This is a genomic window from Chitinophaga sp. (assembly GCF_035538455.1).
GTDB lineage: Bacteria > Bacteroidota > Bacteroidia > Chitinophagales > Chitinophagaceae > Chitinophaga.
This window is the reverse complement of the sequence record NZ_DATLKJ010000213.1, coordinates 1-53,711: the sequence shown is the minus strand read 5'-3', so window position 1 is coordinate 53,711 and position 53,711 is coordinate 1. Positions and strand designations below refer to the sequence as shown.

Annotated in this window: 44 protein-coding genes; 20 read left to right on the top strand and 24 right to left on the bottom strand. The window is 45.8% G+C overall.

The genetic code is table 11. From position 1 onward, the window contains the following. Nucleotides 1–702: hypothetical protein (locus VM802_RS25600; protein ID WP_325536054.1), on the bottom strand; the 702-nt coding region annotated here is incomplete at its 3' end. A gap of 308 nt (nt 703–1,010) precedes the next feature. Between VM802_RS25600 and VM802_RS25595 the strand changes: the two genes are divergently transcribed. From VM802_RS25595 to VM802_RS25555, 9 genes are all read left to right on the top strand, one after another. Continuing rightward, nucleotides 1,011–2,315 carry a glycoside hydrolase family protein gene (locus tag VM802_RS25595; RefSeq protein WP_325536052.1) on the top strand — a complete coding sequence of 435 codons (1,305 nt, stop codon included), beginning with the start codon at nt 1,011–1,013 and terminating at the stop codon, nt 2,313–2,315. Nucleotides 2,316–2,432: 117 nt separating this feature from the next. Continuing rightward, nucleotides 2,433–3,815 carry a sugar porter family MFS transporter gene (locus tag VM802_RS25590; protein WP_325536050.1) on the top strand — a complete coding sequence of 461 codons (1,383 nt, stop codon included), beginning with the start codon at nt 2,433–2,435 and terminating at the stop codon, nt 3,813–3,815. Between the two features lie 7 nt (nt 3,816–3,822). Beyond that, a complete protein-coding gene (locus VM802_RS25585; RefSeq protein WP_325536048.1) occupies nt 3,823–5,001 on the top strand; it encodes a M24 family metallopeptidase in 1,179 nt (392 codons plus the stop codon). Between the two features lie 11 nt (nt 5,002–5,012). Continuing rightward, nucleotides 5,013–5,801, top strand: a complete 789-nt coding sequence (locus VM802_RS25580; protein ID WP_325536046.1) for an SDR family NAD(P)-dependent oxidoreductase — start codon at nt 5,013–5,015, stop codon at nt 5,799–5,801. An 11-nt stretch (nt 5,802–5,812) separates the two neighbouring features. Continuing rightward, nucleotides 5,813–6,241 carry a hypothetical protein gene (locus tag VM802_RS25575; protein WP_325536044.1) on the top strand — a complete coding sequence of 143 codons (429 nt, stop codon included), beginning with the start codon at nt 5,813–5,815 and terminating at the stop codon, nt 6,239–6,241. A gap of 12 nt (nt 6,242–6,253) precedes the next feature. Next, a complete protein-coding gene (locus VM802_RS25570; RefSeq protein ID WP_325536042.1) occupies nt 6,254–6,919 on the top strand; it encodes an RraA family protein in 666 nt (221 codons plus the stop codon). Nucleotides 6,920–6,939: 20 nt separating this feature from the next. Next, complete coding sequence (locus VM802_RS25565) at nt 6,940–7,995, top strand: mannonate dehydratase (RefSeq protein ID WP_325536040.1); 1,056 nt, start codon at nt 6,940–6,942, stop codon at nt 7,993–7,995. A gap of 41 nt (nt 7,996–8,036) precedes the next feature. Continuing rightward, entirely contained in the window at nt 8,037–10,715 is a 2,679-nt protein-coding gene (locus VM802_RS25560; protein WP_325536038.1) for a glycoside hydrolase family 38 N-terminal domain-containing protein, read from the top strand. 388 nt (nt 10,716–11,103) lie between these two features. Continuing rightward, nucleotides 11,104–11,490, top strand: a complete 387-nt coding sequence (locus VM802_RS25555; protein ID WP_325536036.1) for a hypothetical protein — start codon at nt 11,104–11,106, stop codon at nt 11,488–11,490. Between the two features lie 85 nt (nt 11,491–11,575). Here the strand turns inward: VM802_RS25555 and VM802_RS25550 are convergent, their stop codons facing one another. Further along, nucleotides 11,576–11,938, bottom strand: coding sequence for a helix-turn-helix domain-containing protein (locus tag VM802_RS25550; protein ID WP_325536034.1), 363 nt, complete (start codon nt 11,936–11,938; stop codon nt 11,576–11,578). Between VM802_RS25550 and VM802_RS25545 the strand changes: the two genes are divergently transcribed. From VM802_RS25545 to VM802_RS25530, 4 genes are all read left to right on the top strand, one after another. Next, nucleotides 11,931–12,350 carry an amidohydrolase family protein gene (locus VM802_RS25545; RefSeq protein WP_325536032.1) on the top strand — a complete coding sequence of 140 codons (420 nt, stop codon included), beginning with the start codon at nt 11,931–11,933 and terminating at the stop codon, nt 12,348–12,350. The two genes, VM802_RS25550 and VM802_RS25545, sit on opposite strands and share 8 nt — an antisense overlap. Nucleotides 12,351–12,407: 57 nt before the next feature. Next, complete coding sequence (locus tag VM802_RS25540) at nt 12,408–12,671, top strand: hypothetical protein (RefSeq protein WP_325536030.1); 264 nt, start codon at nt 12,408–12,410, stop codon at nt 12,669–12,671. Nucleotides 12,672–12,683: 12 nt separating this feature from the next. Then, complete coding sequence (locus VM802_RS25535; RefSeq protein ID WP_325536028.1) at nt 12,684–12,992, top strand: hypothetical protein; 309 nt, start codon at nt 12,684–12,686, stop codon at nt 12,990–12,992. Between the two features lie 224 nt (nt 12,993–13,216). Beyond that, nucleotides 13,217–14,989: a response regulator gene (locus tag VM802_RS25530; protein ID WP_325536026.1), complete on the top strand. Its 1,773-nt coding sequence runs from the start codon at nt 13,217–13,219 to the stop codon at nt 14,987–14,989. A gap of 97 nt (nt 14,990–15,086) precedes the next feature. Here the strand turns inward: VM802_RS25530 and VM802_RS25525 are convergent, their stop codons facing one another. Beyond that, complete coding sequence (locus VM802_RS25525) at nt 15,087–17,474, bottom strand: glycosyl hydrolase family 95 catalytic domain-containing protein (protein WP_325536024.1); 2,388 nt, start codon at nt 17,472–17,474, stop codon at nt 15,087–15,089. A gap of 220 nt (nt 17,475–17,694) precedes the next feature. Between VM802_RS25525 and VM802_RS25520 the strand changes: the two genes are divergently transcribed. Then, nucleotides 17,695–18,138: a DinB family protein gene (locus VM802_RS25520; protein ID WP_325536022.1), complete on the top strand. Its 444-nt coding sequence runs from the start codon at nt 17,695–17,697 to the stop codon at nt 18,136–18,138. 20 nt (nt 18,139–18,158) lie between these two features. On the opposite strand, the gene VM802_RS25515 is transcribed toward VM802_RS25520, so the two are convergent. The 9 genes from VM802_RS25515 to VM802_RS25475 all read right to left on the bottom strand — a co-directional run bounded on the left by VM802_RS25515 (nt 18,159) and on the right by VM802_RS25475 (nt 33,835). Beyond that, on the bottom strand, nt 18,159–19,334 hold the full coding sequence (locus VM802_RS25515) for an ABC transporter permease (protein WP_325536020.1): 1,176 nt from the start codon (nt 19,332–19,334) through the stop codon (nt 18,159–18,161). A gap of 6 nt (nt 19,335–19,340) precedes the next feature. Continuing rightward, nucleotides 19,341–20,297: an HlyD family secretion protein gene (locus VM802_RS25510; RefSeq protein WP_325536018.1), complete on the bottom strand. Its 957-nt coding sequence runs from the start codon at nt 20,295–20,297 to the stop codon at nt 19,341–19,343. A gap of 33 nt (nt 20,298–20,330) precedes the next feature. Then, nucleotides 20,331–21,737 carry a TolC family protein gene (locus tag VM802_RS25505; RefSeq protein ID WP_325536016.1) on the bottom strand — a complete coding sequence of 469 codons (1,407 nt, stop codon included), beginning with the start codon at nt 21,735–21,737 and terminating at the stop codon, nt 20,331–20,333. Between the two features lie 262 nt (nt 21,738–21,999). Continuing rightward, on the bottom strand, nt 22,000–23,481 hold the full coding sequence (locus VM802_RS25500; protein ID WP_325536014.1) for a S41 family peptidase: 1,482 nt from the start codon (nt 23,479–23,481) through the stop codon (nt 22,000–22,002). A 283-nt stretch (nt 23,482–23,764) separates the two neighbouring features. Continuing rightward, complete coding sequence (locus VM802_RS25495) at nt 23,765–26,659, bottom strand: glycoside hydrolase family 2 TIM barrel-domain containing protein (protein ID WP_325536012.1); 2,895 nt, start codon at nt 26,657–26,659, stop codon at nt 23,765–23,767. Between the two features lie 73 nt (nt 26,660–26,732). Continuing rightward, nucleotides 26,733–28,310, bottom strand: a complete 1,578-nt coding sequence (locus VM802_RS25490) for a RagB/SusD family nutrient uptake outer membrane protein (protein ID WP_325536010.1) — start codon at nt 28,308–28,310, stop codon at nt 26,733–26,735. Nucleotides 28,311–28,329: 19 nt separating this feature from the next. After that, nucleotides 28,330–31,662: a TonB-dependent receptor gene (locus tag VM802_RS25485; protein ID WP_325536008.1), complete on the bottom strand. Its 3,333-nt coding sequence runs from the start codon at nt 31,660–31,662 to the stop codon at nt 28,330–28,332. 272 nt (nt 31,663–31,934) lie between these two features. Beyond that, a complete protein-coding gene (locus tag VM802_RS25480; protein ID WP_325536006.1) occupies nt 31,935–33,167 on the bottom strand; it encodes a FecR family protein in 1,233 nt (410 codons plus the stop codon). A 77-nt stretch (nt 33,168–33,244) separates the two neighbouring features. Then, nucleotides 33,245–33,835: an RNA polymerase sigma factor gene (locus VM802_RS25475; protein WP_325536004.1), complete on the bottom strand. Its 591-nt coding sequence runs from the start codon at nt 33,833–33,835 to the stop codon at nt 33,245–33,247. A 292-nt stretch (nt 33,836–34,127) separates the two neighbouring features. On the opposite strand from VM802_RS25475, the gene VM802_RS25470 reads away from it, so the two are divergent. Then, complete coding sequence (locus tag VM802_RS25470; protein WP_325536002.1) at nt 34,128–36,593, top strand: beta-galactosidase; 2,466 nt, start codon at nt 34,128–34,130, stop codon at nt 36,591–36,593. A gap of 65 nt (nt 36,594–36,658) precedes the next feature. Here VM802_RS25470 and VM802_RS25465 read toward each other — a convergent pair whose 3' ends face one another. Next, nucleotides 36,659–37,225 (bottom strand): hypothetical protein, encoded by a 567-nt coding sequence (locus VM802_RS25465; protein WP_325536000.1) that lies wholly within the window; start codon nt 37,223–37,225, stop codon nt 36,659–36,661. Between the two features lie 316 nt (nt 37,226–37,541). On the opposite strand from VM802_RS25465, the gene VM802_RS25460 reads away from it, so the two are divergent. The 3 genes from VM802_RS25460 (at nt 37,542) to VM802_RS25450 (ending at nt 41,903) form a co-directional block, all read left to right on the top strand. After that, on the top strand, nt 37,542–37,691 hold the full coding sequence (locus VM802_RS25460; RefSeq protein ID WP_325535998.1) for a hypothetical protein: 150 nt from the start codon (nt 37,542–37,544) through the stop codon (nt 37,689–37,691). A 75-nt stretch (nt 37,692–37,766) separates the two neighbouring features. After that, nucleotides 37,767–40,868, top strand: coding sequence for a ligand-binding sensor domain-containing protein (locus tag VM802_RS25455; protein WP_325535996.1), 3,102 nt, complete (start codon nt 37,767–37,769; stop codon nt 40,866–40,868). A gap of 288 nt (nt 40,869–41,156) precedes the next feature. After that, the gene (locus VM802_RS25450; RefSeq protein ID WP_325535994.1) at nt 41,157–41,903 is read left to right on the top strand and encodes a LytR/AlgR family response regulator transcription factor; all 747 of its coding nucleotides are present in this window, start codon (nt 41,157–41,159) and stop codon (nt 41,901–41,903) included. 139 nt (nt 41,904–42,042) lie between these two features. On the opposite strand, the gene VM802_RS25445 is transcribed toward VM802_RS25450, so the two are convergent. Then, nucleotides 42,043–42,429, bottom strand: a complete 387-nt coding sequence (locus tag VM802_RS25445; protein ID WP_325535992.1) for an avidin/streptavidin family protein — start codon at nt 42,427–42,429, stop codon at nt 42,043–42,045. A 412-nt stretch (nt 42,430–42,841) separates the two neighbouring features. On the opposite strand from VM802_RS25445, the gene VM802_RS25440 reads away from it, so the two are divergent. Both VM802_RS25440 and VM802_RS25435 read left to right on the top strand, forming a co-directional pair. After that, nucleotides 42,842–44,494, top strand: a complete 1,653-nt coding sequence (locus VM802_RS25440; protein WP_325535990.1) for a hypothetical protein — start codon at nt 42,842–42,844, stop codon at nt 44,492–44,494. Between the two features lie 3 nt (nt 44,495–44,497). Next, nucleotides 44,498–48,031 carry a BOD1/SHG1 domain-containing protein gene (locus VM802_RS25435; RefSeq protein WP_325535988.1) on the top strand — a complete coding sequence of 1,178 codons (3,534 nt, stop codon included), beginning with the start codon at nt 44,498–44,500 and terminating at the stop codon, nt 48,029–48,031. 66 nt (nt 48,032–48,097) lie between these two features. On the opposite strand, the gene VM802_RS25430 is transcribed toward VM802_RS25435, so the two are convergent. From VM802_RS25430 to VM802_RS25385, 10 genes are all read right to left on the bottom strand, one after another. Further along, the gene (locus VM802_RS25430) at nt 48,098–48,241 is read right to left on the bottom strand and encodes a GDCCVxC domain-containing (seleno)protein (RefSeq protein WP_524537102.1); all 144 of its coding nucleotides are present in this window, start codon (nt 48,239–48,241) and stop codon (nt 48,098–48,100) included. Between the two features lie 103 nt (nt 48,242–48,344). Next, nucleotides 48,345–48,794: an HvfX family Cu-binding RiPP maturation protein gene (locus VM802_RS25425; RefSeq protein WP_325535986.1), complete on the bottom strand. Its 450-nt coding sequence runs from the start codon at nt 48,792–48,794 to the stop codon at nt 48,345–48,347. A gap of 15 nt (nt 48,795–48,809) precedes the next feature. Continuing rightward, entirely contained in the window at nt 48,810–49,571 is a 762-nt protein-coding gene (locus VM802_RS25420; RefSeq protein ID WP_325535984.1) for an HvfC/BufC N-terminal domain-containing protein, read from the bottom strand. Continuing rightward, on the bottom strand, nt 49,555–50,388 hold the full coding sequence (locus VM802_RS25415; RefSeq protein ID WP_325535982.1) for an HvfB family MNIO-type RiPP peptide maturase: 834 nt from the start codon (nt 50,386–50,388) through the stop codon (nt 49,555–49,557). The genes VM802_RS25420 and VM802_RS25415 overlap by 17 nt, the downstream gene beginning before the upstream one ends. 64 nt (nt 50,389–50,452) lie before the next feature. After that, the gene (locus tag VM802_RS25410) at nt 50,453–50,776 is read right to left on the bottom strand and encodes a hypothetical protein (protein ID WP_325535980.1); all 324 of its coding nucleotides are present in this window, start codon (nt 50,774–50,776) and stop codon (nt 50,453–50,455) included. Nucleotides 50,777–51,078: 302 nt separating this feature from the next. Next, nucleotides 51,079–51,234: a class I lanthipeptide gene (locus VM802_RS25405; protein WP_325535978.1), complete on the bottom strand. Its 156-nt coding sequence runs from the start codon at nt 51,232–51,234 to the stop codon at nt 51,079–51,081. A 233-nt stretch (nt 51,235–51,467) separates the two neighbouring features. Then, nucleotides 51,468–51,704, bottom strand: a complete 237-nt coding sequence (locus VM802_RS25400; RefSeq protein ID WP_325535976.1) for a hypothetical protein — start codon at nt 51,702–51,704, stop codon at nt 51,468–51,470. Nucleotides 51,705–51,753: 49 nt separating this feature from the next. After that, nucleotides 51,754–51,957, bottom strand: a complete 204-nt coding sequence (locus VM802_RS25395) for a hypothetical protein (protein WP_325535974.1) — start codon at nt 51,955–51,957, stop codon at nt 51,754–51,756. Nucleotides 51,958–52,058: 101 nt separating this feature from the next. Next, entirely contained in the window at nt 52,059–52,235 is a 177-nt protein-coding gene (locus VM802_RS25390) for a hypothetical protein (RefSeq protein WP_325535973.1), read from the bottom strand. Between the two features lie 493 nt (nt 52,236–52,728). Further along, a partial coding sequence (locus VM802_RS25385; protein ID WP_325535971.1) for a cation:proton antiporter domain-containing protein occupies nt 52,729–53,711 on the bottom strand: 983 nt, incomplete at its 5' end.

Below are 53,711 nucleotides of genomic sequence, written 5' to 3'. Positions count from 1 at the left end.
ATTTAGAAACGCAGTAAAAGATTTTCCTGTTCGTTTCTTAAAAAAGCCACAGAAAGCCGGTGGCGTCATGTTGGCTACTTTTGAAATAGTTGCCAGGTCAATGGGTTCCCTGAAATTCTCCAATGCATACCGGTAAACATTATTCATCCTTTCAGTGTCCTTTTCATTTAATGAAAACCTGAATGAAAAAGAAGATAGTTGCTCATACTTTTTGGTGTCTATCAGAATATTCATTATTTCCAGGAACAGGATTATTTTCCTGATGCCTGCTGCGTTCAGTATCTCGTTTAATAAAATGGCTATCTTTTGCCTTGTTTTTAACGGAAAGCTGATACCCGATTTGGATTTTTCAACAAGGCTTTCCGCTTTCTGTATAAAAGGTTCTTCAAGGCCTAAAAATTTCATATAGTTTGCGGGGAAATAAACAACAATTGCCTTCCCGGACTGGCTCTCCTTTGAATCGCATGCAGAAGGGTCCCCGTACCAGATATGAGGAAGATCAGGACCCAGTAAAACCAGGTCCCCGGCGGAGTAATTTCTGATGCAGTCACCAACAATACTCTTCCCGGTACCTTCGACTATATAATTCAATTCGCACACTTCATGAAAATGAAATAGAGAGTTGAAATTACTCTTGTTGACTTTTTTTACAAAAATACCCTGCATATTCAGGGCCCCTACTTCAATTAAATTAGCCTTCATCGCAATTCATTTTGCATACCTAAAGGTACGATATTCGGCATCTATAAATGAATTTTCTCCATTTTGTTGTATGATAATGCATAATCTGATTAAAAAAATGGTAATTATCATTAATAGAGGGTTACTAAATTATCTGTTTGCAGGCGCTTCTGCACTTCGCCGAAGTACGCCTTCCCGGTCTTTTTATCTACATTAATCATATTTGTATATTTTAGAAGAAATCGATTAAAATAGTTTAAGTAACGATTTATAGGCTTGTAGGAATGTTGTTTAATTGAAATTAGTTTTGACCCCACACTGAATCGGCCATGAAAAGACGGAATTTTGTAAAAACTGCAGGAGGGTATGTCTTGTTATTTCCCTTGATTAAACCCTTCGCTAATATTAGCTTCGATAAAGAATGGCAATATGATGCTGAACTTAAAGCAAAGTGTATCGCTGCCTTTAACAGGTTTGAACAAGTTTGGGATTTTAATGATTTCTGGAGAAGAGGTAACACTTTCGATGCGTGTTTGAATTTCGCAGACGCGCTGCATAAAAAATGGCCTGATGATAAGGAAGTAAAATCCATACAACAGCGGGTAAATACGATGCTGGAAAAAGATTATGCCTATTTCAAAAGCATTGACCCCGGCGGACTATGGACGGATGATTTTGGATGGTGGGGGTTGATGGGGCTTAATGCAAGGCGGCATTTATTACGCGCAGGTAATAAGCAGTTAGCAGACAAATATCTGCAACTCTCCACCGGTTTCTGCTGGAAGCAGGCTAAAGATCACGCTTATGATTTTTCGTCGTCGGCCAATCCGGTGCCGCATGGTTTCAGTAATGGAGATGCCAAAGGCAATAGTAAGGGTGCAAAAAATACAGTAACCAATGTTTTGTTTTTCTTGCTATCTACCCGCATCTATCGCTTAATGCTTACTGAGAACATCAACGATAATGAAAAATACCTTGACATGGCTTACAACCAATGGATATGGTTTGACAGTTGGTTTCAGCTAAATAAATATGAATATCTGAAGAAAACCGCTTCCGGTGGCGCATTGGTGCAGGAACGGCCAACTGCTTTTTTTGATGGATCCGACTATACGGAAATCACCCATCCAACCTGGTATAAAGGGTGGGTATGGACGGGTGACCAGGGCATGTTACTGGCCGCGCTTTCCGACATGCTGGCAATTAAAAACAATCTTGCCACATGGATAGTAACGCATAGAAAGGATGTGAATTTCGATATCAACACCTTTACGACAAAGGTGCAGCATTATATATCATTGATAAGTAACGGCATAAAAACTACGCTGGTTAGCGACAAAGACCATATTATTCGTGAAGCGCCTCTTATCGCAAATATGGGCCCCGAATTTGGCAGCGATTATCTCGCTGGCCGCGGGATCATGATGCGGTATCTGGGAACACTTGACAAAAGTATTACAGGAGTTGATTTCAAAAATAATATTAATGCAACAGCAAACGCTATATGGAAAACCCGTGATACATCCAATAACCAGTTTCAGCCTGAATATACAAGTATTGAAAATGATAAGTTATATATTCAGCAATTCCGGAGTCAATGGGGGCTTGCAGATGATATCGTAAATGGGATATAGCAAAAGCGAACCTACAGCAAAGGATCGGTGTTTGTCAATCCATAGGACTTGATGCATTAGGCGCAACGATCAGGCTTGTGTAGACCAATCAATATTTATAACGATTAAAGTGGCTATATGAAATTGCATGGGAATGCTTATGTCATATTAATTTGCCTTACAGCCGGTTTTGGCGGCTTTCTGTTCGGCTTCGATACGGCAGTAATATCAGGAGCTATAAATTTTCTAAGGATACAGTTTCATTTGTCTCCCGTTATGGAAGGCTGGCTTATGAGCTCGGCTTTGCTGGGCTGTGTAATCGGGGCTGCTATTGCCGGTTATTTATCAGATAAATACGGCCGCAGAAAAATACTTATAGCATCAGCGCTTTTATTTATTGTATCAGCCATCGGGTGCGCTGTCGCACAGACGTCATCCTTTCTCGTTGCTGCACGAATTATCGGAGGCATAGGCGTTGGTTTTGCCGCAATGGTTGCTCCCATGTTTATCTCTGAGTTGTCGCCCGCAGGGCTTAGGGGAAGGTTGGTTTCATTTTATCAATTGGCTATAACATTGGGTATCTTGTGTTCCTATCTCTCCAACGCTTTCCTTTTGCAGTATGCGGATAACCATATAGCCGGAAACTCCGCGGGTCTTATGCATTATTATCTGGTCGCTGAAGTATGGCGTGGTATGCTTGGCTCCAACATGATTCCGGCATTATTCTTTTTCGTCTTCCTGCTTTTCGTACCGGAAAGCCCAAGATGGTTGGTGAAAGAAGGCCATATGGAGGAAGCGGAAAGGGTACTTGAACGTGTTAATGGCAAAGAAATGGCAATAGCTGAGTTAAGTGCAATTGAAGTAAGCATTTCTGAAGAATCCGGAAGCTTCAGGCAATTGCTTGCCCCGGGCATTCGCCTGGCTTTGATCATTGGAATTTCCCTGCCTTTTTTAAGTCAGCTCTCCGGAATCACGACTGTAATGTATTACGCCCCCGCAATCTTTGAACAAGCGGGAGGACAAGCCGGATCGGCTATGGGGAGTGCCGTTGTCATAGGTTTCTTCAATATGATATTTACGTTTGTTGCCATCTGGAAAATTGATAAATGGGGAAGAAAGCCGGTGTTGATCTGGGGGTTTGCCGGCCTTGGTCTTGCACTGTTCCTCATAGGCGTCGCGTTCATAAAGGGGAATACCACCGGCAACTTTTTACTGGGCTCATTTATTTACTATATAGCCGTATTTGCTTCAACACTGGGACCCGGGGTATGGGTGGTGATCTCTGAAATTTATCCGACAAAAATAAGAGGCAGGGCTATGTCGGTAGCGACACTTTCTTTATTCCTGGGATCCACATTTGTAACACAGACCTATCCGGTATTGCGTGAAACTATTGGAATAGGATATGTTTTTTTATTATACGCATTCGTAATGTTGCCGGCGGCTTATTTTGTCAGGAAGCTCGTGCCCGAAACAAAGGGCAAATCATTGGAAGCAATTGAACATTTCTGGAAAAAGTAGATATACTATGAATTTACAGCGGGAACAAATGCTGAAAAATATTATCCGGCTGCATAATCTGGGTGCACTGGTTTTCTGGCGGCCGGATGAGCTGGTGATTACTTGTGGCTATTTCCCTTTGTGGGGACTTTCATTCCTGGTCTGTACGGAAAATGATGAACCCGTATTATTCGTGCCTGAGCTGGAACCGGAAGATATTTTGCCTGAGAACGTTAAGGTGAAAAAATTCCCCTGGGGACTAATGGACTGCGCAAATCCCTGGGAGATTTTAATCAACTTGATCAAAGAAACGTTGACTGAAAAAAATGTTCAGCATCTTCCCGTTTCATTTATAAAAAGTATCGGAGGAACGGCGCCTTGTATGATGTCGGGAGAACAGCCTCCTTTACCTGCTGATCTGGTCGACAGACTTTCTTCTTTGACGGAAGGCGGGTTTAAAGACGCAACGCAGGATCTTTTAAATCTTTACGTATATAAAACCGAAGCAGACGTTCAATGTCTCTATCGTACACATAGGATTGCCGCCATTGCAGTAGATACATTTTATGAAAATTTAAAGCCCGGTATTTCAGAAGCTGAGCTGGCCGGTCTGATTGAATACGCAGTACATAGAATGATAGGTAGTGATGGAATATATTTTTCAAAGGCATGGCCAATGATATTATCAGGGAGAAATGCAGCAGCAGGAGGAAAGTATAACAGGTCAACCGGAAAAAAATTACAACCAGGTGAGATGGTCATGTTGGAAATGGCAATTTGCGTAAACGGGTATTGGGCAGATATTACACGTACCGGTCAGACAGGCGAATTATCTGAGCAACAAAAAAAGATTTTTAATTTGGTGCTTGAGGCGCAACAAAAAGCCATTACTATGATGAAACCTGGTGTATTGATGGCCGATATTGATGCTGTTGCACGAAAACATATCAAAGACGCCGGATTGGGAGCATATTTTAATCATGCATTGGGCCATCACGTGGGCTTCAGGTACCATGATATGGGCCCATCGCTTTCTCCTGATTCGGCAGGGGTGCTGAAAGAAGGGATGCTGTTAACAGTTGAGCCCGGGATTTATGGTGAAGAAATAGGTTGTGGAGTCAGGATTGAAGATAATATACTGATAACGAAAGACGGATTTGAAATGCTATCCGACTATCCGCGACTGTTGACCAATAAAGAAATCTAAATCGATATGCTATGGAAAATTCCATCGATCTGAAAAATAGGAATGTATTGGTTACCGGTGGAAGCCAGGGGATTGGCGCTGCAATATGTCGGGCGATGGCTTCCTGTGGGGCCAATGTAGTTGTTAATTACCTGGGTAATAAACATAGTGCAGAAGTACTAGCCGGTGATCTTCAACGGGAATATGGCGTTAAGGTGTTCGTATTTCAGGCTGATATCGCTGACCAGAAGGCTGTTATACAGATGTTTGAATTCATCGATAACAACCTCGGTAAAATAGACATATTGGTCAACAACGCAGGTTGCGAAACCATCGGACATGCCATCAACCTGAACCTGGACGAGTGGGATTTGATCTTTAACGTAAACCTGAAAGGCGCTTTTATTTGTGCGCAGGAAGCAGGAAAAAGAATGGTGAAACAAAACAGTGGGGTCATCATCAATATTTCATCTATCCATGATAAAGTACCAAGAAAAGGATTGGTGCATTATTGCGCCTCCAAAGCAGGAATGAATATGATGACCAAATGCCTGGCATTAGAACTTGCCGAAAACAATATCCGCGTAATTACTGTTTCTCCGGGCGCTATTCAAACCGAAATGAATAAATCAGAAATTGAAAAATTTGGCAGAGATAAATTCAATACATGGATACCTCTGGGAAGGATAGGTGTTGTTGATGATGTGGCCTGGACCTGCGCGTTCCTTGCCAGCGATAAGGCCGCCTATTGTACCGCAACAGAGATATATATTGATGGCGCCTACAAAGAGAATACAATTCCTTACGATCCCCGCCCTTAACAGTAGAACAAATGAACACAACATTAATAGAGATTTATACGCATTCAGGCGAAGGCTATAACCCGTTCTTTATAAAAGATAACTGGCAGGTGGCGCAACTGAACTACATGCCTGAGCAGGATGTTTTCGGCATTGAAAAAATGGATAAGCACAGGCAAACGGACGAAGTGTTTATCCTGCTGAAAGGCGCCGCCGTGCTCATTGCCGCAGAGGAACACACAACAGGTTTCGCATTTCAGTGCATTCATATGATACCTGGTGTCACATACAATATCCCCGTAAATGTGTGGCATAATATTGCAATGAAAAAAGATGCGGAACTGATTATCGTAGAAAAAAGTAACACGCATCTTGGAGACTTCGTGTATAAATCATTATCCCAACAGGAAAAATCAGAATTGAACAAGCAAATACGGGATACTTTAAATCAAAGCATGTAAAAACATATTTTTATGAAATCCTGGGCGAACGATATCGAGCTTTTCGAGCTTTTTAAGAAGGAATTATACACCCCGGTTGTAGGAGACATATTGGATGGATTCGGGTGCTATCATCAGTTCCTCCCTTATTCCATCCAGCCTATACACACATCTGATGTGATAGTAGGAAGAGCGATGCCGGTATTAATGATAGATGTATATGGACCGCAGAAAAAGCCCTTTGGCTTATTAACAGAGGCGCTTGATCAATTGGAGAGCGGCGATGTATACATAGCCAGCGGTGGCGAAATGCGCTGTGCCTATTGGGGTGAACTGCTTACGGCAACGGCAAGAATAAGAGGGGCCACTGGTGCTGTAATCAATGGATTTCACAGGGATACCCATAAAGTTGTCGAACAAAACTGGCCGGTATTCAGCCGGGGACGGTATGGCCAGGATTCATCAGTGCGTACGCAGGTGGCCGACTTTCGTTGCGACATTCAAGTGGGTGACGTCTGGGTAAAACCTGGAGATTTGATATTCGGTGATTTGGATGGGGTATTGGTTATCCCCCAAAAATATGAGGAGGAAGTGATAGCCAAAGCGCTTGAAAAAGCCAGAGGAGAAAAAGTCGTTCGTAAGGAAATTGAAAATGGTATGAGTAGTACTGATGTATTCAGGAAATATGGCATCCTCTAAAAAAGTAAAATTTAATATAAATGAAATTAGGTTTGGGGCTTTACCGCCACATGCTCAACAAACAGCATTATGATTTTGCGAGGCAGTGTGGTTGCACACATCTTGTAGTACACCTGGTAGATTATTTCAACCAGGGGAACCAGGAAAATAAAAATGATCAACCCATTGGCGATAACTCCGGTTGGGGATTTGCAGGAGACCCCGGAAAGATATGGACAGTTGATGAATTGGTGCAATTGAAGAAGGAAATTAATGAAGCAGGTTTGGAACTGGAGGCCATTGAAAACTTCGATCCTGCACACTGGTACGATATACTACTGGACGGCCCCCAAAAAAAGAAGCAAATCGAGAACCTGAAACAAATCATCCGCAATGTTGGCGAAGCTGGGATTCCGGTATTTGGATACAACTTCAGTCTGGCAGGGGTAAGCAGTCGTATTACCGGAAATTTTGCCCGCGGAGGCGCCCGTTCCGTTGGTATGGATGGCGTAGACCAAAGGCCTGTCCCCAATGGTATGGTTTGGAATATGGTCTATGATAAAAATGCACCGGTAGGATTTATGCCTGAAATTACGCACGAACAATTATGGGAAAGGCTTGCATGGTTTTTAAATGAATTAATCCCTGTTGCAGAACAAGCCGGCGTAAAACTCGCAGCCCACCCCGATGATCCGCCGATGCCGTTCATAAGGAAAACGCCCCGGTTGGTTTACCAACCTCAGTTATATCAGAAATTACTGGATATTAAACCCAGCAGGAATAATATGCTGGAGTTCTGCCTTGGCTCTATTGCTGAAATGACGGAAGGAGATGTTTATCAGGCTACTGAGCAATACGCACCAAACGTTGCTTATGTGCATTTCAGAAATGTGAAAGGCAAAGTTCCTCATTATAAAGAGGTCTTCGTCGATGAGGGGGATATTGATCTGATACGGATTTTGAAAATATTTAAAGAAAAGAAATTTGATGGCGTATTTATCCCTGATCATACTCCTCAAATGAGTTGCGATGCTCCCTGGTATGCAGGTATGGCTTATACACTGGGCTATATGAAGGCGGCATTAAACTTGATTTAGAAATATCGTCCAATTATTATTCAATTCAATTCAATTCGAAAGTGAAAGAAGTAAAAGCCCTATTAATCGGTTTGGTATTATTCGTCTCTGCAGCATTTGGGCAGGCCCCAAAAAATACTAAACGGGCAAATTCAAAAGTGACCGATATCTGGGTGGTATTTAAAACTCATTTTGATCTTGGATTTACGGATTTGCCGGAAAATGTATTTAGACGCTACAGGGAAGAGATGATGGATAATGCACTGAAGACAATTGAGAGCAGTGAATCATTACCCAAAGAAATGCATTTTGCATGGACGGTTTCCGGATGGCCCCTGCAGGCGCAGATATTAGGGCCTTTACAAACACCTGAACGAAAGGCAAGAATTGAAAAAGCCATTAAATCAGGTGCTATAGCTGTACATGGTCTTCCATTTACCATGCAAACTGAATCGCTGGATTATGAAGACCTGGTGCGGGGATTGGGCTTTTCTTCTGATGTTGCAAGAAAATATGGACTGCCACTACCCATTAGTGCGAAAATGACTGATGTACCTAGTCATTCCTGGATTATGCCCACATTGCTGAAACATGCAGGCATCCGGTTTTTACAATTGGGATGTAATCCTGCCAGCCAGTATCCCAGATTCCCCGGGCTGTTTTGGTGGGAGGGGCCAGATGGTTCGAAAGTCTTATGTAATTACACCGCGTTGTATGGTTCTGATATTCGGCCTACTCCCAACTGGCCAGGTAAAAATTATCTCGCTATGCAAATGACTGGAGATAATCATGGCCCGCCTTCATCACAGGAGATCCGCAAGTTGCTGGCCTATGCGGAAAAGGAATTACCGGGTGTAAAAGTACATTTTGGAACGCTGGATGATTTTGCCAGGGCTGTATTGGCAGAGAACCCTCCGCTGCCTACTGTCAAAGGTGATTGTCCTGATACGTGGATTCATGGGGTACAGACGAATCCACAGGAAACAAAACTTGCAAGAAATATTCGTCCGATGGAATCGGCACTTGATGGGTTGCATACCCAAATGAAGGCATGGGGATTACCTGTTGGGTCCATCGCTACAGTGTTAGCAAAGGCCTACGAACAAAGCCTTTTATATGCTGAACATACCTGGGGAATGAATGCTGAATATGGCCCCCGGTATAGTTACGGAGAGGCGTGGAAAAAATGGATGCAGGAAGCAGCGGCTGAACCCCTTCCTGAAAACGGCAATTATGCGGCCCTGAAAAATAGCGACGCACAAAACACCACCACCGGAAGCAAAAGAAAATGGCTGTACTCTTATGACGTCAAACGCCAGTATATCCGCAATACAAACGATCTTGTAACCAGGGAGCTGACTAAAGATTTGAACCTCCTGGCAACATCGGTGAACAGGAGCGGAAAACGACTTGTGGTATATAACCCTTTGCCGTGGAAACGGTCCGGAATGATCGAAAACCCTTTTCAAAAGGGCAGCTATGTTTATGTAAAGGAGGTGCCACCATCCGGATATAAAACTTTTACCCCCGATGAGCTTAAAAGTGGAAATATCATCAGTGATGATCATCCTAGTTTCAACACGCCTTATTTTAACGTTGCTTTTGATTTAAAAAAGGGAGGCATTGCTTCTTTAGTTGAGAAATCTACAGGCCGGGAGCTGGTCGATCAGTCTTCAAAATATGTCTTGGGACAGTTTCTCCATGAGCGTTTTAGTGCGAATGAAGTCAATCAATGGTTTAATGCGTATAGCCGCATAAAAGATGGATGGGGATTAAATGATTTGGGGAAACCGGGGATACCCGGCGCAGATAAGATTCCCTATCTGTCATTTACCCCCCAAAGCTGGAAAATAACGATCATTCACTCCGGTGTCGCAGATATAGCAACGTTAACTACTGATGCTACAGAAGGCTATGCAAAGAATTATACGCTGACTTTCACCTTTCCCCGAAATGAGGCTTACGTAGATGTAGAATGGACTGTAAATGCCAAAACCGCAGATAAACAACCGGAAGGAGGGTGGCTTTGCTTTCCGTTTGGTGTAAAACAACCAACCTTCACCGTTGGTCGTTTAGGCGGTGCCATAGATCCGGCAAAAGATATTATTACAGGTACCAATAGGCATCTTATGGCGGTAAACACAGGCGTCGCTGTTGTAGGGCCGGATCAATCGGGTATGGCGCTATCGCCTGTAGACGCACCACTGATTAGCCTGGGGGAGTTAGGATTGTGGAAGTATTCTCTGGACTATGTGCCCGCTGTTCCGTCTGTATTTGTTAATCTTTACAATAATATGTGGAACACCAATTATGCTTTATGGCAAGATGGTTCATGGAGCGAAAGTGTTCGGGTATGGCCGTTGAATAAAGGCTCACATACTACTGACAACCTGGTACAAAATGCATGGGAGGCCCGTTTACCCTTATTAACTGCAGTTGCTGACGGCGAAGCAGGAAAAATGCCCGTTAGTAAAAGTGGAATAACTACATCAAGAAAGGGCGTGCTGATTACCGCATATGGCGAAAATCCTGACGGTGAAGGAACGATTCTGCGTCTGTGGGAACAAGCCGGTAACGGAGGTGAGTGCATAGTAAATTTGGGCCAGGAAAGTAAAGTAAAGGCCGTAGTGCCAATAGATTTGCGTGGAACTCCTGCTGGAAAGAGAATACAGGTCAACAAGGGCATATTTTCTTTTAAATTAAACAAATATGCGCCCGCATCATTTCTGCTCGCTTATTAGATGGCAGAAGATGCAAATACTGAAGTTTTTTATGATATTTTTTCAATACAGATTGTATGTAATGAATTGAAATTCATATAATTGTATGTAATCTTCCTGGTTCGTGAAATAAGAATGACTTGTAAGTTTAACTTACAAGTCATTCTTGTTTTAGTTATACGTCGTTTTGCTTGCTTGCTTTCATCATTCAATTAACAAATTTAACATAGTAAATTTCATTATTGGGTAATGCAATGCTGGCGTGCCTTCTCCGCTCATCGAGGTCTGTAGGTATTTATTGGAAACGCAAAATAATTGCTGATTGACACGCTTTTTATTGCTGATCATTTTGTCATTATCAATTTTGATCTTAGCTTTGCGGCCCTAATTATTAAATGTTCGAGCAGAAATGTGGGATAGATTTTACTTTAGAGTCATTGGCGTTTTTATTTTATTGAACGGCGCGTTATTATTATTAAAGGCCTGGATGTTAGACAATGGTGTTCACCACAATGTATTACTCTTCGGAAACTTGGCGCTGGCTTTACTTTCAGCGTTTACCTACAATATGAGCCGCAAAGGCGTACAAGCCGAAAGCAACAGCGTATTTATGCTTCGTGTCTACGGTGCAATGATCAGCAGAATGATGCTTTGCCTGGCAGGTATTACTATTTATGCTGTTATTAACAGAGCAAACACCAGTAAGTATACAATATTTATGCTGATGTTCTTCTATGCAGTATATGCTATTTGCGAGAATGTTAGCTTGCAGAAGATTGCCAGACAGGCAAAATAAAGCTTTGCTGATTATTCCACCTCCGGCTACTGAGAAGGCTTGTAAGCTTAACTTTTAAGCTTTTTGGGGGAGTAATGTGTGTGCGCTATCCTTCTCTGAACTGCGTTGGCGTAATACCTGCCTGGGCTTTAAAGAAATTGGAAAAGTACGCGTGATCTACAAAGCCGGGCTCAAATGCAATTTCTTTTATAGAATGATCTGTTGTCTGAAGCAACCGTTTTGCTTCCGGCAATACACGTTGCTGGATCAACTTGGTGGCTGATACATGCAGATTGTTTTTGCAAAGGATGTTGAGATAATTGGCAGAGATGTGCAGCTTTGATGCATAGAATCCCACCAGTTTCTCCTGCTTGTAGTATTTATCAATCAACAGATTGAATTTTGCGAGCCTTGGATTGGACTGGAACACTTTCAGATCCGTAAAAATATTCTCTGCTTCCTTGCTCACAATCGCCGCAATTACAGCCGCTCTTGCGCTGATAATCTCCTGTACTGAGTCAGACGAACTCAACTCATCCCTGATCGCATCAAATAATAAACCCAATACTGCCAATGCTATTGATGCGAAAGGCTGGCTGATGCTCCCCGCCTTCAGGGATATGCACATCCACCTCGATAAAACATTCTACGGCGGTCCATGGCAGGCTACCAGAAGAGGCCCGGGTGGTGTTAAAGGTATGATTGCCCTGGAACAGAAGATTCTTCCGGAGATGCTGGAATCCTCCACTGACCGGGCGGAAAAGCTGATGGAGTTGCTGCAATCTAAAGGCGCCAGCTTCGCCAGAAGCCATGTCAATATTGAACCTACTTCAAAATTGCAATCACTGAATAACCTGCTCAAAGCACTGGAAAATAAATAGAACTCCTTTGGCGCAGAGCTGGTGGCGTTTCCCCAACAGACAGTAGGTGGTAAGTATTTGGATAACCTGAAATTGTTCGATAATTTGCCAGGTCATGAGGCTGCCGAAGTTTGGGACATCGCATCCAAACGGTTTGCTGATGCGGCTAAAGGGGATGTACATGTTTTTTCTACTGGTGCCAAAAGATTCGGACCATATGGTGAACGCACCTGGTGGCGTATCGAGAAAAAGGCGTTGCTGAAGAATAAAAAAGTCAAAAATATTTTCAGAATGAAGAAAGATGGTACGAAGGCCAAAAATGGACATGTTCATGTACATTAATATTGATTAACTATGAATAAAAAAGAAAAAGAATACATCAAGGAACTTAAAGAGGATAAAGCAACCGGAGCAATGATAGAAGACAACAAAACCGGAGGATATAAAATCAGGGTTATCGAGCGGGGAGAACGCCTTTTTTACCAGCAGGGCAATAGAGGATTATTATGTGAGATACAGATCAGAAACGGTGCTATTTTTAGTGAATCTATTAAGGAATGGGATAATAATGAAAAAGTAACTCAGGAAGAAAAGAACCTGATTTTGGATCGGTTGAAATCATATTTCATCAACTTCCAGGGGCAAACGCCCATCGTACATTGATTGCATTTCATCGCGAGGGACCTGATCATCTGAAAAATGCAAAGAAAATAACCGAAAGCTATCCAGCTACCGGATAAATCCAGATACATATTAATCATCGTATGTATAGATACCGTTGATTATTCAGTTCAATCAAAATGACTATTTTTCCGTATTATAGCAAGGTTGAACAGAGACCGTTATATAAATGAAAACCCTAAGCATCTGACCCTAAACCCTCAAGCATGACAACCAAAGCTGTTTCTATGTTTATAAAAAATCTGCTGGATGTAGGAACTGCTGATACCAGCCTTGATGAAAAAAGAAAACATGTAATCGTCGTAAATACGCTTGCTCTGCTGACAGGCACGCTGGTATTTATATTAGGTGGCGTATTTTATTTCCTGGTTCCTTCACTATTCATACTAGTTCCGCTGCTCATTGAAGGTACAGGTATGTACCTGCTCATTGTTTTCAACGCCTATAAAAGGCATGATGCCGCCAACCTGGGCATGTTTATAATACATTATATAGCCGCTTTATACTGGACAATAGTTTTGGGTAAAGCGATTCCATACGAAGTAGTAATAGCATTTTTACTCGTCTTCCTGGTTTGCAGAGCATTTCTGATTTACAAAAACACCCTTGTAATGCAGATATGTTTTGCGTTGGTGCTATTGCTGTTTATCACGCTACAACTCAACAGTTATTTTAAGATTGTACACCCCATGGATATAGATGATCGCTCTGCGTTTATTATGCGCATCTGTACATCTTCGGGGATGCTTGCCTTTATTATATATGTCATTCTTTCCGTCAGAACAGAATTGACAACACTGATTACACAATTACAAGCTGCTAATCGGCGAATGTCAGCTACAACGTCGTTTTTGAAAGAGACATTCCACGAAATCCGGACACCACTAAACGGAGTAATTGGCGGTGTTCAACTCGTACAGTTTACGAAAGAGAAATTCCAGGGAAATGAATTCGTGACAGCCATTAATCCTGAACTGACGCGAATGTATGATGCTGCATTACTCACCAGAAATATTATTAATAATGTATTGGATTTTACAAAAATTTCTGCGGGAAAATTTAATGAAGTACGGTATGAGCGTGTAGATATTAGGCAGCTACTTGAGATGTGTGTGTCCATAAACAGGTATATTGCTACACACCGGTTGATTACTATTGATTATGACATTAGTTTGACTGTGCCGTCTTTCTTCAGTACGGATAAATTGATTTTAACAAAAGTGCTGAATAACCTCATTTCTAATGCTGCCAAGTTTGGAGATCGTAACAGTAATATGCAGTTGAAGTTATGGGTTTCAGAAGAATCTGTACTGCGGTGTAAGATAATCAGTAAAGGGGAGATCCCGCCAGAGCGTTTGAAGAAGTTATTTGAACAGTTTGAGTCAGCCCGGAACAATTTCACGGATGGTACTGGTATTGGACTGGTTATCACTAAGCAGATGCTGAATCTGCTCAATGGAGATGTAATAGCCTATAATGTAGGAGGAAATGCAGTTTTTGAATTCTGGCTGCACTTCAAAGAAGATACTATCGTACCATTTGAAGCCTTGATTCAGTCTGACGACGTAAGCGACCTGTTGAAGGGCTACAAGGTTCTGATCGTTGACGATGACGATATTAGCTTAAACCTGCTTGGAAGATTCCTGGAGGCTGCGGGCGCTACAACTGCAAAATGTACCAATGGCATAGAGGCGCTATCCATACTGCGGGAGTGCCGGCCACACCTGATTGTAACAGATACCTACATGCCCCGGATGGATGGAAAGAGTCTTATACAGAAATTACGCCTGCAACCTGATTACAATAGTATCCCTATTATAGCCATAACCGGAAATGCCTTCCTGGTGGACGGGCAAACAGAATATGACAGTCTCCGAAACGCAGGGGCAAACACTTGTATGATCAAACCAGTAATCCTTTCGGAGTTTTTACAGACTGTCCAGCAACAATTGGTAATCAGATATGAATCAATAATGTAAGAAGGCACACCAATAAATAGTATTTGCTGGCGTGCCTGCGCTGATGTACTGGTTATAGTTTAATTACTTTGCGCACCATTGTGTCTTAACACAATTACTACCTCAATTGTAACTGGCTGTTAAAGCGGTATTGCTTTCCTGCAATCATTTTGATGGCTACAGACTTATTACCGCAAACAAATGCACAACTATCGTTATGGCCTGCATGTACCACGGCGCTGACCAATACGCCATTGGCCCAGGTGACATCGAGTTTATGTCCGCCATGTATCCGCAAACCTGATAAGGTTCCACGGGGGAAGCTACTGGTGCAGGCCGGTAATAATTCCACTCGTCCTGGTTGTGAGAACACCAGCAGATCTGACAGAAGGCGTTGTAAGCTCAGTGCTGCATCGAGATTGTAGATGGAATGTTCCGGGTTGTGAGATGTCACTAGTCCATCGTAGACATAATGTCTTTGTGCAAAACGTTGAAGATTGGTCGCAACTTTTGCCGCATCATGCAGACGCGCGGCCATCAGTGCGATGTGTATTAATCCGTGTGCAGATTCAGTATCAGTGCTGAAACGCTTTGAAAGCGCTACCCTTGCAGCTTGCAACAACCGGGAATCTGAACCGGGTTGTAAGAATGCTGTTCCGGGAAATATTGGGTACAGGTGAGAGTTATGCCGGTGAGCATAATTATCCGGATAATCCGGTTGTGCCCATTCAGCCAGGGCGCCATCTGCATTGATACGGTAAGGCATTATACGATCATAGTAATACTGCCATTTGTCTGTTTGCATTTTTTCCAGGCCGAATAATCTGCCCATTTTCAACAGATGATCAAATACTTCACGTGCTACAGCAATATCGATGGTACAATCTTTTGCCAGTGTTGTTTCATTATTGCCGACATTATTTTCCGGTGATATGCCTGGAGAGATATGATAATATCCATCTTTGCCTTTTGTAAGATAGTCCTCGTAGAACTGCGCCATCTCCAGATACAGCGGTAGCACCCGTTTACGCAGGAAGGCAGTATCACCGGTGAGCATACCATGTTCATAAAACGGCATCAGGTTCCATCCCGCGCCGGAGGGCCAGTACATCCAGGGATAGCCGGCGCCGAAATGATTGAGGTAGCCTTTTTCAGGATCACTGTAATGAGGTACGAGAAAGCCCCGGCAACCAAGGTAATTTACGGCATTCAGACGCCAGGCGGGCAACAGGCGTTCCACATAACTGAAATACGATTCCGCGCATTCAGACAGATCGCCCGTAGAGATAGCAGATATAGCGAGATTCACATTGGAATCAAAAACAAAGCCTCCATTCCATGCGGGCGTCCAGCCGCCACCCCAAATGCCCTGTAGTGGCGGTGGGTACTTCCCGGAAGAAGAAATCAACAGGTAGCGTCCCATGGCATGCATCTGCTCCAGGAATAATGGCGTGGCGCCTTGCTGATGTGCATCGGCAAGCATTTTTTCAATAGGCGTGGATGCCCATTGCATTGCGCAGCCCAGATCGAGCTGCGTGCGCCTGAACATAGCCCCATGTAAAGCAGCATGTGGTTGGAGGAGGTCATCATAATTAAGCGCCAATGCCGCCAGTTCATTTTGTACCGCTACGCGTTGTGTGGTAGCGCCGTATTGCAAAGGCGTAATACGCAGCACTACAAGTATCTCGTTGGCGTTATTGATCTGTAAATCACTACTGTCTGCCGTCATGCTGCCACCCTTGATGGTAACGCGGGCCAACCCTTCATAACCGCCGGAATCGCGGGCATATTGGGCATGATAGGCGAGCCATCCACCTTTTTCTGCGAGGGTGCTGATATTACGGAAAGCCTTGCTTACGTCCACTTTATCAATCTGTCCGTGGCGGCCGGGTGTTTCATGCAGGGCAAGTGTGGTGGACAATTTTCTGCCATTGATACCACGGATGCGCATCACATTTACATTGGCTGCGCGGGAAGAAAATATATTGTATTCAACTCCACCAGCGGTGTCCTGCCAGCTACTGCGCACTTCACCGGTTTCCATGTTCATCGAACGTTTGTAGTGGTTGATGGCGCCCTGGCTGCTGGTATGTATATTGAGATCAAAAGCCGGATGTGGCGAAACCGGCCATGCCTGCGGTGCGCCCATGTCGTTCAATTGTTTGCGGGCTGCATCGGTGGCAAATGCGGCGGCGGCATCCAGTTTCCCGGAATCTACCATCTGTCTTACAGCTGGTAATAATCCGGCAATATTGGCAACCGCTATCTTGTTACGGTCCCACGCGCGAAGAAGCAATTCTTCCTGCACACAGATGATGCGTTCGTCTCCAGCTTTGCCCATCATCATCATGCCATGATGCCCGTTACCTGTGACAAAGGCATCTTCCCATTTTGTGGCCGGTTGCGCTGACCACGTGGTCCAGCGGTTATCTAAGGGTATATGTTTCGTCTGTGCAATAACAGGTACGGTAAACAATACCAGGAGGTGAAATAGCCTATGAGTCATCCTCCAAATATATAATTGGGGGCAGAGTATGTTGCTATAAGGCAAGAATATGAGCAGTATAAGTCAATATTGCATAACAATATTTAAAAATATTGACGGCTCAAACATTATGGTTGTACTTTTGATAACGTAATTCTTGAAAATATTTATACCTGGATTACCTGATATGATAATTGAGATAGAAATGGAAGCGCTTATATCAAAAGAACACTAGCAGTCTATGAAAGATTTCTTTAAAGAATTATTCGAATATAATCACCACGTCAATCAGCAATTGTGGGAGGTGCTTAATGCTAATGCAGACACGGTTTCAGAAAAAGCGTTGAAGCTATATAATCATATATTGAATGGCCACCAGATCTGGAATAACAGAATAGATGCCAGGGACACCGCTTCCGGAATATGGGATATGCACGCGCTTCAAGACTGCCGGGATATTGACAACGCAAACTATGAACATACTTTGCAGATCATCAACAAATTTGATATGAATGATCTCATTCAGCATGCCAGGATCAAAGGAAAGCCTTTCAGCAAGAAAGTCAGCGGGATATTATTTCATATCATTAATCACTCTACCTATCACAGGGCGCAAATGGCAACGGAGTTCAGGCAAAGCGGCATAGAACCTTTGATGACGGATTTTATTTTCTATGAAAAATAATAATGTCTTTATAGACATTATCATCCCTTATTTTCTTTCGCGGTCCTGAACAGGTAACGTAGTTTTATCTTTAACGCCAGCCACCCCAGAAAGGCATACACCACCACCAATATTCCCAGGTGCCTGATGTAAGGATCGGTCAGTTCAACAGATCCCTTTTGTATTAAGAGGATCTTAAAGGCCTGCAGAAAAGGTGTGAGCGGGATGATACTCGCCAGGAACTGCACAAATGCAGGCATGGCGCTGAGTGGCCAGGTAAAACCACTGATGATAAATGCGGGTGATGCAATTACCATTAATACCTGCGTCGCCTTCAGCGCATCCGGGATCAGGATGCTCACAAATACCCCCATGAAAGACGCAGCACCCACGAAGAATGCTGTCAGCCATATAAAATTCAGGATACCTTGCGGCATCGGCACATTAAAAAATAGGTGCATGAGGTAATAGATGCATACGATGAGAATGGAGAAAATCCAGATCGGAATCACCTTGATCAGCATAATGGGGAATGCCCACCGGCGCATATGGGCATATTCGGTTACGAAAGAGCCGCGCTGGAACTCAGCCGCAAAACTGATGGCCATTGCCAAAAGAATTACCTGTTGCAATACCACTGCCAGCATAGCCGGCCACATAAATATCAGGTAGTTACTGGTAGTATTGAAAAGGGTGATGTAGTTTGTTTTAAACGGTTCATATTGGGTGGCGGCCCTCACAGCAGGCATCCCCATTTTCTGAAGCCCCTTGATAGAAACCCCCGCAGAGAAAGTACCAATGGTGAGCTGCAACCCCTTGGATGCGAAGTTGGCGGTCAACATGTTACTGGTGTTAACATACACATTCACTTCCGGATATTTCTTTTGTAGGATATCGGCCTCAAAGCGTGCAGGGATCATCACTACAGCTGCGGCCTCCTTTCTGATTACTTCATCGTTGACATTGCCGGGTTCCTGCAAATATTTCAGCGTTTTGATGCTTTTGTTGTCGCCCAGCATCTCCACCAGCTGATTGGACAATGGAGTATTATCTTTATCTATAACGATAACGGGTATATTCTCCACCTTCCCGCTTTTGTACACAAAGCCAATGAGGGTGGCGTACAAAACCGGCGCCAGGAAAAAGACCGAGCGCAGGGTGGAGTTGCCAAGGAACAACTTAAACTCCCGTTTCAACAATCGGAAAAATTCTTTCATGCCTGATTATTTCAGTATAACACTTGCGTTTACCAGTATGTCTTTTACCTTGCCTGGGTCTTTAGGTACCACTTTGATCTCATAAATGGCATCCTGGGGCTGATAGTCGGGGTAGGCGGTGGTGATATCCGCGTAGCGGGTCAGTTGTTTGATATAGGCAATGGTACCATCCAGTTCTTCCTGGTTGTACGTCAGCTGTAATTTTACATCCTGGCCTTTTTTATATTTTGAGATCTTACTCTCCGGTACTGTGAACCGGAACCAGATACTGCCGGGGATGTAGCCATTGAACAATGCAAAGCCGGCAGTAGCCAGTTCCCCGGGGTTCAGACTGATTGTTTCTATTTCCATGTCGTTGGTCGCGATGATATACCGTTCAGAATACGCCACATTCGCTTCCTGTAAAGCGCCTCTGGCCTGTGAGGCCTGGCCTGCGGCCATGTTCACCTTCTCAACGCGGGTACCTCTTTTTACATCATCCAGTTCGGCAACTACCGCATCATATTGCGCTTTGGCGCCCTGCATTTTTGCATAAATTTCATCGTATGCCTGTGGCGACATGAGACTGTCGTTAAACATATTGGTGGCCCTGGTATATGATTTACGGGCGAATTCATATTGTTCCTTCAGCCCTTTGTATTTTGCCTGCAGTTGCTTCATCTGGTCGGCAGTGGCGCCGTTGCGGGCCATTTGTTCCTGCGCGGTAGCAGCGTTCACCGCTCCCTGTGCCTGTGCTATCTTAGCAGAAACTTCAGGTACATCCAGCAATGCAAGGGTATCACCTTTGTTTACCGACTGGCCTTCTTTCACATAGATATTCAGTATTCTGCCCGTCACCTTCGGGGCAAAGGATATTACATCTTTTTTTGCCTTCCCTTCAAACTGGTCAGCCCTTTCCTTTTTGGAAGAACAGCTTGCCAGCGCCAATAAACAGATTAATAATATGGGTGTAGTTACTTTCATCTTATAGTAATTAATTTGAGTAATGGTAGTGCATCAATACAATTTATTGATGTCCAGCTCCTGGGTAGATCGCATCACCTCCACAGCCGCCCTGCGCTGATTAAAAATAGCATTCTGATACTCCAGCTCCGCTGCCTCCAGGTCGTTTTCTGCTTCTATCAGCTGGGTGGATTTGGACATCCCGTATCTGAACTCTTTCTCTGCCTGTACCAATGCATTATTGGCCATTTCCTTCTCCTTCTTCTTCAGCGCGATCTGGGCATTGGCAATATCGTAGTTGGACTGGTTATTGGCCTGGTTCAACGTGAGCTTGCGAAGGGCGTCGTATTTCTGGTTCTGCAACAGTTCCCGGTCAATGCGTGCAGTCTCAATAGCGTGTTTACCTTCCCTGCCATCGAAAATCTCCCATTTAAAACCGACACCCGCCGTGAGCAAGGGGAAAATATTCAGGTTGGTAGGCCGCCAGTCCAGTTTGCGCCCGGGGTAACCAATGGCCGGAATAGGAGGGATGATATTATCCGACGACTTGATCCTGGTGCCGTAAAGACCAATATAATAAGTGGATGCCATCAATTGTACTTTGGGTATCCACCAGGTTTGTTCGGCTTTTATTTTGTAGCCGGATGCATTGATGCCATGGTCCAGTGCCCGGATTTCAGCGCGCTGCTCAATGCCTTTCCGTGGCGCCTGAAGTGCAACCGGTGCCAGTACCGGGTCAATCAACCGTAGTCTGTCCTTGGACACACCTGTCAAAACTTCCAGTTGGGTCAGCAACAATTCCTTCTTGCCCTCGTATTCAGCTACTTTGGAATCGAGCGTGGCCTGCGCCAGTTCTATTTTTTTATGGTCATAAGGAGTGATCAGGCCATATCCCAGCGCTTTGTCTGCCGTTTTACGATTGGCGTCCAGTCGCCTTTTGGCCTCGTCCAGTACTTTCCTCGATTGATGTACAAGCGCTAATTGATCATATGCCCTGGAAATGACCGTCACTACTTCGTCGGATGTTTTTTCCAGCAGAATGTTTTCTGATTGCCGCTTTTCTTCCAGAGCCTTGCTGAGTTGTTTCACTTTTCCACCGGAATACAGCAGCATTTTGGCTTCCGCTTTAGCCAGCCCCGAAAACCCGGATACGTTGATATTGTTGTTGTATTTGCCTTCGGGGATAGTCAGAAATGGTTGCAGGTTCAGCTCCGGGGAAATGACACGCGCCGTTGCATTCAGATAACCGGCCATTCCGCTTACTTCCAGGGTCGGGAGGTAAACATCTTTCAGCTTGTGCTGGTCCAATCCGGTGAGTTTGTTTTTGGTAAGCTGGGTCCTGAGGTCTGCATCCCGAACCATAGCACTGTCAAGCAGCTCCTTGAAGCCAGGCGCCGTTTGTGCTTGGACGTAGTGATAGAATAACAGCGATAGGAGCAGAAATGACAGCTTGCTTTTCATTTGATAATACGTTTTGATCTACAGATAATTGCTATATAACTTAATTACTTTGAATTAACACATAAAATAAACCAATGTTTGATTTTTTCTTCAACTGGCAGCCCCGCCCGGTCTGAGCGCATGCAGGATAAGATGAGCCATAAATGGCTACAGGGTAAACAGACAGGTTAACGCTTTGCCGGAAACAGACCGGAACGAATTCCGGTCTGCTGGCATACATATATAAGAAGCTACTGTAATAGCCGTAAGTAAATGTAGTATGTTATTTATCCTTCATGTCCAGAACAAAGGATAGCTCAGGGTCTTTACCTGCCTGTAGGTATTGAATGAAGGCAGGCAACGGTACCTCCTTGTCGGGGATCACACCATGACCATTGTCCGTAGTGGCATTAAAGAAATATATTTCGGTTCTGGGAACTGTAAGTATACTTTTAGTACCGGGGAGCAGATATTGCACGAACCACGCAGCAGTGGTAGATGCTTCGCCACTTCCTGTTTCTTTGCCTGTTATAATACCCCGTTTATTCTTTTGTACAAGGGTGGCAAAATAAGTAGCCGCAGAGATAGTACCGCCTCCGGTTAACACAAAAACACGACCATGAAATGCGTCCTTATCAGGCGGATAATTTTCCAGCAATCCTTCTTTCAACCTGGCATTACCATTATATATGCCGGAACTGTCTCTGTCGAAGCGTTGATAATAGAAATTTTTGTTGTTGCGTATATCCTCTTCCGATACACGGCGATTGCTGCCATCCACCACATATTCCGGGTAACTGATGTCAATGGTATGTGTACGGTAATTATAAATGTTGGTAAACGGCTTGTCTGAGAGAAAAGAGTATAACAGTGAGGAAATAGCAGGGTCACCGCCATAATTACTGCGAATGTCGATGATCACTTGTTTAAACTTACGTTTATTCACTTCTTTAAAAAATTTACTGAACTCCTTATATGCCTCTGCTTCACCCAGACTAAATGTGTTGACAGTAAGAACACCCGTTTGCTCATTTTCCAGAAAGTCTGTGTATATATTATAAGCCCGCTGTAACGTATTCACCGGAAGCACCCGCCGGTTTGTTGAGTGATATGCAGCTGCCGGAGCCAGAGCGGGGAGGGTAATATGACTGGTTTTACTGCTGCCGGGGTCTTTATAGACAATCTTGAAAGAACGGGCTTCAGGCGTGGTGATACCATAGTAGAACTGGAAGTCATAGTTGACCCGGTCTATGCCATTATTCGTGTATCCGTCACTGTTCGACAATCGCGATAACCGCTGGAGTATATCTTTTACAGATACGTCGTTGATGCTGAGTATTTCAGTACCAAATGGTATCTGTTCCCCCTTAATGTCGACGAACATACGCCCCCGCTCTATAATTACCGGGAATGGAAAAAAGTGCATATCGCTATAGAGCTCTTTGCTGTAATCGTTAGACGGACTTAATGATAAATGGGCGTCTCTGACAAGATTGGATGGGAGGTTTGTAAAGAATGTGTAAATAGTCGGATGGCGGATAATGTTGCTTCTTAGTGAGTCAATACTGTGCCTGAAAGTGACAGAATCGGTGAATTTATAAATGTTGGGATGTTGATGCTGTAATATCTTCGACATAAGATCAAAATCAGTAAGAAGATCTTCCTGGGTAAGTGCTGATAACTTCTTCTCTTGGGCTGACAAAGGTGCTGTGTACAGAATCGCCAGTACAGCAAGGCTCCTGAAACAGGTTTGCTTAAAGTTCATAGTGCTCCGTTTTATACTATTGATGAATGTCGCAATATTCGTAAATATTGCAACGTTGTATCATTTGCGGAAAGACAATTTTTTGTTAAAATACCGCTTGCAGGAACCGCTAAAGTTAGGATTGGGAACTATACATTTGTTCTGTTGTAAGGGGGAAGCTGTTTATATCTGTAATGGGTAAACGTAGCTTTAATGCAATGCAGCTTAGTATATTGTCCATAAAGAGAACAGCTCACCATTTTTGGTGAGCTGTTCTCTTTTATAAAGGTTGGCCAATGCCTTATCATTTTTTACTTCCATACAACGTAATCTCCTTAACAGAAACCTTACTGGTTTCAGGTTGCATTCCACTGACGCTGACACGCAAAAAACGGGCTTCCACCGCTGGAATCGTTACTGGTTTGTAATCCTGGCCAGATACTTTCTCCGGAGCTTTCACCTGTTTCCAGTCATTCCCGTCAGCAGAAACAGAAACGCTGTAGATATACCAGTCACTATCCTTGCCCCATACGATACGGCTACCGTCCAGGAGATAATTACCTTCCAGGTCTATAGTAATGGTCACCGGTAAAGCGTGGGTGCCAGCTGTCCATCCCGTAGTAGTATTATTGTCCGTGATCTTGTGAACGGATGCATCATTGGACAGCGGTGTTACGGTAACCGGTTTGTTTTGTAATGATATCTCCTGAAGATGCGGGTTGATGACCGCGTGAGCGTAATAGCCGGAGATATTTGCTTCGTCTTCACTTTTCCACGTGGCGTGGTGTCCATCGCTTACCTGTGCTGCGTCGGCAGGCAGCATGCGGAATGTTTTTGCTGCCGCTTTTATGCCCGGCGAATGGGCGCTGATAGTAATATCGCCCGCCTTCGCACCATGCCGTATAATGCCGTAAGCAATACCACCTTCCGTGGCCTGTAAGGATATGCCGGCATCGGGTATATTGCCGCCTATAAGATGGCCTTCCCCGGTAATGGCTATACGAATATCATAAGTTTGAGCGGCCTTCTTGTTGGATACAAGCGTACCATATTTGTCGCAAACCTTTACATAAAAAGGCGTCATTTCCCAGCCATTGGCCGGAGCAACAGGCTGCCCTTCAGGGATCACAATTTCGAGATGGTCTGGTTCCTGTGGGGTGCGCACCACATGCTCATGAACAGCTTTCCCATCAACAAAACCAATAGCCTTCAGTTCACCTGCTTCGTATTTCCCGGTGTGGAAAATGAAGTAGGGGCTGCCGCCTTTGGCAGCTACATGCGGTGCCATAGCAGCGTTCTGAGAACGGGTAGACTGGCCAACCAGTTGTCCGTTGCGGAAGAGCTGCACGGTATCGCAATTCGAGAATACCATAATGGAAGTGTCAGATGGCTGGTTATTGAAGCTGGCAATAAACACCATAGGACCATATACGGGGTTGCGCGCCTGCTGCATGGATTGCAGCTGGTAGTAGCCGAATTTCTCATAACGGTCAAGATCTACTACACCACTGAACGCGGTAACCGCATCGGCGCCACGGGCATAATCGTTGTAGCTCCAGACGAAATATCCGCCAATGCGAGGATGGGCGTCAAGCCCGCCGTGGTCCCAGTATCCACCTGCGGCTTCTGATGTTTCGCCGTTGAGTGCGTTCTGCCGGAGCACACATTGATTAATCATGCCCTTTTCCGTGTACATCCTGCTGGCTCTCAAACTGTTTTCCCCCGCAGCATCCGCCATCCACGAATCGCCCCATTCACGGGTAAGAAAGGGTCTGGAAGGCATAGGGTCAGAACCGTCTTCATTCACTACTTTATACGATACATTGTAATAGTCGCGGCTGCGCGCATTGAAATCGTCTGCGAGGAATAGTTGGTCGCCAGGCATCTCCTGGTGCGCCACGGACACTGCCTGCTGCATCCAGGAAGCGGGTGTGGGCGACTCATTCAGCGATGTTTCCCAGAGAAATACAGACGGGTGGTTCCTGTCCCGTCTTATCATCTCCCGTATGTCGCGGTACGTGTTATTTACAAAGAGCGGATCTTTGCTGAAGTACTGCCATCCCGGCTCGCACGCAATGACCAGCAAACCAAGCGAATCACAGGCATCAAGGAAGGCGGGCGATTGCGGGTAGTGAGCTGCCCTGACCGCATTGAAGCCGCCGCGTTTCAGCTGAACGGCATCCAGGTACTGAAGGCGGTCGGAGGCAGCATCCCCGATGTTTTGGTAAGCCTGGTGCCTGTTGGCGCCACGCAGATAGAGCCTTTCGCCGTTCAGGTAAAAGCCGTCAGGCCTGAAGGCTAAATGACGTATGCCCGTATACGTTACCAGGCTGTCTGCCAGTTTATTGTTGTTGTAAACCAGCGACACCAGCCTGTAAAGATATGGATGATCAGGATGCCATAATTGTGGCTGATGTACCTGCAACTGCTGATATAAGGTTGTGTCACCTCCCTGAAGGAGTGTAGCGCGGTTATCAGCGGATGCAACAACTACACCATGCCCGTCCAGCAGCCGGGATACCAGTCTCGCGCCTGCAGGAGCGCCTGCGTTGACAAGATGCGTATTTATTTTAACCGTGGCATGCTCCCCTGTAGCTTCTCCGCAGGAGATGAAAACACCGCCACCTGCTACCTTGCTCGCTTCCAGCGGATGGGAAATATACAATGGGCTCGTGATCAATAACCGCACATTCCGGTAGATGCCGCCGAAGTAATTGAAATCAAGCTTCGCTTGTGGCTTGCCAGGTGGCGTATGCGGGTCATCGGTATTGGAAACCCTTATGGCCAGGATATTCTGTCTGTCCCATTGCACAGCCTGGGTAATGTCTGCCACAAATCCCATATAGCCACCGGCGTGCGTAGTTATTTGCCTGCCGTTAAGAAACACCGTGCAATTAGTTTGTACGCCATCAAAGCAGATGCTGATCCTCTTTCCCCTGTCCGCCGGCGACAAACGAAAATAACGCCGGTACCAGCCAATGCCCTGGTACACCTGGTTACCGCCGTTGTGCTTTTTTTCAATACGCATCACGTGCGGAACACTGACTGCAAGCCAATCCTTATCATCCAGGCCCACATCTTCACCGTTCTTTACCTCTCCGCGGTGAAAGGCCCAGTGCGTATTGAAATCAAGTGTCTTGCGCGACTGCGCTATTGCATTGCTACCACACAGTAAAATGATGAAAAGAAAATATCTCATAGGCTAAACTAAAAAAACGAAGTCCCGCTTATCTTACAATTCGCGGGACTTCCTGTTAAATATGCTAGGTTCATCAATAACCCGGATTCTGCCCCAGGGTTTTATTCAGGTCTCTTTCTTTTTGTGGTACAGGCCAGAGGTAATCGCGGCCGGGGTTGAACAGTCTTGTTTCCACCTGAACATGATCTCCGGTGAGACTGAGTTTTCCGCTATTAGGATCTACGGTACCGAGGCGTGTGCCATACACTTCGCCATTCCTTACTGCCGGTCCTATCTGCCAGCGCTGTATATCAAACCAGCGGAGGCCTTCCAGCGCGAGTTCTACGCGGCGTTCGCGGCGTACCAGTGTGCGGAGCTTATCCTGACTGTTGTACACGGCTCTGTCAATAACGGGCATGCCTGCACGTTTTCTGACAGCGTCAATCGCATCATATACCGTGTTATCAATCACACCAGACTCTATCTGCGCCTCTGCATAGGTCAGCAGCACTTCTGCATACCTGATAACAATCATGTTCAACCCGGTATTCCACATATCCGGGAAATCAGAAAGATGAGAAGTGAACTTCTTTTCGATATAACCGGTAGGAGAGTTGTTATTGTTGTTGTAATAATCAGGACTGGAAGCATCAATGGAATTGTAGTATTTATCTTCATACTTCTGCCCGGGATAAACGATGCTGGCGGTAAGGCGCGGATCTCTGTTGGTGTACGGATCATCCGGATTATAACCGGATGCCGGATCGTCAATGGTTTTACCATTGGCCATTTCGTATGCATCCACCAGCGCCTGGGTAGGGCTCAGTGAAGACCAGCCGCCAAAGCCGGAAGAAGGCATGATGCCAATGTCGCCGTTAGGCAGATCGTTGGCTTTATACTGTACATCCAGGATCACTTCATCATTGTTTTCGAAAGCGATGCGGAACAGATCCGTGTAGCTGGGATAAAGAGAATACCCCAGGCCCATGATCTGTTTACAGTCTGCGATACAGGCTGCATAATTTTTATCGTACAGCTCAATCCTGGCTTTCAGTGAAAGTGTTGCACCTTTGGTGATGCGGCCTACGTCGCTGCCACTGTATTTTTCAGGCAGGTCAGCTGTAATAGCGGCCAGTTCATTTGTTACGAATTTACGGACGTCTTTGGCTGCTGTACTGCTCACTGCCTGCGCCTCTGCAGTAGTGAGCGATTTGGTTACTAGCGGCACATCGCCATATAGCTGCGACATGATGAAATACTGGTAAGCCCGGAGAAAACGGGCTTCTCCTTTGAAACGTTTTTTTAGCTGATCATCCATCTTCACCTGGTCGATGTTTGCAAGGAACCAGTTACATTTCTGAATGGTCGTATAATCCCATCTGTTCAGCACATTAGGGTCAGCGGGAGTGGCAGTGCCATTGCCGAGGTGCTGCAGCTTATCCCACATAAACTGGCTGTAAGTGTTATCACTTACGGCATCCATATAGAGGATATTTATATCGTTTTCCCAACCAGCGTAACAACCGTTGAGCGCTGCAGTAGCATCTTTTTCTGAAGACCAGAGCGATCCGTTACTGTAAGTATCCGTTGGTGTTTTAGCCAGGTAATCTTTCTGGCACGCCGTTGCCAGCAGAGAAGCGGAGAGAATGGTATATAATATTTTGTTTTTCATGTTGCTGATACTTGTCGGTTTAGAAAGTCACATTTACGCCCAGTGTATTGATCTTAACCTGCGGATAGTTATAGATACTGCCGCTGATAGATGCTTCCGGGTCCACCCATTTGTACAGGTGATCGAAGGTGAGGATGTTCTGCCCGCTGTAGTAGAACCGTACTTTGTTAAGGCCTATCCTGCTAACAAGTTTTTCCGGTAAAGAATAACCTATTTGCAGATTTTTGAGTCGCAGATAGGAGCCATCTTTTACCCAGAAGGAAGACGGTGTTGAAGTGGGATCATTTTGCGTGCCACTGTACCAGATGCGTGGCAGGGAAGCATTCGGGTGATCAGGCGTCCAGGTGTCCAGCAATGCTGTAGTGGGCCTGCCAACAGAAGTACCTACTGCGCCGAGCTTACCCCCATCGATGTATGTCTTAACACCAGCTGCACCCTGGAAGAAGAGACTCAGGTCAATGTTTTTCCAGTTTGCACTGAGGTTAAGGCCAAAGGTTACTTTCGGGAAGTAGTTACCGAGGTATTGCCTGTCGGCCGCATCTATTTTACCGTTACCATCAATATCGCGGTATTTCAGATCGCCGGGAGCCGTGTTGGCGCCCTGGATGGGAGATTTGCTGATCTCTTCTTTCGATTGGAAAATACCGTCTGCTATATAGCCGTACAGCGAGTTCACAGGATAACCTTCCTGTTGGAACGTATAGTTGGTAATGATAGGCCCTGTGCCATGAAGATCTGTTACTTCAGATTTGATAAATGCAGTATTGAAGCTGGCGCTGTAGGAGAAATCCCCTTTTCTGTCGTTATATCCGATAGCCAGTTCCCATCCCTTGTTTATTACAGTGCCTGCGTTCTGTACCGGTGCATTGAGGCCGTAAGTAGCTGCTGCCGGCACAGAGAGGAGGATATCGCTGGTTTTTTTGTGGAAGTAGTCGGCTGAGAAGCTGATCTTACCATCAAGGAAACCTGCATCTATACCAACGCCTGTCTCTGTAGTGGTTTCCCATTTGAGATTTTCATTGGCGCCGTTAACCGGGGCAAGACCCGGTGCGACAACCGGAGAAGTGCCGCCAAATACATAGTTCTGGCCGGAGCTGATGCTGGTGATGTATGGATAATACGGGAACGTAGGATATTTGGTGGCGTCATATGTTTTTACATATTGGTTGCCCAGCTGCCCCCATGATGCGCGCAGCTTCAGATTGGATACATATTTAGTTACACCGGAGAAGAAGTCCTCCTTGTCGATATTCCAGCCCGCAGAGAAGGAGGGGAATGTTCCCCATCTGTTGCTGGAGGAGAAACGGCTGGCGCCATCATAACGGAGGTTCGCTTCAAGCAGATACTTACCGTCAAAATCGTAGTTGATACGGCCAAAGTACGACTGGAGGCCCATTTCATAAGTGTAGCCGCTGGTAGTCTGTCCGTCGATGTAAGCGAGGTTCACATCTGTGAGCAGGTTATTGAGGAAGCCTTTGCGGTAGCCATCATCGAAGGTGCCTTTGGTGTGCTCCTGTGAGTAACCGCCAAGTATTTTGAAGTTGTGCCGGCCAAAGGACCTGGAATACTCCAGGAGTGCCTGCGGCGTAAGCGTATTGGTGAAGCTGTTTTCATCCTTTACGTTAGACGGACCCTGGTAAAATGATGGGCTGCCGTCAGGTGCATAGTACTGCTGATCTGCAGCGAATTTCTTATTGTGATTGATCTTCATGATATAGGCCAGGGATGGCTTGAAATGAAGGCCCTTAATAAGTTCCCAATCTGCGCCCACATTACCAACCAGGTCATAGTAAGCATATTGGTTCAGGCTATTGCCTTCCAGCCACGCCATAGGATTACCATCACCAATAGCCCCATAGTTGCCATTGGCATATTTGTATGGAACGCTGGAGGAGATGCGGTTGATCTGACGCACCAGCTGACTGAAATCCCCCGTGTATGGGTTGCTGGGCTCCTTAGTACCTGAAGACGTAAAGCCAATGTTGGCATTCACATGTAAGTTGCTCCGTACTTCAGTGGCAAGGTTGAGACGCGCTGTATAACGGTTGGCATTTGTTTTTTTCACCAGGCCATCCTGGTTGTATAAGCCAAGGGACAGATTGTACTGTGTCTTCTCTGTACCCCCCGAAAGGCCCAGGTAATGATTCTGCTGAATGCCGGTACCTTTATAGAACATACTCACCCAATCGGTGTTGGGATAGTTATATGGGTCAGAACCGTCTTTAAACTTCTGGATTTCTGCATCGGTGTAGCGTGGTGTTTTCCCTTCATTCACCCTCGCCTGATTAAACAGCTGCGCTGCCTGCCAGGAGGGGAGGAAGTCGGGTAATCCTGTGGGTTTTTGTTTACCTGCATATGCATTGTAAGTAACTTGTACACCGCCTTTTTTCCCTTGCTTGGTAGTCACCAGTATTACACCGTTAGCTGCACGGGAACCATAGATGGCCGCAGAGGCGGCATCTTTCAGAACCGACATGCTGGCCACATCATCCGGGTTGACGGTGTTCAGGCTACTGAGCGTAGCGATCACCCCGTCTATTACTACTACAGGATCAGCATTGTTGAGTGTACCAATACCACGGATACGTATCTTGGCGGCATCTGAGCCGGGTTGGCCGCTGGAGTTTGCGGTAACTGTCACGCCAGGCATGGTACCCTGTAATGCATTCCCCAGGCTCGTAGCGGGCCTGTTGGTCAGCTCCTTGCTGCCAATGCTGGAAACCGCGCCGGTGAGGTTCGCTTTCTTCTGTGTGCCATAGCCCACTACCACTAATTGTTTCAGCGCACTGACATCAGACTTCAGGCGGATATTGATCTTGCTTTGGCCAGCCACCGCTACCTCGATGCCTTCGTAGCCGATACTGGAAACCAGCAACACAGCTTTCTCATCTATGCCATTCAGCTGGAATGAGCCGTCAGCGCTGGTAATAGCTCCTTTGGCGGTATTACCCTTCACCACCACGGATACACCCGGAACAGGTGCACCGTTTTCGTCCGTGACCTTGCCGGAGATATTGATCTGCTGCCGCACGTCGGATGCCGCGCCCGGCACAGGTTTACTGCTGCGTGTAACAAAAATGGTATTACCCTGTATTTCAAATGACAACTGCTGATCGGTCAACACCATCTGCATCGCATTTTGCAGCGGGGTGTTTTTGAAATCAACAGAAACCGGATGGGTATCTTTCAAATCATCCTTGTCATAAAAGAAGGCATATCCCGTCTGTTCTTTGATCGCCCTGAAAACTTTATTCAGGCTGGCTGAGCGGGCCGACCAGGTGACGGTTTGTGCATGGGTGCCAGCACTTACCTGCATGGCAGCCACGAGTAGCATAAAAGCAGTTAGTTTCATCCCTAACAAGATTTTGGCGGGCACCCTTCTTCTGATCCAATAATCACGGGTACCGGAATTACAAATAGCCGATTGTTGCATACTTTTGCAATGTTTGGTTGGATTGATAAATATTGTTTACGGACACGTTTGCTGATTAAACCGAATGAAAGCCGGGGAAGGACGCCAATCTTTGACCCCGGTTTTTTCGTTTTAATCAGCATGGGAGAACTGCGCTGTCAGCTTACAGTTACTGAAATGTTCATTGTTCGTTTATTTTCTTATGTTCATAACTATGGCAGGATAACGATCCTGTTGCCGTTTTCGATCCTGTAATTTATCCTTGTTTTAGAGAGGCCCTTTAAGACCTGTGACAGCGTAAGGCTTCTGCCTATTTCCCCCGTGAAAGCACGTTTCGGAATATCGCCCTCATATTTTACCTCTATATTGTACCAGCGTGAAAGCTGACGCATAACAGTCTGTATATCTGCGTTGTCGAAAGAGAAGAAACCCTCCTTCCAGGCAATACTGGCGGCGGTGTTTATGTTATTGTGTACTTCAATGCCAGCATTGCCCTGCGCTACGCTTGCCTGCTGACCGGGAGTAAGAACGCGTTCATGTCTGCCGGCAATCACCTTAACAGCACCCTTGAGTAGGGTAGTATTGATCGTGGCTTCATCGTCGTAAGCATTCACATTGAAATGTGTACCAAGCACTTCTATCTGTGTGCCAGCTGCCTTTACCCGGAAAGGCTTGCCCGGTTGAGGTGCTACTTCGAAATAAGTTTCACCGGTAACGGTAACACTACGGTCACTGCCATTAAAGGAGGTGGGGTAAGTAATGGAGGAACCGGCGTTGAGCCATACAATCGTACCATCGGCCAGGGATAGCTTGTATTGTCCGCCCATAGGTGTTTTTAGCGTGTTCCAGCTGCTGGCGGTGGAATTATCTCCTGTATTGGCATATTGCAGCTGGCCATTGGCAGACTTGGTAACGCGCGCACTGCCTTGTTGCGCCAGCGTTCCATTGGCAGCACTGTCGAGCGATATCTGTGATCCGTCGCCCAACACCAGCACGGCCTTGTTGCCGCCGGGCGTAATATCCCTGACCGCATTTACTACCTGTATTGTTTGGTGTGGCGCCTTTGTACGTGGCTGAAGCAACCAGCGCCCGGCGCCAGCGAGCAGGACAACAGCCGCCGCTGCTGCAACCCATCTCCACGGCATAATACGACGAACCGGCGTTACATATTCCGGAACTTTATCTGCATGTAGGATGGCCTTGAGCGTGTGCTCCCAGTCGGTAGAATCATAATCCACACTGGTAACCAGTGCTTCTTGATGAAATGCATTCATCCGGTCAATGACCTCACCCGTCTCGTCTCCTTCAATCATGGAGAGTAGCTCTGCGTATTCTTCGGTGGTGGCGTGCAGTTTATGAGCCTGCTGTAACAGGTATGTCAGTCTTGCAAAATCCTGCAAATCCGTTGTTTTAAGCGTTGTAGATCCAGTTAATAATGTTCGCATGAGGCCTGGTTGTAAAAGGCCCCATAACTATACGTACCAGCTAATGGAGAAAAGTACCTATGCTCCCGAAAAAAAGTTTAATAATAAGCAGCGCCTGCTCCCAGTAATACCAGCGGCAACAGGATACCATGTCCGATCAGGTATTGGCGGATGGCTTTCCTGGAGCGTACAAGTGAATTTTTTACTGTTTGTTCTGACAGGGCGAGCCTGTTAGCAATTTCAGCTACTTTCAGGTCTGTTTCGCGGCTTAACAGATAGATCCGCTGCGCCTGAGGGGGCAGCAGGTGAATAGCTTGTTGTACAAGTGAAATAGTTTCCGAAAAATGAATATTCTCCTCTGTAAAATTAGAATAGTCGCCAACAGGTAACGCCTGGCTGATTTTTTCCTGCACACCCTGACGCTGCAGCCAGGTGTAACAACGGTGATAGACAATCTTAAATATCCAGTTGTGTGGCAATTCTACCGTGAGAAGCTTTTCGCGGCCCAGCCAGATACCCAGGAACACTTCCTGTATAATATCTTTTTCCGGCCCCTCCGTTTTAATAATGCGATGGATCAGTGGCTTTATTTGCGGTACATATAAATGAAACAGCTCTTCAAATGCCAGCTCACTGCCTCCGGCGATCTGTTGAAATAATACAATTAAATGTTCAGAATGATTGTTCATGACCTTCTCTACCCAGCTTCGCAAATTTACTCAAACATAGTGGTAATGGTTGGACCCCCAAAGCACTGTTTAGTATATTACATATCAGTAGTGCTGATGCAAAATACAAAAAAGGAAACAAATCTGTTAAGATACACTGCCTCCACCCTGCATATTTCTGCTCAATTGAATACTAAAGCAAAAGATACTGCAAAGAAAACATATGTTTTGGTCAAAAAAACATATAGTCTATGGCGGCACTGCAGACTAACTTCGCCATTTTTTAGTAGCCAACCGGAACTAATTCATCTTTATGTCAGTAAAAAAGATCCTGCATCACATACTTTTGAGTAGCCTACTCGCCATTTCATTTATTGGTTCTTCCACAGCCACCGGTATTATCAGGCGCTTTCCTCATCCCGGCAAAATACGCTATGATGGAGATTGCATGATCATTGATAATAAGCCAACATTCATTCTCAGTGCAGCTTTCCATTACTTCAGATGCCCGGAGGAATTATGGAGAGACCGTTTCCGCAAGATCAAAGCAGCCGGTTTCAATACGGTGGAAACTTATATTCCCTGGAACTGGCACGAACGCAAAGCGCCCGCATCTGTTACCGATCAATCAGGACTGGATTTCTCTGAGCTGAAAGCCTGGCTGAAAATGGCGCAGGAAGAATTCGGACTATATACAATCGTAAGACCCGGACCATTCATTTGCGCGGAATGGTCAGGAGGAGGATATCCCCGGTGGCTTGCGGCCTACAGCCCGGGGAAAGAAGGCTTCTGGCTCAGAAGCGCCGATCCGGAACATATCAAATGGTGTGTGCATTGGTTTGATGCCGCTTGTAAAGCGGTAGCGGGAGAACAGATCACGCGGAAGAAAAAAGGAGAGAAGGGAATCATTATGTTGCAGCTGGAGAACGAGTACGACTCACATGAAACCGGTAATAAGGCTGCTTTTCTGAAGGCGCTGTATCGTTCTGCGGTGAGGAACAGAATTGAAGTGCCGTTATTTACCTGTCTGACCAGTGAATGCAGGGGTAGTAAGGATACCGAATTGTCTGATGTATTCGATTGTGATAACTACTACACAGATGATAACGGCGCTGCGGGATGCGCATTCAGAATGGCAGATCTTAAGGCACGCCAACCCAATGCCCCCGGCTTTGTAACAGAGTTGCAGGGTGGCTGGTTTTCACTGGTTACACATAAACTGAGTGAAGAAAATTACTCCGATGCCACACACTTACAGGCAATCTCTCTTATGACATTACTGGGCGGCGGTACCGGCATGAACTACTACATGTTTGTGGGCGGCACGCACTTTGGTGGCTGGGGAGCCAGGGGAATGACCACAACATACGACTATAATGCAGCAATTGGAGAAGATGGTTCCTGTGGTCCTAAATACTATGTGGCTAAAGCAATGGCTGATTTTATAAAAAGGTATGAACAGCAGCTGCTGAGAGCAAAAGGAGGCCCCTGCCAGCTGACAGGCGTGCCCAAATCTATATCAGGAGGGGTGCGTATGGCGCCTGATGGTACCTGGTTTGTTTTCCTGTATAACAGCGACAGAACAGCTACGCTGAAAGGTAATGTGAATGTGATACCCGGAAAAGTAGCGCGACCAACAGACGCCGTATATAATATCGATCAGAACGGGCAACACGTCAGCATCAAATCACAGGCGGCGGCATCCGCAAAAGACAGCCTGAGTATACCCACTGTGGCGCTTGATTATGAACTGGCTCCCCTTACTGCAAAGGTACTGGTAATACCTCCGGGCGCTACAGCTGCTGAAGGAACATGGTATCCGCACCAACATACGCGGGTAACGCGCTATGCAGATTCGTCGTCAGTAGTCCGCATCGGCCAGGCGTTCACAACAACTGACCCCGTGAATACTGCACAGTGGAAGCCATTGATGCCGGGCCTGTCACTTACGCAACTTGGTATAAACGATTTCCGTTACAGCCTCTATCGCACCACATGCCTGCTTAACGATAAACAGGCGCAATCAGAAAAGTATTTGCTTTTTAATATGTTCACGCGGGATATCGTTACAGTAACGGTCAATGGAACTCCCGCCAGGCGGATCTTCCCGGAAAAAGCAGATGCGCAGTCATGGACAACCAGGGGATGCTTCGACCGTATCAGACCAGAAGAATTCGATAACCGGTTTGACGTAAGCGGCTTACTGCATCAGGGCAATAATGAGATCAACGTACTGTATGAAGATCTCGGACATGCACACGGCTATGTTCCAATGGAAGAACTGGCCGGTATACGTAAAGCCGGGCTATCTGTAACAGATACGGCATTGACACATCCTTTACAATGGCAGTATGCCGCAGATGTAGCTGGGATCACACAGGGTTACCATCTCCCTGGCTATAAAGCCACCGGCTGGAAGATCACAAAACTTGATGCCAGCATGCCTATTCCCAGGAAAGGGAATAATATCCAGCCAAAAGATACTATGCAGCAATTAATGACGTGGTACCGCGTTGAGTTCACCTTACCGGAAGGAATGACCAATGCTGCCTGGCAGGCAAGGATCAGTGCATCCGGAAATGGGTTTATGTGGTTGAACGGACATGATATAGGCCGCCACTGGGAAGCAGGCCCACAGCGGGAATTCTATCTCCCTGAATGCTGGCTTAAATTCGGTAAGCCCGGGAAGAATGTGTTGGTAATGGCACTACGTGAAACAAAGAATGGCGCTTTGCTCAAAGCACTGGAAATAGTGCCTTATATTACCCGCGCCACCTGACTATAGTAGTCCGGTAAATCCCACTGACCGGGATGGGCGCGTACTAAAAACCAGCTTCAAATTTATCAGCCATAGCTGCCCCAAAAACACAACGATGCTTCTGGGGCAGCCTTTTTTCGGGGCGGAGATGTATCGTCCGTCCGCTGAGTATAAACGGACTCGTTACATACCTGCTTACGCGTTACATGCCTTTTCCTGTAGCCAGGGAAAGCCACTTTACTGCCGTATCGCCACAGCGCGGGCGCCTGGCTACGACGCACCACAGATTTGCGCACGGGCTTTACTACTGTCGTCGGTTGACACATCTCCATCAGCTCCGTGACAATCACATCAGGAGACTTACCAGCCTTTAATGAAAGCAACGCCCTACCGGTCAGCTGCCGGTACAGGATGTGTTTTTTATACTGTTGAGGTAACTGGCGGTATACGCCGGAAGCCATCTTGGATGCGGTCGCCAGCAGCCCGGCATTCTCCATCGTTCTGCGGAACGCCGGATCTTTCTTCACCCTTTTGCCTGTGAGGGAACTCTTCAGGCGAATATAGTATCTCCCATGCATCTCGTAGATGCAAAGATTTTGAATAGTACCCATAAAGGCCGGCCTGACGCCTGCCGGTAAATCTATCTTTGCCATGGGATAAGGGTTTAAACAACAATGTCTTATCTAAATTTACAAATATTGTCTAAAGGCGCCAAGTATTTTAACCACAGGTTTCCTTCCCCTTCACCTTCGCTTGTCATTCGTTTCTCACAGGTATTAAAAGCGCACTACCCAACCTTAATACCGATAGCACCCCGCAGTGGTCGCTTCTGTAACCACCTGCTCATTTATTACCGCCAGCCGCTCAACCGTGTTTACGGCATGAGCTTCCTTTGCGGAACTTTGCAGAGACATTGAACCCCTGAATAAGTTAACCAAAACCATTCTTTCATTATTAAAACCTCAGCTAATGAAAAATTATACCCTTCTGAAAACTCTCATCAGCGGACTATATATGCCCTTCACCCTGGATGAAAGCGTTACTGCGGGTGTTTATATATACAACCTGGAAGTAGATGGAAAAGTGATGGAAAGCAGGAAGATGATCCTGACCAGGTAAGTCCATTGCATCAGGCCGCAGCAATTTTGTATGGCTAACTTTAATATTGGTAAATTAAAGTAAACAGAAAATGTTGTGAGTCCTATATACCGGAACTGTCTCCTTCTACTTTTGGGATTGGGATACTGGTTGTCTGCATCTCCCGCGGGCAGCCAGTATCCTGATAGTCTTATTCTCAGGAGGCTGGCAATGGAAGATGGCCTGCCCGATGCCCACATCACTTCACTGGCACAGGATACAAAAGGTTTCCTGTGGATAGGCACATTTAACGGGTTAAGCCGGTATGACGGCACCGCATTCAAAAACTTCTTTCATACCCGTCAAACCAACACACTCCCCGGCAACCAGATTGCCAATATCATCAACTACGACTCCAGCCATTTATTGATCGCCACCACCACCGGGCTAACCATGCTCGATACACACAGTCTTACATTCAAAACCTTACAGGTAAGCAGCTCACCCGTCATGTTCAGCCGCGACAATAGTTTCGGTTGTCTCGTAACAGACAGTGTTCATAACATTTGGGCAGGAACCCGGACCACGCTTTATTACCTGAGCCCCGACCTCAAAATACTAAAGACATTCAGAGGATTTAAAGAAAAGGATTATAACCTGTACCGCATGAACTATATAGGGAATGTTCAACTGTTGCCGGGAAACGAAGTGTTGATATGGAGTGAAAATGAGAAGACCGGTGCTCACGAATACTTTATATACTATTCACTTTCTGGTTCGTTGCAGCCATTAACACAACTACCACATCATCCGCTATATCCTTTAAGCCTGATGGTTACCGGTTATTGCAGCATCGATAAACAGGGAAATGTGCGTTTCATTAAACAGGGAACAGATAGCCTCGGCATGCTCGATATGAGCACAGGAAAGCTGCATTATACACGGATCGCGCTCAGTAATGGCATGATGCATACCAATACCGTCGATAACCGGGTGGTCAGCGCAGGTTACGAGACATATGCCTGTATCTTTAACATCGAAGGAATGGCCCTGCTGCCTGCTGCAATTGCAGCAGGCAGCACCGGGAAACTTATGCTGACAGGCTATTTAACAGACCGCGTAGTGACGGCTATTATGAAAGACAACACCGGCAATATCTGGATAGGGAGCAATAATGGTTTGTATAAAGCGGTTAACAGGTCAGGGAATGTGCAGTCTGTTTTTATTAAGCGGCCCAAGCATACACCCTGGAACCTCTGGAATGTTTCATTTATCAACGATGCAGTCTGGGTAAGCTCGGAACCTTACGGCTATTTAATATTTGACCGTCAGCTGCGCTTAAGGGATAACATATTGCTCAAAGGGGATCCGTTGCTGAATACGGCACTCAGTGTTTTAACTACCACCTCAAATGATACGCTGTGGCTCAATACGCAGGTAGGCGCCCGCTGGTATAACACCCGTACAAAACAAGCCGGATTGCTGCACATAAAAAGCAAACCCGCGGCAATGGACAACTGGATCATCACCACCGTATATAAAGACAGCAAAGCGCTCACCTGGATGGGTATCGGTTTCGGAAATGGTGTAGTGCAATATAACCCCGCCACCCGTTCCTTTATTCATTATCCTGCGAAAGAAGGAGAGAACCGTCTCCCGATCCGCTATCCGTTTGCCATCGCGGAAGACAATGAAAGTAACCTGTGGATGGGTAATCATGATGGAGCCGCCCTGGTATGCTGGAAAAGGAAAACAAATCGTTTCTCGACAATCCTGCCTGACTATTATGCAGTTTTTGATAATGCCCGCATAAATACGCTGCTATGCAACCGGAAAAAATTGCTATGGATAGGCACCGCTGATGGCCTCTTCTGTTACGATATTCCTGGTCGCCGGTTTACAAAATATGATATGACACAAGGGCTGCCATCAAATGTTATCAGCAGCATGGCGGAAGATAACAAAGGCCGTTTGTGGATCGGAACCAATAATGGGCTTTCCTGCTTTTCCCTTTCTTCAAAAAAGTACACCAACTTCCTGTACCCTGTTGTCTTGCCAGAGGCAAAGATCAATAATGTTGAATACGACAGCCTCTCCGGCAGGATTTTCTTTACAACAGATCATTATGTGAATACCTTTGATCCGGATTCCCTGTTGAATAGTACAGTGCCGCTTTCCATAAGTATCACCGGCATCAGCATCGGCAATAGAGAAAAGGCGCTCCAGCCGGTATATAATATCCCGTATTACCAGAACGACATCAGTATCAGTTATACAGCCGTCAATTTTGCGGATGGCCCTTTAAACCGCTACTATTACCGCTTGAATGATGAGGAGTGGATAAGCGTAGGTGCACAGCGGCAGATAAACTTTCACAACCTTCCGGCAGGAAGTTATTCCTTCGCATTAAAGGCAATGAGCAATGCCGGCGTGTGGAGTAATGAAGCAATGGTTACATTTATTATCAGCCCTCCCTGGTGGCGGCAGCTGTGGCTACAGGTAATCGTGGTGCTGGCATTGGCTGCCATGATTATTTTCCTGGTCAGAAGAAGGATCAGGCATATCCGGTTTATGGTGGATATGAAACAGAAAATAGTGGAGACAGAAATGAAGGCACTGAGGGCACAGATGAACCCGCATTTCATTTTCAATTGTATGAATAGTATCGATGGCCTCATACAAAGTAACGACCGGTATCATGCTACCGTGTACCTGAATAAATTTGCGAAGCTGCTTCGCAATGTACTGGACAGCTCCAAGCAGAATACGGTATTGCTGGAAAAGGACCTCGAGACATTGCAGTTATACATAGATCTGGAGCTACTGAGAAGCGACAATAATTTTACGGTCGCTATCAATACGGATGATTCGTTGTGGATGGATGACTACAAAGTACCTCCGCTGATAGTACAGCCCTATGTTGAAAATGCTATCGTGCATGGCATCAGAAGCCGCAGGGATAATGAGGGCCGGCTGGAAATCACTGTCACACGGCAGGAGGAATATATTGAGTACATCATTAAAGACAATGGGATGGGCTTCAATATCGTTAAAAACAAAATACCGCATCACGGACAATCATACGGTATGCAGATCAGCAGCGACCGCGTAAAATTCTTTAACCAGGAGGAGCATGCTTCTGTTACCGTAACTAACCTGGAACAGAATGGCCTGACAGTTGGCACAAGCGTGCAGGTGCTGCTGAAAATACAACCGTGACCACCTTGAAGCATTGTTTATCTCTCCATCTGCTCACTCATTCCCGTACATTGCTAACTGGCATTGCTTATACAATGCCGGTTGCCGGATCTTTGATACGGGTACTATATCCATATCGCTACTATACCTGTCCGCGGTCTTTCATTCATCAGCATAAGTAATGCAACGTTTCATTTTTAAATTAACTGTCCGATGAAAAAGTATAGTCTACTGCTGCGCTGTTGCTGCTGGAAACAATAGTAAATTAGAGAAGACGGCATGGTGTACAGGAGCTTTAAAAAAGTAATAATGCTGACAGCAATCATCATTGATGACGAACAGAGAGGCCGTGTTGCACTACGGGAGAAGCTGCATGAATACTGTCCCGGCGTAATAGTCACCGGAGAGGCAGCCAATGGTGCAGATGGGCTGAAACTCATCAGAGAACAAAAGCCGGCACTCGTTTTCCTCGACATCGAAATGCCGCGCATGAATGGCTTTGAGATGCTGCATCAGTTGCCCGGTAAGGATTTTCACCTCATCTTCACCACCGCCTACGATCAGTATGCAATAAAGGCCATAAAATATGCAGCGTTCGACTACCTCCTGAAACCGGTGGATATTGACGAATTAAGATCAGCTATCGATCGTGCACGCGCACAGTCTGAAAAGCATACAGAAAAGAAACTGGAGGTACTGCAACAGCACCTGCAACCTAAATCACCCCTTGGCAAAATAGCCATTCCCTCGCTGGAAGGACTGCTCTTCTTCAATACTTCCGATATAGTACATCTCGAAGCACAGAGCAACTACACGCTTATCTATTTCCACAACCATCCGAAACTGCTTGCCAGCAGAACGCTCAAAGATTTTGAAGAGCTGTTGCCCGCAAATATGTTCTTCCGTACACACCATTCACACATCATCAATCTCAGTTACATTAAGCGCTATATCAGGGGTGATGGCGGCCAGATAGAAATGCAGAACGGAAACTACGTGATGGTATCCCGGCGTAAGAAGGAGGAGTTCCTGAAAACATTCGGGGAGTGGAGGTGATAACGATTATACCTGTATAACAGTAAAGAGGTGATATAAGTAAAGCATTACACACCCGCTCTCCGGCAGGATGTGTAATGCTTTGTAACAAGAAGCCTGCAGGTTTTAGCCTGCAGGCAAACACCTGTATTTGATTCCGTTATTTCTTCAGTGACTTCGGAAAGGAAGCTTTAGCTCCTTTGTCCAGATTCTCCTTGATCTTCTCTTCGGTAAGAGGAACGCGGGTGAAAACATCTTTATTAACGAGTGTGGAGTGCCAGTCTTCACTGGGATCAGTTTCTTCCGTTAAGAGCCAGGTGGTTACAATGGTTTCTACGCCGTTGATAACCTGGTATTGTCCGCTCCAGCTAGTTACAGAATCAGAACTACCAGATGTGGTATTGTTCCATACAACCACAAAGCCTACTGATTGGCTGGCACCCTGGTCCGTATCTGCTAAGCCAACAAGGTCATATTTGCCTCCTGCATCTCCGACTGCAGTATCATAAATACCTGTAATCATTTTCCCTTTAACAGTAAGGCTCATGGTGGAGCCTTACTCGTTATACCAAATTCCGTTGAGGTTCATGTTAATGTGATTTGGGGGTAAAGAAATATGTTGTGCTTAGTTATTTAGAGGTTTTAATACAAAGGGATCGCCTGTAAGATAAAGGTATGGAAAAATAAAGAGATTATATGACTACGTTTATTCAACGGCATTTTCCGATGGAGGTGATATATAATAATCAGCCGCAGCTTGGATAAATGTAAAGGGGGTATTTTTCACGGGGTATGCTATTCCATTATGTTTCTATATTTGGGTGAAAGCAATACTTACATTTGTTGCTGATGATCACAAATCCTATGACAATGAGGCCAATGCTGTGATTCCCTTACCAGGCATTATAAACCAATGTTAGTTGCAAAACTATTTAACACCCTTAAACCCCTGGACTATTATGAACTTCGCGCCTGCTCTTACGAGCTTCACTCCTGATTCTACCCTTCAGCAGGTAGTACTCAAGAATTACGATATTGTTGTGGCCGTGACACAACTGGCAATTAACGAAACCATGGGAGAATACCTGAGTGCACAAACCCAGGATTTCTCCATTCTTGGCATCGCCGATGAAAACGGCCAGGTTACCTCGCTAACGACAGATCCGACAAAGTCAAACTGTTCATTGTCCGGCACGTTAGCGTTGGAAAAAGATCCGCAGACCCAGAAGTATATCAACCTGATAGATCTTAGCACAAGTAAAGGAAATCAGACGGTACAGTATAATCTGACTATGCAGAACGGAGACTTCAAGTTTGATGCTGCCGGGCTTAGTTATGAGAAAAAACAGGATGGCACTGCCGCCTGGATATTCCGGATGTTTGTAGATCTCTCGATGGAAAAAGTAGCCAAAAGTGATCTGCCGGATTCACTGAAAGCTGAATTGCAGAACGTGGATGAAAACATGTTCTCTATACAGCAATTGTACCTGGACCTGAATACAGCCGCACTCAATTCTATTGATGGCGTTGTATTCCCGGCACTCGTGGAAACGCCCGCCATGCAACTGCTCACATTGTACCTGGCGCAACAGCAGGCAACCAACAAACCCCTGTTTGGCGTAACAGTTACCTTTAGTAATCAGACAGTGGCAGCACCTACGCTTACCCCAACCTTCATCGACTTCTGCATTACGCCTTATACAGACAGCGACGGAAAAAACAGCAATCCCAATCTGGATACGCTGAACTACCTGATGATGGTGAATCACAACACGCCGCCTAAAGCCCCGCCTGCGGCCTTTAGCTTTAACTGGGTGACTGACGAGCAGATAAACGGCGTGATGGCCATCCGGGAAGACGAGTTCTCCGCCACCGTACTTAGTGAACTGAGCCCGTTGCTGAAGACTCTCTGCCCCGTAATGTACTGCAGGGCTGATGGTGATAAATCCCCTCCGGATGATACGATCATTCAGCTTAATCCGGGTACAGACCATTCGTTCAACAGTACTTACGATGCCAATAGCGGTCTGATAGGAAGCTATAGCTATAACACCTCCAATTCTGACGACGATCACGGCCATTGGTATGCGCCTTATACGCTTACTGTATCAGGCAACTTTTCTACAACCACTAACGTCTTTTTAAACTCCAATACGATTCAGCTGTCAGGTAATATGGTGGCCAGCGGGGATAGTGAATCTACCATCAACGGGAGTACTTCTGATGAAGAAATGCCGAATACTACTTATGGTTGGTCAGTAGATCTGGAGCTGTATTTTGATGCACAAAACAATGGTCAGCTTGATCTGAATATCACCAATCCTAATTTTGACAGCGATCCGGTAGTTGATAATCACGATCAGTCGTGGTGGCAGCAGTTTTTAAACGGCCTGAGTGGCTATATGCAATCTTATACAGAGAACCTCGGCAATTTACGCGGAACCGTTTCAGACAGTATAGAAGGCAATATATCGTCCAATCTGAGTACCATCCTTTCTACGGCCAATCATTTCATTTTCCCCGGTGCGAAGTCTTTCTCTTTTAAGAATCCGCAGTTCAGCAACAGCAGGGATCTCGTTTCAAACATCACTTATCTCAACCCCAACTCCTGACATATGAGCAAGATTGCAGTAGAAAGTGAGCTGATGAAGAATCAGAAAGCTGCAGCGATATTACCTGCACAGTCTTCTTTCGCCAGTCATCATTGTAGCGACGGTACCAGTATTTTCCTTGCCGTCAGCGATGCCGGTATTTTTAATCTCATCAAGGAGCAAAGCGGTCAGACCCTGGGCTGGAATGCCACAGATCTTTGTTCGGGATTATCAGCCTCTCATGACAACAAGGCTATCCAGGTAAAAACATTTTCCAGTCAGCAGAACTATACAGATGGCAGTATACACCTCGCTGTAGCGGTACTTGCAGAAGGTGACAGCAACACCTATCTGTATGTGGCCGCCGGCTTATCTAATACAGCAGATGCGGTATGGATGTCCGACTTTAGCCATATCGGCTGGGTGGCCCGTCCATATGATGATACAGCCCATCCGCTTTCGACGGTAACCATCACCAACGTATACCTCACGCCGCAGCAAAAAACAACCAGCGATGTACAGCTGGTATGCGAGGTAAATATCAACGATTCGTTGCAGAACTATACTGTCAGCCTGAGCGGAAGCAGCGCTTGGGCGCAACTACAGACCGCTGAGAACTTTGATACATTACTGGACAGCGCAATAGGCAAGGCAAGCGCTGCTGCATTTGCAGGATTGTATCAGCTTACAAGTATTCACGGAAGCGTCGGACTTAATTTTGTACCGCTTCAGTCTTTCTTCGGTCCGCCGACCATCATTAAAATGATCGCACCCGACGGTGCTACCAGGATCGCAACACTCACAGTAGATGATCACAATAACACCAACCTTTTCGTAGCGGCTAACGGTGCAATTTATCTGTTCACGCCATCGCAACAAAAAAACAATACCGGTGGGGTATCTATCCTTCAAAGCGATTTGATTACCGGCCTGACGGATTTCTATGCGCATCAGACGGACCAATATACTTTCCTTTGTGGCCTTGATCAACAAGGGCAGGTATTCTATACCAAATGTAACAAGGGCCAGGAAACAACCAGCGGAGCATGGTCAGCGCCCATCCCGATTCTGACGGGTACAGAACGGATCTCGTTTTACGTCAATCAGGCTACAAGCGGTATCATCATCTTTGCACATACTGCTGACCAAAACATTATCCAGCTCACCCAGGATACCACCACGAGTTTGTGGCAACAACGCAATATTCTTTTACCACCGCCAGATAACAACACGGTGGCGGAATACAACACCTATACCAGCCATATAACGCTGACAGATGAGAACAACTTGTCGCTGCCTTCCACATCGGTGACCATCACCTCTGTGAATCAGTGCAGTGTTTATATCAACAACGTTTATCATATTCTTTCGCCCAAAGTACCGGTAGTTGTTGAAGCTGATGCTACCGGTAATATCAGCATTATGCAGGAAACGCAGTCGCTCGAGGCTGTATGTTACAAGCTCGAACTGGGAACAACAAGTATCGACGTAAATCCAATGTCCAAACTGATCACTACTGTATCCGGCGTTAAGGATGGAGATCAGTTGGGCGATGTGCAGGTAGACAATGGAGACGGCACAACCAGGAAACTCATTGGTGATGACATCTCCTCGGATCAGCGGAATGCTTCAGCGCTCGCCTTGCAGAAGTTTGTGGCGGTTTCATCCTCGTTGCCAGCCAATGGCAGTGTAAAGGAAAGCTCGCCCGCTGCCGGGCTAAGATCCGCAACTGCGTTTCAGGCAAGACCAGACACTATCTGGGGCGTATCCTATAAAGATGGTTGCTACTACCATGAAGGGGAGGCCAGCATGGCATTTTTAGGGCTACGCGTGGAGGGTGACTCTCTTGCTTTGACCAATGCCGCCACACCACTCGGTGATGTATGGGATGCAATAGAGACAACAGCCGGCGATATGTGGAACTGGCTCAAACACGCCTATGAAGATGTGACGCAGTTCTTTGTAAATCTGGAGAATGATGCCTTTCATTTTTTCATTGAAATAAGAGGTAAGTTTTATCGGGCGGTAATAAAATGTATCGGTGATGTAATACATGCTGTTGAGTTTATTATGAACAAAATAGCGGTATTGATTGAAGACCTGATCATGTGGCTTGGTTTTCTCTTCGGCTGGAAAGATATTATCCGTACGCACAAGGTGCTGAAAAACGTTATTAAAATCTATCTGAGCAAGAGTATCAGCAACCTCGCCTCCTATGAAGGCCAGCTTAAGAAAGCCTTTACTGACATCGAAACATTTGTTGCGGATTGGGCGAATATCCCTGCCAATATTCCTCCTTCTCTGCGAGACAGCACACGTAACGGTACCGTTGCTACTACCAGTCAGACACCGGGAATAAATTCCCCGCAGAGCAACTGGGCTATGTCTCATACTAAAGATGGCGCTTCCTCAAGCACTTCAAATGCCAGTAACCCGGGCAATAGTACCGGTGATCTGCTGACGTCGCTGGTCAGTCTTCTGGAAAACGAAATGGCCATTTTTAAGGGGGCGTTCGACAGTATTAAGCAGGACTTAATCGACAAGATAGACCAGTTATCGTTAGGTGACATTATAAAAGCACTGGTAGGAATTATAGTTAATACCCTGCTGGAAAGCGTGGAGAACATCCTCGTTACATCCATCGAAGTACTGACTAAGCTGGCAGAAGGAATCCTGGACATACTGGATGCAAGCATAGATATCCCGATTGTTTCCTGGCTGTATAAACTCGTTACAGGCGATGATCTTAGCCTGCTGGACCTGGTATGCCTGATTGTGGCTATCCCTGTGACCATCTGTTATAAGATTATTGCAGGAGAAGCACCTTTCCCCGGTGACGATACAACCGATGCGCTTATTGATGCCCCTGACTTTGCAACACTGCAACGCATTTGTAATGGCACGCTCCACATGGCTACTTTAGAAACAGCTGATAATAGAACCGTGCTGGCTGCTGAAGAGAAAAGTAAAAGTATAAGTCAGAAATTTATACTGGCCGGTGGTATCTGTTCTGTGTTTGGCGCCATTGGTGTGTCGATATTCGGCCCATTGAAAGTGAAATATCCTGACAGCAAAGCATTTTCGTTACTAAATGGTCTTTCCTATTTACCCTATGCACTGCCTGATGTAGTGGGGCAGATTTCTGATTTGCAGGATAAGAAATGGTGGGCTATCACAAATCAGATCGTGGCGGATATATGTATCGTCAAGGCGATGATAGATATGTTTATGGGCATGAAGTCAGTGGACGAAGACGGAGAAGCGGAGGAGAGTAGTTGGAATGAATTCTCTCCCTGGTTTGATTTCGTGGCGAACCTTGTCTGGATGATACCGACGGTGGGAGCCCTCTCTGATAGTGAAAATCAGGATGCCGCAGGAGTACTGGATTGTTTTGGCAGCATTTGTTTTAGTTTCAGTGGTATGCTTTCCCCATATATCGCTGACAATAATGAACCAGATTCCTGGGCTTCTGCTGTGACCCTTAATGCGGCCTTCAATTTGGCATATGGCACCATGTCATGTGCGTCCGCAGTGCTTGACTATGAAAAAGATCAATAAGATTACCGGATTAAATGAATGCCCTGAGTAGACAAACCGTCATTCAGGGCTTTTTTATCTTTATATCTAACAATGGCAGGTACCCTGTTGTACCGGTGGGCACTTTACCGTTCCGAAACTGCAATATACACAACAGTCGCCGGCTTTGGGTTTGAGGCGCTGGTGGCAGCCTTCACATTCGTAGAAATACTGACAGGCGTCAGTGGGCATCGTTTCTTCTTTCTGATACCCGCAGCAGGGACAAGTAATTACTGACTTCAATTGTATATTTATCGTTGCCATCATGTTTTGTATACTGTTCCAAAAAGATACGCTACTTCCTGCATCTTATATCCACAACACGGTCCAGGGAAAATTTTCCCGCCCCGTTGATAAGCAACACCAGTAACATGATCAGGTAGTAGAGCGGTATTTCAAACCCATTGTTACCGGCTTCAAATCCGTTAGACCAATGTACGGTTTTAATGGCAACCAGCATCACAATCATAAGCGGGATGGAAATGATTCTGGTTCCAAGCCCCAACGTCAGCAACACCACACCGGCCGCTTCTGTAGATGCGGCGAGGTAGGCATTCAAAGCGGGCGCCGGGAACCCCATTCCCCTGAACCATTCAACAATACTGCTCATGTCAGACCACTTCATTTTTGCCGGGCCATAGAAGCCATAGGCCAGCACCAACCGGATCAGCAGTAGTGGAATATCTCTTAGTTTTTCCAGCATGCGCGTGGTGCTGTAATAGTATTGCAGGATCATTTTCATCATTGCTTCGGTATTTAATTACAAAGCATTCCTGAACCCCAGTATTAACCGGCTTTCCAGACTGCGTTGCAAAAAGGAACAGACCATTGCGGATATGCTTTCCTGCACAGGAATCTGTAGTGCTGCACAAACATCCGTGATTAACTCTTCCGCACGGCATGGCTTAACAGCCAGTTGCTCCAGGATATACACCAGCGCGGGCGACAGATCCATATATTCAACATTCCCCGTATCCGGCTTACGGAACATCACGAGGAAGTAATCTCCTTTTTCTTTCGCTGTTATTTGTCTGGCAGGCATCAGGTGCACGGGGTAATGGAAGTGTTGCAGGGCATATTCCGGATTCAGCACGAGCGGATCTGTCAGCACATCTCCGGAGAGGCTGAATGTTGCCGGTTTGTCTTCCATCATAAATAATTCTACTTCCAGCCATTCCAGCCACAACAGCTCTGTCAGGAAAGGGTATTTCGTCAGCAACGCATGTTCTGTTGTTGTAGTGTATTGGTATAACTCTTTCGGCATATACCAGACCTGTGGCGACTGGCAGGCATGGCTGGAGAAGAATTCCTGTACCAGCGCTTCCCATTCAGCAGCTGTAAGCACATCGTATGTCAGCGGATAGGCGGATTGCAGCATATCGTTAATAACATTATACACCAGCCTCCGGTAATGCCCTACATGTGCATCACGCACACCCGGAATAGGGTGGTAGTTGCCTGTGCGGCAATAACCGGCTAAGGCAGACTGGTAGCCCTGCGTGGTTTCATGGAGTAACGGCATATCTGTTCTCTTTTAAGCTATTTATCTTAATCGACTGTAATCGTTCCAGTTCCTGCTGCATTTCCTCCAGCTCAGGGATATTAAAGTCTCTTTCCAGCAGAACAGGCACGTCCCTGTTCAATCGCTGCATTGCATAGGCATACAGGTTGTAAACCGGATCAATAATGGGTTCTCCATGCGTGTCTATGATCAGGTCGTCCGCCACTTGTTCATGGCCAGCCATGTGAATGTACTGCACACGTTCCATCGGAAGCTTGTCAATAAAGGCCTGGGCGTCGTAGTGGTGATTGAAACTGTTTACATAGATATTATTGACATCCAGCAACAGATGGCAGTCGGCCGCTTCCAGGATGGCATTAATGAAGTCTATTTCGTCCAGCTCAGGGGCAACAGGTGTGTAGTAGCTGACAATCTCTATGGCGATCTTTTGTTCCAGAAAATCCTGTACCTGCCTGATACGCTTGCTTACGTGACTTACGGCATCAGACGTGAACGGGATGGGCAGTAAGTCATACAGATGTGCATTGTCGCATTTGGAATAGCTTAAATGCTCTGAATAGAGCTGTGCATTGGTTTCCCGCAGGAAGTGTTTTATTTTTCTGAGGAAGGAAAAGTCCAGTTCATCCGGGCTGCCCACGGAGAGGGAGAGGCCATGTGTATATAACGGGTACTGCTCTAGTGCCTGGTGGAAGATCTTTTTCCAGTAGCCGCCTATACCTATCCAATTCTCCGGCGCCACTTCGATAAATGCCGGACGAAGGACATGGCTTTGCAGGAATGTTTCCGCAAAATCTTTTCTGAAGCCTATGCCAACCATAGTACAATGTTTAAGGATGAGGGAAAGGCAGGCCATTCCCAGACCTGCCTTTAAGAAAGACAGGTTAGTTAGCAGGTTTACCTGCATGTTTTCCTTTAGTGCTGTCCTTCTTCATTCCTTTCTTGCCTCCTCCGCATTTACCTTCTCCACATTTACCGTCTTTGCCTTTCTTGGCCATGGCACTGTCTGATTTTCCTTTTTCACCACATTTCAATTCCAGGGCGGATGCGCTGGAATTATGTGCGAGCAGTTGAGTTCTTACTGTTTCCCCGGAACCCAGGTTCTGGAAGCGAAACAGTTCATGAGCGCTGGAATTCAGGCTGGCAGTGGCTAATAGAGCACCAGCGATGAGGGAGCCGGATAGCAGGCTTTTCTTTTTGTTGTCCATTGTTATCAAAATTTGGAGGTGAATAATTGACTTTACAGGAATAGTCGGTGGGAAGAAATTAATCTGACAATGACAGCTATTGTCTTGCTCTTTGTTCGTATTTATCCAGTCTTTTCTCTATGGAAAGCTTTAATCGTGCCTGCAAAATAACCTATTTTTCATAACCGGCCTGCTTAGGTAGGGGGATGAGATCGCTAAAAAGACAGACTTTAACAATACTATATAATAAACAACAGCGCCTTCCAGGAGGCGCTGTTGCTGACCGTTTCATTTTTTAATCCAACATTATTAACCAATAGAGCCTAGTCACAGGTGGCAGTGGTAGTGCATTGTGCAGGATTGTAAGTCCGGATGCAAGGCAAGGACCCACGTTGCATTACTACTTCTGCCTGATTGTTGTTCAGTTGGGCTATACTGATTTTATTCAGTTTCAGCTTTTTGTTCTGTTGCTTTTTCATAGCAGGTGTTTTATTTCGGCTAAAATAATCTGTCCGGCTTTCTTATGCCTTACCGGCATTAACTTCTTATACCAGGAAATTAGCTTGTTTGCGATGGGAAGAATATTTCGCCGGAGTGATGAAAATGCTTCCCCAGGCCATCACCCTGGGGAAGCTTGTGTTGAAGAGCTGATCGATTGTTATCATTTATTGAAAATGCGCATGAGTACCCGATTGGCTCACGCGCCGATGGCTCACGGGTAGCAGACAGCTGGTGAAGAACAATCCAGTGTGCAGCACATAGTGCATGCCTGGTATTGCGATGCACAAGGATCTGGCGGCAGTGTATTGGGGCCGGAAGGACCACCAGGTGCAGTGGCGCCTGAAATAGGACCGGTAGCAGTGCCTGCGCCGCCCATTATGGATGCTCCGCCTAAACGTGTAACTTTGATCATGCCCAGGCTTAACTTCTTAACTGATTTCTTTTTCATTTTAATGGATATTTGTTATTGATAATAAAACACGATAGCGGGTATACAATTATAAATTGCATCCGAATGTGCAATCCATAGTACATGCCTGGTATTGTGATGCGCAAGGATCCTGCGGCAGTGTATTAGGACCGGAAGGACCTATAGGGCCTGAAATAGGACGGCCCGCACCACCCATTACTGACTGTGCTCCGCTTAAACGTGTAACCTTGATCATGCCCAGGTTTAATTTCCTAACTGATTTCTTCTTCATTTTAATGGTTATTTATGGTTAAATATTACGATAACGGGTATACGATTTCATGCCGTAGATATTACAGCCGCATCTTTTGTTAAACAAATGAAAGACCGGGATCAGTCGCAGGGATAGCCCGCGCCACCGCATGAAATGGTAGTGTTACCGCCGCAACCGTCGCATACCTGGATAGAGGAGGTGGTGCGTCCTCCACCTTGAATGGCAGCCAGGTTTGATTGCAGTTTGGACAGTTTAATCTTTGTCAGACTCAGTTTTTTTGAAGCTTTCTTTTTCATAACTAATTGTTGTTTTTTTGAGTAAAAGAATGAACAGAGTTTCCGGCCCCGGGCAGGGCGGTGGTGATCGTGTTATAGCGTGGCACGTCCAGGCCATCACACAGCTATCGCGTGATAAGGTTATTTGTTTTTTTTGGCAGTGGAATTTCTACACGAAAACGTGGCTACATAAGCAGGTCTTCATGAATAAAACCGGTAAATTGATTAAAGAGGTTATAAGTGTGTTACATAGGTTTTCTCGCATGGTCAATTTATGACAGTACCCTTGCAGCTATTGAATTTATGCATGGCGCAACAGGATTCATGTCTGACATCAATTGCTGATACAAATATGATGCATTTAGTAAGTCAACGTTTGATATAAATTACCAGATAGTTAACGGATTTTATCCATTATGAGAATATTGATCAGGTTGATGTATTCTCCTTAGTTAAATTTTAATTCCCGCAAAAAACAGGAAATAAAGGATCTCAATTCGCATACATAATTGGCTCATAGTGTTCCCAGATCCCTGCCGCCCGGAAGAAGGTCAAGCAATGTACTGGTCATGATGGTTGTTGTACAGGCTATCAGTACCATCATGGTGAAAATCTCACCGGATATGATGCCCAGTGAGTAGCCAATGTTCAGTACTATCAATTCCATCAGGCCCCTGGCATTCATTAAGGTTCCGGCTGCAAATGATTGTTTCCAGCTTAATGAGGTAAAACGTGCAGCGAGCATACAGCCTATAAGCTTTCCCAGGATAGCGGCAAACAGCAGCACCAGGAATATGGACCAGTCGTGCAGGCTATGCAACAGTCCTATCTGGGTTTTCATTCCTGATAATACAAAGAAAACGGGCAATAGCAGCGTTTTGCTGACATCTTCCAGTCTTACTATAATACCTTGTTTCACATCTCCGGTGTCGGGAATGATAAGACCGGCCAGAAAGGCGCCGAAAAGATGATGTATCCCTATCAGTTCTGAGGTAAGACTTGACAGCAGCATCAACACCAATGGGAATAAAAATGAAATACCCGCTGTTTGTCCGCTATAAATATATAACTTCCTGATGCAGGGCTTCAGTATCAGCAACATTATCAACACATATATTAAAGTATACCCGATTGTTTGTAATCCGCTGGTAAACCCGGTTGCTGTCTTCAAGGCAACACCAACAGACAGTAAGCACCACGCCGTTACATCGTCAATAGCTGCGCAGATCAGTATAAGCGATCCGAAAACTGTATTAGTACCTTTCCTTTCCTGAATGATGCGGGCAAGTATCGGGAAAGAGGTGATGCTCATGGCAAGACCCATGAATATAGCAAACACATGAAAGGGTATGCCAGCCACCGCATACTGCGCTGCAAGGGCCCAGGCACACAATACGCCAAATGCAAATGGAAAAATGATCCCGGACTGACTGATAATGAGAGCAGTCTTTATACCTTTCGCTAATTTAAATTTCCCGGATTCAACTCCTACTGTAA

Bases quoted from the DNA above. Each gene is read 5' to 3' on its own strand.
- VM802_RS25595 (WP_325536052.1), top strand. From the start codon at position 1,011: ATGAAAAGACGGAATTTTGTAAAAACTGCAGGAGGGTATGTCTTGTTA.
- VM802_RS25590 (WP_325536050.1), top strand. From the start codon at position 2,433: ATGAAATTGCATGGGAATGCTTATGTCATATTAATTTGCCTTACAGCC.
- VM802_RS25585 (WP_325536048.1), top strand. From the start codon at position 3,823: ATGAATTTACAGCGGGAACAAATGCTGAAAAATATTATCCGGCTGCAT.
- VM802_RS25580 (WP_325536046.1), top strand. From the start codon at position 5,013: ATGGAAAATTCCATCGATCTGAAAAATAGGAATGTATTGGTTACCGGT.
- VM802_RS25575 (WP_325536044.1), top strand. From the start codon at position 5,813: ATGAACACAACATTAATAGAGATTTATACGCATTCAGGCGAAGGCTAT.
- VM802_RS25570 (WP_325536042.1), top strand. From the start codon at position 6,254: ATGAAATCCTGGGCGAACGATATCGAGCTTTTCGAGCTTTTTAAGAAG.
- VM802_RS25565 (WP_325536040.1), top strand. From the start codon at position 6,940: ATGAAATTAGGTTTGGGGCTTTACCGCCACATGCTCAACAAACAGCAT.
- VM802_RS25555 (WP_325536036.1), top strand. From the start codon at position 11,104: ATGTGGGATAGATTTTACTTTAGAGTCATTGGCGTTTTTATTTTATTG.
- VM802_RS25535 (WP_325536028.1), top strand. From the start codon at position 12,684: ATGAATAAAAAAGAAAAAGAATACATCAAGGAACTTAAAGAGGATAAA.
- VM802_RS25530 (WP_325536026.1), top strand. From the start codon at position 13,217: ATGACAACCAAAGCTGTTTCTATGTTTATAAAAAATCTGCTGGATGTA.
- VM802_RS25525 (WP_325536024.1), bottom strand. From the start codon at position 17,474: ATGACTCATAGGCTATTTCACCTCCTGGTATTGTTTACCGTACCTGTT.
- VM802_RS25520 (WP_325536022.1), top strand. From the start codon at position 17,695: ATGAAAGATTTCTTTAAAGAATTATTCGAATATAATCACCACGTCAAT.
- VM802_RS25515 (WP_325536020.1), bottom strand. From the start codon at position 19,334: ATGAAAGAATTTTTCCGATTGTTGAAACGGGAGTTTAAGTTGTTCCTT.
- VM802_RS25510 (WP_325536018.1), bottom strand. From the start codon at position 20,297: ATGAAAGTAACTACACCCATATTATTAATCTGTTTATTGGCGCTGGCA.
- VM802_RS25505 (WP_325536016.1), bottom strand. From the start codon at position 21,737: ATGAAAAGCAAGCTGTCATTTCTGCTCCTATCGCTGTTATTCTATCAC.
- VM802_RS25500 (WP_325536014.1), bottom strand. From the start codon at position 23,481: ATGAACTTTAAGCAAACCTGTTTCAGGAGCCTTGCTGTACTGGCGATT.
- VM802_RS25495 (WP_325536012.1), bottom strand. From the start codon at position 26,659: ATGAGATATTTTCTTTTCATCATTTTACTGTGTGGTAGCAATGCAATA.
- VM802_RS25490 (WP_325536010.1), bottom strand. From the start codon at position 28,310: ATGAAAAACAAAATATTATATACCATTCTCTCCGCTTCTCTGCTGGCA.
- VM802_RS25485 (WP_325536008.1), bottom strand. From the start codon at position 31,662: ATGAAACTAACTGCTTTTATGCTACTCGTGGCTGCCATGCAGGTAAGT.
- VM802_RS25480 (WP_325536006.1), bottom strand. From the start codon at position 33,167: ATGCGAACATTATTAACTGGATCTACAACGCTTAAAACAACGGATTTG.
- VM802_RS25475 (WP_325536004.1), bottom strand. From the start codon at position 33,835: ATGAACAATCATTCTGAACATTTAATTGTATTATTTCAACAGATCGCC.
- VM802_RS25470 (WP_325536002.1), top strand. From the start codon at position 34,128: ATGTCAGTAAAAAAGATCCTGCATCACATACTTTTGAGTAGCCTACTC.
- VM802_RS25465 (WP_325536000.1), bottom strand. From the start codon at position 37,225: ATGGCAAAGATAGATTTACCGGCAGGCGTCAGGCCGGCCTTTATGGGT.
- VM802_RS25460 (WP_325535998.1), top strand. From the start codon at position 37,542: ATGAAAAATTATACCCTTCTGAAAACTCTCATCAGCGGACTATATATG.
- VM802_RS25450 (WP_325535994.1), top strand. From the start codon at position 41,157: ATGCTGACAGCAATCATCATTGATGACGAACAGAGAGGCCGTGTTGCA.
- VM802_RS25445 (WP_325535992.1), bottom strand. From the start codon at position 42,429: ATGAGCCTTACTGTTAAAGGGAAAATGATTACAGGTATTTATGATACT.
- VM802_RS25440 (WP_325535990.1), top strand. From the start codon at position 42,842: ATGAACTTCGCGCCTGCTCTTACGAGCTTCACTCCTGATTCTACCCTT.
- VM802_RS25435 (WP_325535988.1), top strand. From the start codon at position 44,498: ATGAGCAAGATTGCAGTAGAAAGTGAGCTGATGAAGAATCAGAAAGCT.
- VM802_RS25430 (WP_524537102.1), bottom strand. From the start codon at position 48,241: ATGCCCACTGACGCCTGTCAGTATTTCTACGAATGTGAAGGCTGCCAC.
- VM802_RS25425 (WP_325535986.1), bottom strand. From the start codon at position 48,794: ATGATGAAAATGATCCTGCAATACTATTACAGCACCACGCGCATGCTG.
- VM802_RS25420 (WP_325535984.1), bottom strand. From the start codon at position 49,571: ATGCCGTTACTCCATGAAACCACGCAGGGCTACCAGTCTGCCTTAGCC.
- VM802_RS25415 (WP_325535982.1), bottom strand. From the start codon at position 50,388: ATGGTTGGCATAGGCTTCAGAAAAGATTTTGCGGAAACATTCCTGCAA.
- VM802_RS25410 (WP_325535980.1), bottom strand. From the start codon at position 50,776: ATGGACAACAAAAAGAAAAGCCTGCTATCCGGCTCCCTCATCGCTGGT.
- VM802_RS25405 (WP_325535978.1), bottom strand. From the start codon at position 51,234: ATGAAAAAGCAACAGAACAAAAAGCTGAAACTGAATAAAATCAGTATA.
- VM802_RS25400 (WP_325535976.1), bottom strand. From the start codon at position 51,704: ATGAAAAAGAAATCAGTTAAGAAGTTAAGCCTGGGCATGATCAAAGTT.
- VM802_RS25395 (WP_325535974.1), bottom strand. From the start codon at position 51,957: ATGAAGAAGAAATCAGTTAGGAAATTAAACCTGGGCATGATCAAGGTT.
- VM802_RS25390 (WP_325535973.1), bottom strand. From the start codon at position 52,235: ATGAAAAAGAAAGCTTCAAAAAAACTGAGTCTGACAAAGATTAAACTG.